This is a genomic window from Arthrobacter sp. YAF16 (genome assembly GCF_052113385.1).
Taxonomy (GTDB): domain Bacteria; phylum Actinomycetota; class Actinomycetes; order Actinomycetales; family Micrococcaceae; genus Arthrobacter.
Genome location: NZ_JBFRDC010000013.1, coordinates 1 through 41,939, shown reverse-complemented (window position 1 = coordinate 41,939; position 41,939 = coordinate 1). Strand labels below are relative to the sequence as shown.

Sequence of the window (41,939 nt, the reverse complement as noted above, 5' to 3'; positions counted from 1 at the left end):
CGGCGGCCCGCCGGCCGCGGCGGCCCGCCGGCGCCGGTTCCGAGCCCCCGTCGTCGGGCGATCCCCCGTCGGACGAGTCCCCATCAGCAGAGCCCCCATCAGCAGAGCCCCCACCGGACGGGCCGGCCTCGACCGGGCCCCCGGCGGGAGCGGTGGCGGGCCGGCCGCCGTCGTCCGCCGCGCTCCCGCCCTTCAGCCCGGTGGCCTTCACGACGAGCACCGCGATCAGCGTGGTCACGGGGATGGCCAGGACCAGGCCGATGGAGCCGACGAGCGTGCGGATCACTTCCTCGGAGAGTTCGGCGCTGGTGAGGGCGTCGCCCAGCGGGCGCTCGTAGAGCATCACGATGATCAGGATCGGCAGGGCCGCCCCGGCGTAGGCGAAGGCGATGGTGTAGACGGTGGAGGCGATGTGGTCCCGGCCGATCCGCATGGCCGCGGCGAACAGCTTCCGCGCGGACGTCCCGGGAGCGAGTTCCCAGAGCTCCCAGACCGCCGAGGACTGGGTGATCGTCACGTCGTTGAGCACACCGAGTCCGGAAATGATGAGCCCGCACAGGATGATCCCCGAGATCGAGATGTGGTCCGAAACGTTGGCGAGTGTGGCGGCGTCATGGTTGCCCACCCCTGCAAGGTTCGCCGCGTCGGTGGCCCAGGCCGCGAGCGCGGCGGTGATGCCCAGGCCGAACATCGTCCCCAGCAGCGCCGTCGAGGTCCGGGCGGTAAAGCCGTGCGCGAAGTACAGCACGCCGATCATGATCACCGTGGATCCGACCAGGGCCAGCAGCAGCGGCGGTTTGCCCTCCACCAGGCCGGGAAGCATAAACGAGACCAGCACGGCGTAGGCGCCAACCAGGCCGATGAGGGCGCGCAGCCCGCGCCAGCGCGCCACTGCGATCACGACCACGGCGTAAAGCACGGCGAGCAGGATGATGGGCAGCGTCCGGACAAAGTCGACGAACACGTAGGCGGGCGCGCCTCCCGCGGCGGCGCCCTGGGCCTTGGAGAGGTTGAGGTAGCGGATGTTGTCGCCGACCTTGACGCCGTGGGACTTGGCGACGTCGGGGTTGATCACCACCTTGACCGGGTTGCCGCCCTTGTCCGGGTCCGTATAGGCGAAGGTGCACTGCGAGCCCTGTCCGGGCCCGGCAGCGGCCGGGGCGCCCGGCTGGGCGGTGCCGTCCATGCAGCCTGCGACGACGACGCGCTGGATTTTTCCGGTGTCGAAGCTGACGCCTGGCGCGGCCGCATATGGACTTGAAAGCTTAAGGCCTTCCTTGCTGCCCGAGGGCCACAGCAACACCATGGCCACGATGGTCAGCAGGGTCAGCGGAACCAGGACGGCGGCCAGGATCCAGTTGGCCTTCTTCCGCGCGGCGAGCGCCCGGGGAGTCGGGTCGAGGTGCCCCGGGGTCGTGTGTGAATGTCCGGCGCCCATCAGCAGTTCAACCTCATGCCGAAAACTTTACGGGGTCGGAACCGCCAGCCGGTGCCAGTGCCCTGCCGCCGGGCAGGATCCAAAGTGCCCTGCCCCCGCGCAACGCCCATCCCCCGGCAACCCGGCCGCGAATGACCTATGGGAATGAGCGTGCAAACCGGCGCGGAAACGCTCACGGGAACGCCGGCGCGCAACTTATTGTTGGTAATTGCAGGGACCAAACGAGGTGGAGGACACTAGCGTGGCCAGACGCATGACAGACGACCGGGAGCACCAGGCAGCCGGGGCAGGCCCGGCGGCCCGCGCCGAGCTCAGCATCGCGGACGCCGCCGGGCAGACGCGCGGCGTCGCCCTGGTGCTGCACGGCGGCCGCGCGGACAGCTTCGAGGCGGTCCGCGCCCGGCACCTCAGCCCGGCCAGGATGCTGCCCTTCGCCCAGGCGCTCCGGAACGAGGGCGCCCCGCACGGCCTGGCCGTCTGGACGCTCCGGAACCGGTACCGGGGCTGGAACGGGCCGGACATGTCCCCGGTCCAGGATGCCCGCTGGGCCCTCGCCCAGATCAGCCGCGAACATCCCGGCGTGCCCGTATACCTGCTGGGCCACTCGATGGGCGGCCTCACCGCGCTCTGCGTCGCGGACCACCCGCAGGTGGAAGCCGTCGTCGCGCTGGCCCCGTGGCTGGACCGGTCCACGCCGGTGGAACCCGTCGCCGGGCGCCGTGTCCTGATCGTGCACGGCAGCGAGGACCGCTGGACGAGTCCCAAGAACTCGCTGGCCTATGCCCGGCGCGCCGAGGGTGTGGCGGCGTCGATCGACTACGTCTCGCTCAAGGGCGCCGGCCACTTCATGTTCCGCCGGGTCCGGCTCTGGAACTCACTCGCCAACGGCTTCATCCTTGATGCCTTCGGCAACAGCGCCGGCACTGAACTCCCTGGCACGGACGCACTCCGCCAGGTCCTCCCCACCGCGGCCAGCCTCCCGGTGGTGCTGTGATGCCGGCCTTCCCGCTGGAAGCGTTCCTGGCCAGTCTGCCCTGGGTGGCGCTGGGACTGTTGGCGCTGCTGGCCGTGACATTTGCCGTCGCCGTGCGCCAGAGCCGCCACTCGGTCATCGACACTGTCTGGGGCCTCGGCTTTGTGGTGGCAGCCGCGGTCTCCTGGGCGCTGTCCGCAGGCCACGGCGACGACGGCCGCCGCCTCTTGCTGCTGGCCCTCGTTGCGGTCTGGGGCATCCGGCTGGCCGTCCACATCGGCATCCGGGCCCGCGGCGGCCATGAGGATCCGCGCTACGTGGACATGCTCTCCTCCGCCCCCGGCTCCCGCAACACGTACGCCCTGCGCCGCGTGTACCTGCCGCAGGGCATCGTGATGTTCTTCGTCTCGCTCACCATCCAGGTGGGCATGTTCAGCACCGGCACCCTGGGTTGGCTGGCGCTGCTGGGCGTCCTTTTGTGGATTGTCGGTTTCGACTTCGAGACTGTCGGGGACTGGCAGCTGGCTCAGTTCAAGGCGGATCCGGCCAAGCGCGGCACCGTCCTGGACACCGGTCTCTGGCGCTATACCCGGCACCCGAACTACTTCGGCGACGCCGCCGTCTGGGCCGGCCTATTCCTCGTCGCCGCGGACTCCTGGCCCGGCGTGCTGACCATCCTCTCCCCCGCGCTGATGATCTGGACGCTGGCCGGCAAGACCGGGAAGCCCCTGACCGAGAAGGCCATGTCCGCCCGGCCCGGCTACAAGGAATACGTCGAATCGACCTCCGGCTTCCTGCCCTGGCCGCCGCGCCGGCCGGCGGAGCGCTGAGATGCGCGGTTCGACGTGAGCTGGCGGCCGGCGACCAGCGACCGCTTCTACCGCGTCATCGTCCGGACCGGCCAGGCGCTGCGCTGGCTGTTCCGGATCCGGGTCCTCGTCACCGGACGGGAAAACCTGCTTCCGGTGCTCCCGGGCAACGCACGCGACAGCGCCCCGCAAGGCGGCTCGCGGCACCCCACCCCGGGGACGGGCGCGGTCGTCGCGATCACCCATTTCGGCTACCTCGATTTTGCCTTCGCCGAGCTGCTGGTGTGGGGGCACAACAGGGCCCAGATGCGCTTCCTGATCACCCAGGGCGCGGCCGACCACTGGTTCGCCGGGCCGGCCGTCAGCGCCGCCGGGCACGTCGTCGTCGGCTATGACACCGGAGCGCACGCCTACGACGCCGCCGTGCAGAAGCTCCGCGAGGGCGAATACATCGCGATCCTGCCCGAGGCCGGGGTGAGCCGCAGCTTCCAGGTCCGCGAGTGCAAGACCGGCGCGGTGCGGATGGCCGCCGAGGCCGGGGTGCCCATCATCCCGGTCTCAGTCTGGGGCGCGCACCGGATCATGACCCGGCACCACGGCTTCTCCCCTCTCCGCGCCTGGCGGGCACCCGTGCGTGTGCACGTGGGCGAACCCCTCACCCCGGCCCCGGGGCTGGACGTCCCGGCGGCCACCGAGGCGCTGCGCGAAGTCCTCCAGCGCGGGATCGACGCCGGCATCGCGGACTTCCCCCTGAAGCCGGCACCCGGCGCCTGGTGGATGCCGGCCGCGCTCGGCGGCGGGGCCCCCACCGAGGAGGAGCGCCAGCGGCTGGACGAGGCTGAGGGGCCGCGGCGCGCGCGCAGCCGGCGCCGATAAGCCCGGTTCACCCCAGCGACTTGACTAAACTCCATCGGGTACAAAAACGCACTCAATGGAGAGGTACCCCTCTGTGGCAAACACAGTCCTGACGAAAAGCCGAATCGGCGAAGAACGCGGTCTCGCCCGAATAGCCCAACGGATGGCCGCGTGGACCGAGAAGTGGTTCCCGGACGCCTACATCTTCGCCCTGGCCGGCGTGATCATCATTGCCCTGGCCGCACTGGCCATTGGCGCCTCACCCCAGTCCATCGCGGATTCCTTCGGCAACGGTTTCTGGGACCTGACCGCCTTCACCCTGCAGATGGCCATGGTGGTCCTCACCGGCTACGTCGTGGCGACCTCCCCGCCGGTGGCGAAGCTGATCAACCGACTGGCCCTCGTCCCGGCCACTGCCCGCACCGCCGTGAGCTTCGTTGCCCTGATGTCGATGTCCGTCTCCTTCCTCAACTGGGGCCTGAGCCTGATATTCGGCGGTCTGCTGGCCCGGGCCATTGCCCGCCGCAAGGACCTCACCGTGGATTACCGGGCCCTGGGCGCGGCCGCTTTCATGGGCCTCGGCGCCGTCTGGGCGCTCGGCCTGTCTTCTTCCGCCGCGCAGCTGCAGGCCACGGCGGCCTCCTTGCCGCCGGCCCTGCTGAAGATCACCGGCATCCTGGACTTCGGCACCACGATCTTCACCTGGCAGTCGCTGCTGACCCTGGCCATCCTGATGGCGCTCACCACGGTGATCGCGCACTTCTCGGCTCCGCAGGGCGGCGCGATCCGCACCGCCGAAGACCTCGGCGTCGACCTCGACGACGAACCGAGCGAGCCGGCGCCGCGGTCCCGTCCGGGCGAGTGGCTCGAATACAGCAAGACCCTGCCCGTCCTGGCCGGCATCCTGACCCTCGGCTGGCTGGTCTCGCAGTTCCTGACCAAGCCGTTCCTGAGCGTGGTCAGCAGCCTCAACGGCTACCTGCTGGTCTTCCTGATCCTGGGCCTGGTGTTGCACGGCACGCCGCGCAACTTCCTGCAGGCCGTCACCAAGGCCGTCCCGGCGACCGCCGGCATCCTCGTGCAATTCCCGCTCTACGCGGCGATGGCGGCGATCCTGACCAAGGCCACCGGCCACGGCGGGATGTCCATCTCGGCGCACCTCGCCGGGTTCTTCTCGGAGATCGGCAGCGGCGGCGGGTTCGCCGTCGTCATTGCGCTGTACACGGCCGTGCTGGGCCTGCTGGTCCCCTCCGGCGGCGGCAAGTGGCTGGTCGAGGCGCCCTACGTGATGCAGTCCGCCACCGATGTGCAGATGAACCTCGGCTGGACCGTGCAGATCTACAACATCGCCGAGGCGCTGCCAAACCTGGTCAACCCGTTCTTCATGCTGCCTTTGCTCGCGGTGCTGAGGCTGCGCGCCCGGGACCTGGTCGGCTTCACCTTCCTGCAGTTCGTCTTCCACCTGCCGGTGGTGTTGCTGCTGGTCTGGCTGCTCGGGATGACCTTCCAGTTTGTTCCCCCGGTCCTCCCCTAGCCGCCCCCTAAACCGAACTGACCCGCAGTTGTTGTCGCATCAAAACGACAACAACTGCGGGTCAGTTGCGTGTTGAAGGCCTAGGCGGGGTCGGAGACGATCAGGGTGTCCGCGCCGGCCTGCCGGGCCTTGCCGCTGTCCAGCAGCGGCTCGACGACGGCGCGCAGGGCCGTCATCGAATCGTCCAGTTCCAGCAGCACCGGGTACTGGTACGCGATCAGCGCCAGCAGGTCCCGCACCGCGGCGCGGGCATCGTCGTCGGACAGCTCCGGATCATGGCCCAGGAACACGTCGGAGGGTTCGCCGGCCTTCGCCGCGTGACCCTCTTCGGAACCGCCCATTTCCGGGCCGCCCTGTGCGTAGCTGACCGCGAATGCCTGCAGCCGGCCCTTCTTGCTGGCCGGCACGCCCGCGCCGAAGGCACTTGCTTTGGGCGCGCGCAGCACAATCGCGCCGTGCGCCCCGCTGAGGTCGTCCAGGAAGAGCCGCTGCACGGTGGCGATGCTGAGCTCGCCGGGGCTGTCCCAGTGGTGCACGGCGGTGTAGTACCGGCCCACGACGTCGCTCAGCTCCACCGAGCCGGTGGCCAGGTCCTCCACCTGCTCGGAGGCCGCGGCCTCCGAGCCGTCGCCGAAGACCGGGAGCTTCAGGGAGCCGGGCTCCACGACCACCAGGCGCGAACGCTGGATCGGGGCGAGACCGGCTGCCTCGGCGAAGGCGGCGCCGGGCGTGCCCGGCTCCACCTTGGTCCGCAGCCGGGAGATGCCCGACGGCGACCGTTCGGCCTCGTGCCGGAGCATGCCCAGCAGCGTGGACCCGATACCGCTCCGGCGGTGGTCCCGGGCTACCTCGACGTACACCCAGAGGCGTTCCGGGTGCAGCGAGGCCTCGTGCACCACGCCGGCCGCGACGGGGATGGCGACGCCGTCGACGACGTCCTCGGCCACAATGCAGCGGCGCCACGGCGCGTTGCCCGAGGGCGCCAGGGTGCCGCGGAACTGCCGGGCCTGGTCCGTCTCGGGCCCGCCCCACACTTCCAGCAGCGCGAGGTCGTCGCCCTCACGCCATTCACGGTATTGGATCGCCATGCTCAGGCGCCGATCAGCCGTGCGGCCAGGTAGCCCTCCACCTTGTCCAGGGAGACTCGTTCCTGGCTCATGGTGTCGCGTTCACGGATGGTGACGGCCTGGTCCTCGAGCGTGTCGAAGTCCACCGTGATGCAGAACGGCGTGCCGATCTCATCCTGCCGGCGGTAGCGGCGGCCGATCGCGCCGGCGTCGTCGAACTCGATGTTCCAGTTCTTGCGCAGCTGCGCGGCGAGGTCCTTGGCCTTCGGGGACAGGTCCTCGTTGCGGCTCAGCGGGAGCACCGCCGCCTTCACCGGGGCCAGTCGCGGATCGAGCTTGAGCACGGTCCGGACGTCGACGCCGCCCTTGGCGTTGGGTGCCTCGTCCTCGGTGTACGCGTCGATCATGAACGCCATGAAGGAGCGCGTGAGGCCCGCGGCGGGTTCGATCACGTACGGGGTGTAGCGCTCGTTCGTGGCCTGGTTGAAGTAGCTCAGGTCCTGGCCGGAGGCCTTCGAGTGCGTGGAGAGATCGAAGTCGGTGCGGTTGGCGATGCCCTCGAGCTCGCCCCATTCGGAGCCGTGGAAGCCGAAGCGGTATTCGATGTCCGTGGTGCCCTTGGAGTAGTGGCTGAGCTTCTCCAGCGGGTGCTCGAAGAAGCGCAGGTTCTCCTCGCGGATGCCCAGGCCGGTGTACCAGTCCATGCGCTCCTTCATCCAGTACTGGTGCCACTGCTCGTCGGTGCCGGGCTCGACGAAGAATTCCATCTCCATCTGCTCGAACTCGCGGGTGCGGAAGATGAAGTTGCCCGGCGTGATCTCGTTACGGAAGGACTTGCCGATCTGGCCGATGCCGAACGGCGGCTTCTTGCGCGAGGTGGTGAGCACGTTGTTGAAGTTCACGAAGATGCCCTGCGCGGTCTCGGGGCGCAGGTAGTGCAGGCCCTCTTCGCTGGCCACCGGGCCGAGGTAGGTCTTGAGCAGGCCGGAGAATTCCTGGGGCTCGGTCCATTCGCCGCGGGTGCCGCAGTTGGCGCAGGCGATGTCCTTGAGGCCGTTCTCGGCGGGGCGGCCCTTCTTTTCCTCGTACTCTTCCTCGAGGTGGTCCGCGCGGTAGCGCTTGTGGCAGGAGAGGCACTCCACCAGCGGGTCGGAAAAGACCTCGACGTGGCCGGAGGCTTCCCAGACCTGACGGGGCAGGATCACCGAGGAGTCCAGGCCGACGACGTCCTCGCGGCCGCGGACCACGGACTGCCACCACTGGCGCTTGATGTTTTCCTTCAGCTCGGCACCGAGGGGACCGTAATCCCAGGCAGAACGGGAGCCACCGTAGATTTCACCGGCCTGGAAGACGAAACCCCGTCGCTTGGCGAGGGAAATGATCTGGTCGAGTACGGATTTTGCTGCCATGGGAACTCCAATTTCTACAGGGCCGCTGGGTGCGGTCCGTGCTGTCAGCCCCGGGTCACCGGCTGGTTGCCGGGCGGGGTGTTGCGAACGGTGTGATGCAAACTCCTAGCCTACCCGCGCTGCTACCTCTTGAGGGCTCCGCGGGACCAGGGCAGGCTGGCCAGGATAATGGCGGCCAGCGTCAGCAGCGTGCCGAGCACGGTGGGCAGCGCGATGACGGTGCCGGGCGCGGGCAGGACCAGGTCGAGGCCGAGCGAGCCCAGCAGCTGCCCCGCGATCATGCCCAGCCCGGTGACCAGGACGCCCAGGCCGCGGACCAGGAAGGCGGCGACGCCAATGAAAATGCAGCCCATCGGCCCGCCGAGGTAGTACCACCATTCGCCGGGGAGGGCGTTGCCGGGCCCGGCGACCGCCAGTTTGATCAGCCAGGCAAGCCACAGCACGATGCTGCCGGCGATGAAGTTCACCAGGGTGGCGGTGATGGGCGTGCGGTAGTGCACGGTGGCCGTGCCGTTCATGGCCTGCTGGAAACTCATCAGGAACCCGGCCAGCACCGGCAGCAGCACCGGAACCAGCAGCTGCAGCGGGCCGGCCTCCGTCCCCGAGGGAGCGCCTGCGCCGCCCGCCGCGCTGCCGTCGAAGCGCGGCGAGACGGCCCAGGCGACGGCGGCGACGGTCAGTATGCTGCCGAGCACGCGGATGCCGGTGACGGGTTTCTTGCCCGCCGGGCCGATCCCTATCCGGTCCACCAGCAGGCCGCTCAGGGTCTGCCCGGTGACGGCGGCGACCGTAAACAGGGCGACGCCGAGCAGCCCGACCGTGAAGGACTGGGCGAAGACGAAAAACGCGCCGATGCCGCCGGCGAGCGCGTAGTAGCGCGGGAAACGGCGTTCCCGCAGCGCCGGCAGGACGTTGGCCAATCCGGCGCGTCCCTTCGGCAGGGCCAGGGAGACGACGATCATCAGCGCCAGGCCGACACTGAAACTGACCACCGCGGCGGCGAGTCCGTCGGCCAGGACGGTGCCCAGGGCGCCGTTGATCCGGCCCTGGACGGGGACGAAGAGGCCGGCCGAAACGGCGAGGAGCAGTCCGACGGGCAGTGGAAGCCGCGGTGCGTGGGTCATTGGTGCCACCTTTGGTCAGGCATTATTGCTTGTATGAGCAACCCGGAAATTGAAGACATTCCCATCCGCGACGACATGATCCGGCTGGGCCAGCTGCTGAAGCTGGCCAACCTGGTCGAGGACGGGGTGGAGGCTGCCGAGCTGATCAAGAACGGCCTGGTCAAGGTCAACGGCGAGATCGACGACCGCCGCGGACGCCAGCTCCACCACGGCGACACCGTCACCGTGAACGGGCAGACCGTCCGGATCGTCACACCTAACGGAGTTTAACCCGCTGTCGGGGACTACTTGTTGAGGACCTCGTGGGTGAGGAACTCGCCGACGTGGCCGATCTCCTGCTGGTTGATGCCGTGCCACATGCCGGTGTAGAGCACCTTGGTGAGCTTCACGTGCTTGCGCACCCAGCCCATGGTGAACTCAATCTTGTCCGGGGTGATCACGGGGTCCTGCTGGTCGCGGCCCCAGAACATCGGCACAGTTCCGTCCAGTTCCGCGTCGCGGAAGCTGGGGTCCCCGGCGGCGTCGACGGCAAAGCCGGAGAGCCCGACGACGGCGGCATAGCCGTCCGGGCGCTGCCGCAGCAGGGTCGTGGCCATGGCCATGCCCATCGAGAACCCGAGCAGGGTCACCGAAGGGTGGCTGTCCCTCACCGAGTCGATCCAGTCCTGCGCGTAGGCGGCGGCGTGCTTGACGGCGTCGAGCGAATAGTCGATGGACGCCGTGAGCGGGAACCAGGTGAAGCCGGGACCGGAGACCAGCGGGGCGCGGAGCGAGGCCACCACGAATTCCTCCGGCAGCAGGTCCGCCAGGCTGAGCAGGTCCTGCTCGTTGGCGCCGTAGCCGTGCAACAGCACCAGCAGGGGCCTGCCGGCGCGGTCCTCCTCGGGCCGGGACCACAGAACAACGGGGGCAGGAAACGCAGCGGGATAGGCAGCGGCTTCAGTCATGGCTCCATTCTTACAGTTACCTATGAGTAACAAGCTACGCTGGCGCCGCTTTGTGGGAAGGGGGCAGGATATGAAGGTGAGTGAAACAGAAGCAACGGAGAACTTCCCGGACCGGACCGTCAACCACCCTTGGACCCGCTACGTGGCGATGGGCGACTCCTTCACCGAAGGGATCGGAGATCCCGAACCGGCGAGCCCGGGCGGGCACCGCGGCTGGGCGGACCGGGTGGCCGAGGAATTGAGCCGCGGCCACGAGGATTTTGCCTATGCCAACCTCGCCGTGCGGGGCCGGCTCCTGCAGCAGATCGTGGACCAGCAACTGGCCCATTGCCTGTCGCTGAAGCCGGACCTGGTGACCCTGTCCGCGGGCGGAAACGACCTGATCCGGCCCGGCGGGGACCCGGATGTCCTCGCCGAACGGCTTGACTCCGTGGTGCAGATCCTGAGCCTGGGCGGTGCCACCGTGGTCCTGTTCAACGGCCCGGACACGGGCTCGTCGGTGCTGGGCCGGATCCGCAGCAAGGTGGCGATCTACAACGAGAACCTGCGCACCGTGGCGGCCCGGCACGACGCCGTCATTGCCGACATGTGGTCGCTGCGTCAGCTCAACGACCCGCAGATGTGGGACGCGGACCGGCTGCACTTCTCGCCGCTGGGCCACCACACGATCGCGGCCATGGTGCTGGATTCGCTGAACGTCCAGCACACGCTGGAGCCGCTTTCCCCGAAGCCGCTGCCGCAACGCAGCTGGCGAGAGGCCCGCACCGGGGACCTGATCTGGGCCCGCGAGCACTTCGTCCCGTGGGTGGTCCGCCGGCTCCGGCACCGCTCCTCCGGCGACGGCATCACGGCCAAGCGCCCGCTGGCCGGACCGGTGTTCGGCCCCGGGGTCCCGCTCGGCTCGGGCGAGGGGCCGCCCGGCGCCGAGGATGCCCTGCGGTCCTGAACTCCGGGTGCCCGGGGTGCCGGGCGGCCCGGCACCCCGGGCACGGGGTGCGCGTTAAGCTGGAAAGACACCTTTTGAGAGGCGCGGTACCGTGAGTATTTTCTTTTGGATCATCATCTTGACCTTCGTGGTCCCGGCGGCCATTCGTATGTACCGCAAATCGGTCCGCGGACGCGGCCAGGACCAGGGCGTGCCCGGCGGCTTCCCGGGCCAGTTCCCTGGCCAATATCCGGGGCAGCAGAGCAACCAGCCGCGGGACGGCTTCACCCAGCGCGACTACTACGGCGGATTCGGCCAGCTGGGTGCGCCGCAGCCCCCGGCCAACCAGCCGCCGGCGAACCAGCAGTACCCGGTCCCCTACGAGGACAGCCCGGAGTACCTGAACAACCCGCCGCAGCCCGCGTCGCCGCAGCAGTGGCAGCCCCAGGCGCCGGCGCCTGGCGCCCCGGAGGTGCCGCCGGTGCCGTCGGGGCCGCAGGGCTACCGCGCGCGCAAGCTCGCCGAGCTGGACCAGAAGTACAGCAACGGCGAGCTCGCCATGGAGGACTACATGGCCCAGCGCGCGGAGATCATGAAAGGCTGACCGCCGGAACCTACAAGCAACGCGGGGTCACTTACGGCCCATAATCCACTCGTGGATAGGCCGTAAGTGACCCCGCGTTGCTGTTGTCCGGGAGGGCTGCGCCTAGTCGACCTGCGGGAAACCGAGGTCGATCACCGAGGTGGACGGATCCGGCCAGCGCGTCGTGACGACCTTGCCGCGGGTGTAGAAGCGGATGCTCTCCGGGCCGTACATGTGGGTGTCGCCGAAGAGCGAGTTCTTCCAGCCGCCGAAGGAGAAGGTCCCTACCGGCACCGGGATCGGCACGTTGACGCCCACCATGCCGGCCTCGACGTCGAACTCAAACTGCCGGGCGGCGCCGCCGTCGCGGGTGAAGATCGCCACGCCGTTGCCGAATTCATTGTCATTGACGAGTTTGACGGCGTCGGCGTAGCTCTCGACGCGCACCACCGAGAGGACGGGGCCGAAGATCTCGTCGTCGTAGACCTTCATGCCGGGCTTGACGTGGTCGATCAGGCTCACGCCGATGAAGAAGCCGTTCGAGTCGAATTCCTGCTCCCGGCCGTCGACCACCACGGCGGCGCCCTCGTCTGCGGCGCCGGCCACGTAGGAGGCCACCTTGTCGCGGTGCTCGGCGGTGATCAGCGGACCCATCTGGGAGGCCGGATCCGTGCCGGGGCCAATCTTGAGCGTTGCCATCCGGGTCTTGATCGCGTCCACGAGTTCGTCCGCGATGTTCCCGACGGCGACCAGGACGCTGACGGCCATGCAGCGCTCCCCCGCGGAGCCATAGGCTGCGGAGACGGCGGCGTCGGCGGCCATGTCCAGGTCCGCATCCGGAAGCACCACCATGTGGTTCTTGGCCCCGCCGAGGGCCTGGACGCGCTTGCCGTGGTCCGCGGCGCGCTTGTAGATGGACTGGGCGATCGGCGTCGAACCCACAAAACTGACAGCCTTGACGTCCGGGTGCTCGAGCAGCACGTCGACGGCTTCCTTGTCACCGTGCACGACGTTCAGGACGCCCGCGGGCAGGCCGGCCTCGGCGAAGACCTGGGCGATGAAGAGGGCGGAGGACGGGTCCTTTTCGCTCGGCTTGAGCAGCACGGTGTTGCCGCAGGCCAGGGCGCTGCCGATCATCCAGAGCGGCACCATGGCCGGGAAGTTGAACGGCGTAATGCAGGCGACGACGCCGACCGGCTGCCGGACGGAGTGGACGTCGACGCCGCCGGACACCTGCTCGGAGCGTTCGCCCTTGAGCGCGTGGGACAGGCCGGTGGCGAACTCGATGTTCTCCAGGCCGCGGGTGATCTCGCCCTCCGCGTCGGAGAGGACCTTGCCGTGTTCGCTGGTCAGCAGGGCGGCCAGTTCGGGGCGGCGCTGCATAAGCAGCTCGCGGACCTTGAAGAAGATGGTGGTGCGCTTGGCCAGGCTCGTGGTCCGCCAGCCGGGCAGGGCGGCACGGGCGGCGGCGATGGCTTCCTCGACCCGCGCGGCGGAGGCGAGCGCCACTTCCTTTTCCTGTTCGCCGGTGGCGGGGTTGAAGACGGGGCCGTAGCGCTCGGCGTCGGACACCAGGGCGCCGTTGATGAAGTGCGGAATGCGTTCCATGGGGAGGATCTCTTTCTAAAAGGTTTGGGGGGCTACTTGGCGGACTCGAACGAGCCGTCGACCAGTTTGACGATGGCGGAGCAGTCCGTGCCGGACTGGCCGCCGTCGATGAGCCGCTGGAAGAGCTGCTGGACGTGCTCGCCGATCTCCAGCGGCGTGCCGGTGTCGCGGGCGGCGCTGATGGCCAGGCCGATGTCCTTGTTGGCGAGCTCGGCAGTGAACGTCGGCGCGAAGTCGTTGTTCGAGGCGGCGGTGGGCACGACGCCGGCCACCGGGTACCAGGTGCGCAGCGCCCAGCTGTCGCCGGAGGAAACGGAGGCGATGTCCCAGAAGACCTGCTTGTCCAGGCCCAGGCGGTCCGCAAGCACCGCACCTTCTGCCGTGGAGGCGAGGTTGATGAAGAGCATCAGGTTGTTGCAGATTTTGGCGGCCTGGCCGGTGGTGGCGCCGCCGGTGGGGATGATGTTGGCGGCCATCGGGCGGATGTATTCGGTGGCGTCGGCGACGGCGCCGGCTTCGCCGCCGATCATGAAGGTCAGCGTGGCGGCCTTGGCGCCGCTCATCCCGCCGGAAACGGGCGCGTCGACGAAGCGGAAGCCTGCCTCCGCGGCGGCGTCGTGCAGGGCCTGGGCCGAGGCGATGTCAATCGTGGAGGAGTCCACCAGCAGGGTCCTGGTGTCGGCGTGGGCCAGGACGCCGTCCTCGCCCAGGTAGACGGCCCGGGCGTGCTCGCCCTTGGGGAGCATCGTGAAGACGACGTCGGCGCCTTCCACGGCCTCGGCGATGCTGCCGGCAGGCTTGACTCCCCCGGCCTCGGCAGCCGCGAGGGCCTCCGGGTTGAGGTCGAATCCGCGGACCTCGTTTCCGGCCTTGGCCAGGTTCACCGACATGAACCCGCCCATGTTTCCCAGTCCGATCCAGGCGACAACTGCCATGGCATAAGCTCCTTTGCTTTGCATTGTGTCCGGCGCATTTGCCGGTTGTTCCGTGTCCACCATCACACCCTGCTACAGTGCAATCAAGGGGAAAAAGTGAAGATGCCATGTGCATCAATGCACATCGACGAAAGGCCAATGGTGGACTTGAAGCGGCTCCCCAGCCCGGACGACCTGCTGATCCTGCTGACCGTGGCCCGGCTGGGCCGGTTCAACGCCGTCGCGGAGACCCTGGGCACCACGCACACCACCATCTCGCGCCGGATCCTCGCCCTGGACAAACAGCTCGGCGGCCGGACACTCGAGCGCAGCCCGCACGGCTGGGAACTCACCGAACTTGGATCACTGGCCGTGGCAGCGGCGGAAGCCATTGAGGGAACACTCGGAGCACTGTCCGGCCGGATCGCCCGGACAGAGGACGTGCTCTCCGGCCTGGTCCGGATCAGCACCCCGGACGGATTCGGCGCGGAATTCGTCGCCCCGGCCCTGGTCCGTTTGCAGCAGGAACATCCGTTGCTGAACGTGGAGATGCTCAGCGCCACCCGCAAGGTCAGCCAGAACCGCTCCGGGGTGGACCTGGAAGTGGTGGTCGGCAACCTGGAGGTCAGCAACGCGCAGACCATCTTCCTGTCCAACTACTTCCTGCGGCTGTACGCCAGCCCGGAGTACGCCCGCGAGCACGGGCTCCCGGTGACGCTCGACGACGTCCGGCAGCACGGATTCGTCTCCTACGTCGAGTCGGCCCTGCAGGTCGCCGAGCTCGGCCACCGCTCCACCCAGCTGCCGATGCCGCGCTCCAGCTTCCAGGCCACCAGCATCTTCGCCCAGCTGGAGGCCGTCCGCCGCGCCGCCGGGATCGGGCTGCTGCCGAATTTCCTCGTCGTCGGCAAACCGGGGCTCGTACCGGTCCTGCCGGACGACTTCCAGCGGCAGCTGCCGATCTGGGCAGTTGCGAGATCGGAATCGCTGCGTTCGGCGCCGGTGCAGGCCGTCGTGGCGGCCGTCCGGGCCGAGATCGCCGAACGCCAGGATGTGCTTGCCGGCTGAGCCCGGCGCGCTGCGGAGGCCGCCACAAGATCCCCGGATGACAGCAGCCCCCGTCCCCGCAGCGCGGGAACGGGGGCTGCCTGTTCGTTGGGTTGTGCAGCTGCGTGCTGGTTACCGCTTACCGGCGGCCAGCAGATCGGCGGTGCCCTGGGCGTCGGCGGCGTCGACGTCGTGCAGGGAGATGCCGCGGGTTTCCTTGAGGAAGAACACCGCGACGGCCGTGACGGCGCAGGCGATGAGCAGGTAGATGGCCACCGGGACGGAGGACTTGTACTGGCTCAGCAGCGCGACGGCGATGATCGGGGCGAGCGAACCGGCCACGATCGAGGTCACCTGGTAGCCGAGCGAGACGCCGGAGTAGCGCATCCGGGTCGGGAACATCTCGGCCATGATGGCCGGCTGGCCGGCGTACATCAGGGCGTGGAACAGCAGTCCGATGATGACAGCGGCAAGGATCATGAAATCGTTGCCAGTGTCCATCATCGGGAAGGCGAAGAAGCCCCAGGTGGCGCCCAGGACGGCACCGGCCATGTAGACGGGCTTGCGGCCGAAGCGGTCCGAGAGACGGCCGACCACCGGCACCGCGGAGAAGTGGATGAAGTGCGCCACGAGCAGGAGCAGCAGGATCCGGGCAGTGTCGGCGTGGACAACGGTCTTGAGGTAGGTGATCGAGAAGGTGACCACCAGGTAGTAGAGGATGTTCTCCGCGAAGCGCAGGCCCATGGCGGTGAAGACGCCGCGGGGGTAGCGGCGGAAGACCTCGGCGACGCCGTAGCCCTTGTTCTCCGTGACAACTTCCTTTTGCGCCTCGAGGAAGATCGGGGCGTCGCTGACCTTGGTGCGGATGTAGTAGCCGACGACGACGATCACGGCGGAGAGCCAGAACGCGACGCGCCAGCCCCAGCCAAGGAAGTCCGCGGAAGACAGCACGGAGGACAGGATGAACAGCACGGCAGTGGCGAGCAGGTTGCCCAGCGGGACGGCGGACTGCGGCCAGCTGGCCCAGAAGCCGCGGGACTTGCTGGGGCTGTGCTCGGCGACGAGGAGGACGGCGCCGCCCCATTCACCGCCGACGGCGAAGCCCTGGGCGAAGCGCAGGAAGACCAGCAGGGCCGGGGCCCAGTAGCCGATCTGCGCGAAGCCCGGGAGGCAGCCCATCAGGAAGGTCGATACGCCGACCAGGATGATGCTCAGCTGCAGCAGCTTCTTGCGGCCGAACTTGTCGCCGAAGTGGCCAAAGACGATGCCGCCGATCGGGCGGGCCACGAAGCCAACCGCATAGGTCAGGAACGCGGCGAGGATGCCGTCCAGTTCCGTTCCGGAATTGGGGAAAAACATCTTGCCAAAAACCAGGGTGGCGGCGGAGGCGTAGAGGAAGAACTCGTACCACTCCACTACCGTGCCGGCCATGGAGGCCGTTACTACCTTCTTCAGGCCGGACGTCTTGACGTCGGGCTCCTCTGCGCGCCTTGCGGCGGCGTTTTCCGTGCTCATGCGAACTCCTTCGGTGTCGTCGTCGACACCCTGTGGACCATTAGGTTGACTACGTGTGTGTGAGTTGGAACACACGGCGTCATTCTCCACGAGTATGGACTTCGATCGAGGCAAGCTCAACGACTAATCGCGCAGAGTGCGTCTGCAAAAATGCACACACGGCGGTGCCGGCTAGGCGAAGAAGTTGCCCCGGAGCTGCTCGCTGAGCTGGCCGATTTCGGTCAGGAAGCCGTCGTGGCCGATCGGGGCCTCGATGACGTGCACGGGGACCTCCCCCGGCAGGGCGTCGGCGAGCTCTCGGGATTGGGCGGGAAAGTACAGCCGGTCCGAGTCCACGGCCGCCACGAAGAACTCCGCGGTGGCCAGGGAGACGGCCTGCTCCAGGCTTCCCCGGCCGCGGCTCACGTCGTGGCTCATGAGCGCCTCGGTGATGGCGATGTAGCTGTTGGCGTCGAAGCGTCGCACCAGCTTGTTGCCCTGGTGGTCCAGGTAGCTCTCCACCTGGTAGCGCCCACGGCCGGCCAGCGACCCGGCCTCCAGCGGGGCCTCGGCCGCCTGGGCGTTGCGTCCGAAGCGCCCGTCCAGCTCGGCTGCGGAACGGTAGGTGATGTGCGCGATCCGGCGCGCGAGGGCCAGTCCGGCGTGCGGTTCCGGGCCGCCGTAGTAGTCGCCGCCGTTGAAGTTGGGGTCCTGGCGGATTGCCAGGGTCTGGGCCTGGGCGAAGGCGATCTGTTCGGCGGTGCTGCTGGCGCCGACCGAAATCACGGCGCAGCGCTGCACCCGCGCCGGGTAGGTCACCGCCCACTCCAGCGCGCGCGCTCCCCCGAGCGAGCCGCCGAGCACGGCATACCAGCTGCTGATCCCCAGCGCGTCGGCGAGCCGGGCTTCCGCCGCGGTGCTGTCCCGGAGGGTGACCAGCGGGAAGCGCGAGCCCCAGGGCCGGCCGTCCGGGGCCGGCGTGGAGGGCCCGGTGGAGCCGTAGCAGCCGCCGAGGATGTTGATGGAGACCACGAAGTACTTGTCCGTGTCCACCGGGGCGCCGGGGCCTGCCAGTTCCTCCCACCAGCCCGGTTCCTCGCCGGCGCCGCGGGTCACGTGGGTGTCGCCGGTCAGGGCGTGCTCGATCAGCACCGCATTGGAGGCATCGGCGTTCAGCGTCCCCCAGGTCTCGTAGGCGAGGGTGACCTCGGGCAGGGTGGCACCGGATTCAAGGGCCAGGGAACCGATCGGGAGGTACTGCACCGTCCCGTCGGGAACAGCACCGTCGGGAACAGCGCCGTCGGGAACAGTGGAGGGTTTGCTTTCGGGTACACCCGTGCGGGTGACGGCAATCGTCATGTGAGGACCTAACTTCGCGCTTGCCCGCCGTCAGCTGACCGGCAGGCCAGGTCTTCACCCGGGGCACCCCGCCGCAAATGGAGGGTTGCCGGCCAGCAAGCCGGGGCTGTCACTGGCACTCATGACCTGCGTCGATTCTACGAAACACGGCCGCGCAAGCGCGAAGATTGTGACGGCTGTGTGACAGCCGGACCCGTCAACACCGCAGTTTCCCCACCTTTGACAGACGCGCCCGGCGGGTCGCCCCGAAGTGTCGGCGATTCCCGGGGCCATCCCCGCAAAGGTGGGGAAATTCGGCGTGCTGCGTGACCTCAGGCGTTCTTGGCCGCCCGGAAGCCGGCATCGAGGTCCGCGATGATGTCGTCGATGTGCTCGAGGCCCACCGAGAGCCGGACCAGGCCGGGATTGACGCCGGCGACCGCCTGCTGCTCCGGCGAGAGCTGGCTGTGCGTGGTCGACGCCGGGTGGATGACCAGCGAGCGCACGTCACCGATGTTCGCCACATGGGAGTGCAGCTCGAGGGCGTCGACGAAGCGTTTGCCGGCCTCCGCTCCCCCTGCGAGGTTGAACGCGACGACGGCGCCGGTCCCCTTCGGGCCGTACTTCCGGCCGCGCTCGTACCAGGGGCTGGACGGCAGCCCGGCGTAGGCGACGGATTCGACGTCGTCCCTGGCTTCCAGCCATTCGGCCACCCGCAGGGCGTTGGCGACGTGCCGTTCCACCCGCAGGCTCAGCGTCTCGATCCCCTGGGCGATGAGGAAGGCGTTGAACGGCGAGACGGCCGAACCGAGGTCGCGCAGCAGCTGGACCCGGGCCTTGAGGATGAAGGACAGGTTCGCTCCCAGCGCCCCGTCCGCCCCGAGGTCGCGGGCATAGACCAGGCCGTTGTACGTGGGATCCGGGGTGTTGAAGCCGGGGAAGCGCTCCGGGTCCTTGCCGAAGTCAAAGTTGCCGGAGTCGACGATCACGCCGGCAATCGCGGCACCGTGTCCGCCGAGATACTTGGTGGCCGAATGCACCACGATGTCGGCGCCCCACTCGATCGGGCGGATCAGGTAGGGGGTGGAGAGGGTGTTGTCCACGATCAGCGGCACCCCGGCCCGGTGGGCGACGTCCGCGACGCCTTCGATGTCCAGCACGTCCTGGCGGGGGTTGGAGACCACCTCGCCGAAGAACAGCTTGGTGTTCGGCTGCACGGCATCGCGCCACTGCTCAAGGTTGTCCGGGTCCTCCACGAACGTCACGGAGATACCGAACTTCTTCAGCGTGTGGGCCAGCAGGTTGTAGGTCCCGCCATAGAGGCTGGGGCTGGCGACGACGTGGTCTCCTGCCTCGGCGATGTTGAGGATCGCGAAGGTTTCGGCGGCCTGGCCGGAACTGAGCAGGAGCGCCCCAAGGCCGCCCTCCAGGCTCGCGACCCGCTGTTCCACCGCGTCCTGGGTGGGGTTGCCGATCCGGGTGTAGATGGGGGCGAGCTCGGCGAGCGCGAACCGGTTGGCGGCGCTCTCTGCACTGGGGAAGACGAACGACGTCGTCTGGTAGATCGGCAGCGACCGCGCGCCGGTGGCGGAGTCCGGCTCCTGGCCGGCGTGGATCTGGCGGGTTTCAAAGGACCAGGCGTTGGACATCGGAGAGCTCCCTAATGACTGGGCACAGGCCGCCCCTGGCCTCTGGGGCCGGAACGGCTCTGGCGCCGCGCTTGCCTGCCGGCGGACGCCGGCGGGCCAGGTCTTCACCCGGGGCACCCCACCGCGCAAGGAGGGTTGCCGGCCAGCAAGCCGGGGCTCGATGCTGGCGCTCATGACCTGGCTTCAGTCTACGAACGCGCCATTACGCCTGGATAGCTTTGTGACGAAAATGAAGAACGGCCCCACCACCGCCCGGCGCACGCCCGGGAGCCGGAAAGTGCCGTGGTTCTGGCCGGGCAAATCCGCGCGGTGAGCTCCGGAAAATGACATCCCATCACGGTAAGGGCAGCCTAAGCTGAGAGCTCCATCACAAAGTGCCAAGATGAGGGCATGCGCATGGATCACGTCTCTTACGCCTGTGAACAAGATGGCCTGGCTGCCACCACCGAACGTATTGCGACCGCCCTCGGGGTCGAAGCCGTCAAGGGCGGAATACACCCCCGGTTCGGGACCCGCAACATGATTATCCCGCTTGCCGGGCACAAGTACCTCGAGGTCGTGGAGGTCCTGGACCACCCGGCCTCCGACAAGGCGCCGTTCGGGCAGGCAGTCCGCGCCCGCTCGGCCGCCGGCGGTGGCTGGATGGGCTGGTGCGTCGAGGTTGACGACCTGGCACCGTTTGAGGAGCGGCTGGGCCGCTCCGCCGTCAACGGCAACCGCAAGTTCCCCGACGGCCGCGAACTGGTCTGGAAGCAGATCGGCATCCTGGGCCTGATCGCGGATCCGCAGGTCCCCTACATGTTGAAGTGGGAAGGCGACCCCGCCCTGCACCCGTCCAACGCCTATGAGAGCAATGTGAAGATGTCTGCCCTCACGATCGCGGGCTCGGCCGAGCGGGTCACCGAGTGGCTGGGTGAACCGGTCGAGAAGCCGCTGGAGGACGTGGACGTGAACTGGCTGGCCCCGCACGGGACGCCGGGAATCCTGTCCGTCACCTTCGAAACCGATTCCGGAGCCGTCACGATCTGACGCTTCCTGCCCGAAAAACTTCGGCCGCCAGCAGCGGGTGCCAATGATGCCACCCACCGCTGGCGGCCGAAACACTTTAACCCGTCGCCGGCGGCGGGCCACTGGGGGCAACGCGGGTTATGCCTGCTCAGCCCAGGCCGATCGCCTTGCCGAAGAGGCTGAATCCGACGAAGGCCACGATGTCCAGCAGCGCATGCGCAATCACCAGCGGCATCACCCGGCGCGTCTTCGTGTAGATCAGCGCGAAGATGACGCCCATGACGGCGTTTCCGATGAACGGCCCGAAGCCCTGGTAGAGGTGGTAGCTGCCGCGCAGCATCGAACTGGCGAAGATCGCCAGCGGCATGCCCCAGCCGAACTTGCCGAGCCGGTCCAGCAGGTAGCCCACCACGATCACCTCCTCCACGATCCCGTGCCGGATCGCGGAGAGGATGAGGACCGGCACCGTCCACCAGTAGGAGTCCAGTGCGCTGGGGATGATCGCCGTCGTGATCCCCAGCGCCCGCCCGGCCGCGTAGAGCCCGAGCGACGGTATGCCGATCAGGGCAGCGAGGCCGAGGCCCTGGAGCAGGTCCTTGCCGGGCCGGGCGAAGTTGAAGCCCAGCTTCCGGAACGCCGAGCTGCCCGTGCCGGCGGCCATGCCGGCGGGCCGGAGTTCGGTCAGGAAATAGATCACCAGCACCACCGGGACCAGGGCGAAGATGATGTCCAGCAACTGGTACGTGAGGTCGAAATACTCCCGGCTGCTTTGCGAGCGGTTCAGCGTCGAGGTGCCCTGCGCCAGCGGCGCCCTGGTCATCTTGTCCAGCAGCTGCACTACCGAGTACACCGCCGACTGTCCGAGGGACAGGCCCAGGACAATCCAGACTTCTAGCCGCAGCCGACGGCGGGAGGGAACCAACATGGTTCTATCTTGCCTGCCGTTGCCGGGAGTTGACTGCAAGTGCCTATGCTTGGGCTGTGAGTGCGCCCGGGAAAATCATCATGATCCGGCATGGCCAGTCCGCCGCCAACGCCGACACCTCGATCTACAACCGGGTGCCCGATTACCGGATCCCGCTGACCCCGCTCGGCGTCGAGCAGGCCACGGCCGCGGGCGAGCAGCTGCGGCGGGAGCTGGACGGGCAAAGGGTGTGCGTCTACGTCTCCCCCTACCTGCGGGCCTACCAGACCCTCGAGGCGCTCCAGCTGGGCTCCCTGATCGAACGCGTGATCGAAGAGCCGCGGCTGCGCGAACAGGACTGGGCGAATTTCCAGATCGCCGGGGACATCGAGGACCAGAAGGAGCTCCGCAACGCCTACGGCCACTTCTTCTACCGGTTCCGGGAAGGCGAATCGGGCTCCGACGTCTACGACCGGATCTCCTCGTTCATGGAGACCCTCTACCGGCACTGGTCCAAGCCGAACTATGCGCCGAACGCCTTGTTCGTGACGCACGGGCTGACCATGCGGCTGTTCTGCATGCGCTGGTTCCACTGGTCGGTGGAGTACTTCGAGTCGCTGAACAACCCGGACAATGCCGAAATCCGGACCCTGCTGCGCACCCGGCAGGGCAAGTACGAGCTGGACAAGCCGTTCAGCCAGTGGGAGGACCGCCGGGTGGACGAGACCGTGCTGGACGCCCCGCCTATGTTCTTCTAAGGGATGTTCTTCCAGACGCTGTCCGGGGCGGGCCTCAGGGCGATGACCTGGTGGAACTTCCCGCTCGCGCCGGTCTGATCCGGTGCTTCCTCCGCCCGGACCAGTTCCACGTTCGCCAGGCCCTGGGCGGCCAGGAACCCGGACAGCTTCGCCGCCACGTCCTGCCACACCGCGTCCGCCGCGGCGCCCGGCTCCAGCTGGAGCCGCACCCGCAGCGCCGCCGGACCGGACTGGACCAGCTGGCAGCGGTGGACGCCCGGCGCGTCGTCGATGGGGGCTGTGATGGCGAGGGGCAGGACACTCACCGTGCCGCCGCGGCCGTTGTCCAGGTGCAGGACGTCATCGTGCCGGCCGGCCACCCGGATGGCGGGCAGCGGGTTGCCGCACTCACAAGGGCCGGGCTTGGCGACGACGGAGTCACCGAGGTCGTAGCGGATCAGCGGCTGGACCCGGTTGGCGAGATTGGTCAGCAGCACCGTGTGGGACGGCTCCCCCGCGGGCGTGGGACCGTAGTCCTCCTCGACCGGTTCCAGGATCACCCAGTCACTGTTGACGTGCAGCCAGCCGCGGGGGCAGTCCAGGGCAATCGGGGTGAACTCGGAGGCAGCGTAGACATTGTGCACCGCGCCGCCCAGCGCCGCGGCCAGGCGCTCCCGGTCCCCGACGGATTCGCCGCTGGACTCCACAATCACGGGCCGGATGTGCAGCCGGCCCGCGTCCTGTTCCTCGGCCAGCAGTTCGAGGGCGCTGGGGTAGGCCACCAGCAGGGCCGGGTCGAAAGCGTTAAGCGCCTGCACCAGCGTCTCCAGCGGTTGCTGCACGGAGAACATGCGGTAGGCCCGTCGGCGGCCCCGGCTGCGGCGCCGTTCGGACTCGAGCCAGACGGCCCCGGCGAAGTGGCCGCCGGTGCCCAGCACCGCGGCGGCACGGATTCCCCGCCGCAGCATCGCGAGCAGCCGGCGGGCGTCGAGGGCGGTCCCGACGATCCGAACGCCCTGGGCCCGGTAGCAGGCGACGGCGGCCTGGTCGTGCACGAATAATCCGGGGTGGCCCGTGGTTCCGGAGCTGGTGCAGGCGAAATAGCGGCCGCGGTAGCGAGTGCCGACCAGGGACGGGTCGGCGACGAAGCCCTCGAGGTCCGCCCGGGTGATGGCCGGATCGGTCACCCAGTCGTCGAAGCGTGCCATCAGCTGCGACTTCGTGACCGGCGGCAGGTCCCGGAGCGGGATGTCCTCGGCCGGGAGGCCGCGGTAGAGTTCCCGGTAGAACGGGGAGCTCGTGCGGGCATGGGCCACGAGGGCGGCCAGCCGGGCGTCCCGGCGCCGGGCCAGGGCCGGCACTCCGCCGCGCTTGGCCCGCACCAGGTCGATCATGGTGGCGAGTTCCCTGGCGAAGCCGGTCATGGCGTTCCTCCTTGGCCTCCGGTGCGCGCCGGTCAGCGGGCGCGGACCCCGGCGCGCCAGACGGCGTGGGTGAGCGGCATGCCTGGCCGGTATGCCAGATGGGTGGCGGACGGGGCGTTGAGCAGGTGCAGATCCGCCCGGTTGCCCACGGCGATGGAGCCGACCGCCCGCTCGCCGTCGACGTCGTTCCCGGACTCCCGGCCCAGCGCCAGCGCACCGCCGTACGTCGCCGCCCGGACGGCTTCGTGCACGCTGAGCCGCATCTGCAGCACGGCGGTGGTGACGCAGAACGCCATCGAGCTCGTATAGGAGGTGCCGGGGTTGCAGTTGGAGGCGAGCGCTAGCTGGACGCCGGCGTCAAGCAGTTCCCGGGCCGGAGCCAGCGGCTGCCGGGTGGACAGGTCGCAGGCCGGCAGGCAGGTCGCGACGGTGCCGCGCTCGCCCGCGCCGGCCGCTGCCTCCCAGCCGGACCAGCTGTCGGCGAGGGCGTGGACGTCCTCGCGGGAGAGGTAGTTGACGTGGTCCACGCTCGCGGCGCCGAACTCCACTGCCAGCCGCACCCCGGGACCCTCGCCCAGCTGGTTGCCGTGCACGCGCAGGCCCAGTCCGGCGTCCCGGCAGGCCTGGAGCACCCGGCGGGACTGGTCCTCGTTAAACGCGCCGCGTTCGCAAAACACGTCGGCCCAGCGGACGTAGGGCCGGACCGCGGCGAGCATTGGTCCGCAGACCAGCTCCGTGTACTCCTCCGCGTCGAGGCCTTCGGGTACCAGGTGCGCGCCGAGGTAGGTGACCTCGTCCGCGACGGTGGAGGCGATCCTCGCGCTGCGGGCCTCGTTCTCCACGTCCAGGCCGTAGCCGGTCTTGGTCTCCAGGTAGGTGGTCCCCTGGGCGACGGCTTCCGCCACCCGGCCCAGCGCGAGCCGGGTGAGGTCGAAGTCGCCCGTGGCCCGGGTGGCTCCGGTGGTGACGGCGATGCCTCCGGCGCTGTAGCTCTCCCCCGCCATCCGTGCCTCGAATTCCGCGGTCCGGTCGCCGGCGAAGATCAGGTGCGTGTGTGAATCCACCCAGCCCGGCAGGAGCGCGCGGCCGGCGGCGTCGACGGCGTCGTCCGCCGCCGGGGCGTCCGCGGCGGCACCCAGCCAGGCGATGCGTTCGCCCTCGATCACGATGGCCGCATCCTTCAGGACCCGGTGGTCCGCGTCCTGGGTCATCAGTTCGGCGATGTTGGTGATGAGGGTGCTCATGGGTCCATTCTTCAGCCCCGGATAGACATCCGGGTCGCTGCCAGTGCCGCGGCTGTCCGGGATGCCGGACTGTCGGCCGGGAGCGGCTGTGCCGAACCCTGGCCGGCGAGGATCAGCTCCGCGGCCAGCTCCGCGATGCCGGAGGAGGTCTGGAAGCCGTAGCCGCCCTGCCCGGCGAGCCAGAAGAAGCCGGTGGCCTCGGCGTCGAATCCCACCACGGGGATACCGTCGGAGGCCTCGGTCCGCAGCCCGGTCCACGCCCGGCTGACGCTACCGATCCCCATCGTGGTCACCGTGTTGAGCCGCTCGATCAGCGCCTCGATGTCGCCCGGATACGGCTGGGCGTCCTCGGGGCCGCTGGGCACAGTTTCCGACGGCGAGATCAGCACCTGCCGCCGTCCGTCCGGGCGGAAGTAGAAACTGCCGGCCGACGCCACCATCGGGCAGCCCTGCGGGAGGGGGTGCTCGACGTCGACAATCGCCGCGGTGCGGCGGTAGGGCTGGAGTCCGAGCTTCTCGACGCCGCTGAGCACCGCGAATTCGTCCGCCCAGGCGCCGGCGGCGTTGACCACGACCGCGGCTTCGAAACCTTCCTGCCCGGCGCCGAGCTCCCAGCCGGAACCGAGGCGCTGCGCCGAGTGGACCCGTGCGCCGGTGATGATGTCCACGCCGCCCTCGACGGCCCGCTCGCGGTGGTCCTCCAGCAGCAGGGACGCGTTGCAGGCAAACGAACCGGAGTCCAGGCCGGCGGCCGCGAAGGAGTCCGGTTTGAGCGCGGGGCAGATTTCCAGGGCCTCGGCGTGGCTGATCCGGTGCATAAAGCCGCTTGCCTGCTGCCGGACGGCGTCCTCGTCACCGATCAGCATGAAGCGGCGCGGTGAGAGCACGGGTTCGGGCCGGGTACCCTCCTTGGTGCCGATGAGCTCCAGCGTGCGCATGGTGAGCTCCTGGACCACGGGCGGCCCGTAGCTGGGGATCAGCTGCCGGGCCGAGCGCGCGGAGGTGTGGTAGCCCAGCGATTGCTCGGCTTCGACCAGGGCCACGCTGCATTTGCCGGCGAGGGCGGAGGCCAGGGACAGGCCGGCAATGCCGCCGCCCACGATCACGACATCGTATTTAGCTGACATGCCTCCATCCTTGCACCCGGCGGGAGGTCGCGTCAGTACTTTCAGGCCACCGTCTCGCGGCTGCGGACGAACGCCTGGACGCAGCTCTCGACGTCGTCCGCGCTGTGCGCGGCGGAGAGCTGGACCCTGATGCGGGCGGCGCCCTTCGGCACGACCGGGTAGCTGAAGGCGGTGACGAAGACGCCGTTGGCGAGCATTGCGTCCGCGACCTTCGCCGCCATCACTGCGTCGCCGAACATGACCGGGACGATCGCGTGTTCGCCGTCGAGCAGCTCGAAGCCTTCCTCGCCCATCCGGCGGCGGAAGAGTTCCGCGTTGGCGAAGAGCTTGCTGCGCAGTTCGCCGGAGTTCTCCACCAGGTCCAAGGCCTTCAGCGTGGCGGCGACGATGGCCGGTGCCAGCGAGTTGGAGAACAGGTAGGGGCGTGCCTTCTGGCGGAGCATGGCGATGACTTCGCGCCGGCCCGAGACGTAGCCGCCGGAGGCTCCGCCAAGGGCCTTGCCGAAGGTGCCGGTGTAGATGTCCACCCGGTCCGAGACCCCGGCGTGCTCCGGGGTGCCGGCGCCGGTGGCGCCCATGAAGCCGACGGCGTGCGAGTCGTCCACCATGACCATGGCGTCATACTTTTCGGCGAGGTCGCAGATCGCCTCGAGCGGGGCGAGGAAGCCGTCCATCGAGAAGACGCCGTCGGTGACGATGATCTTGCGGCGGGCCGGGTTCTCCTGAGTGGTGGCCTCGATCAGCCGGGACTCGAGGTCCGCCATGTCCTGGTTGGCGTAGCGGAAGCGCTGGGCCTTGCACAGCCGGATCCCGTCGATGATCGAGGCGTGGTTCAGCGCGTCGGAGATGACGGCGTCTTCCGGGCCGAAGAGCGACTCGAAGACGCCGCCGTTGGCGTCGAAGCAGCTCGAGAACAGGATGGTGTCCTCGGTGCCGAGGAACTTCGACACCCGCTCCTCGAGGGCCAGGTGCAGGTCCTGGGTGCCGCAGATGAAGCGCACGCTGGCCATGCCGAAGCCGCGTTCGTCCATGGCCTCCTTGGCGGCTGCGATGATCTCGGGGTGGTCCGCGAGGCCGAGGTAGTTGTTGGCGCAGAAGTTCAGCACCTCCGAGCTGCCCTGGCCGAGCTGGCCCGCCTTGATGTGGCTGGCCTGCGGCGAATCGATGTGCCGTTCGGTCTTGAACAGGCCGGCACCGCGGATCTCGTCGAGTTCGTGCTGCAGCTGGTCCTTGATGGCTGAATACATGGGGTGCGCTCCTGTGCAGGGGTGAATTTTTGTACGGTACCGGAAACGGGCGGGGGCTAGAAGCCGGTCCAGTCGAGGACGACTTTGCCGCCGACGCCGGCGCGGGCGATCTCGAAGCCCTTCTCCCAGTCCGATGCGGGCAGCGTATCGGTGACCACGGCGGAAATGTTCGCGTGCAGCACCGGGTTGGAGGACAGCATGGCGCTCATGGCATACCAGGTCTCGAACATCTCGCGGCCGTAGATGCCTTTCATGGTCAGCATGTGCGTGACCACTTTGCCCCAATCGATGTCGATGGACTGGCTGGGCAGCCCCAGCATCGCGATCCGGCCGCCGTGGTTCATGTTGTCGATCATCTCAGGCAGCGCCGTGGGGTGCCCGGACATTTCCATGCCGATGTCGAAGCCTTCCCGCATGCCCAGTTCGCGCTGGCCGTCCTTGACCCGCATCCGGGAGACGTCGATCGCGAGGTCGACGCCGAGCCGGCGGGCCAGTTCCAGGCGCGGGGCGGAGACGTCGGTGATGGCGATCTTGCGTGCCCCGGCGTGGCGGGCGACGGCGATCGCCATCAGGCCGATGGGTCCGGCGCCGGTGATGAGCACGTCCTCGCCCACCAGCGGGAAGCTGAGCGCGGTGTGCACGGCGTTGCCGAACGGGTCGAAGATGGCGCCGAGCTCCGGGGTCACGGACGGATCGTGGTGGACCCAGACGTTGGTTTCCGGGATGACGACGTACTCTGCGAACGCTCCGTCGCGCTGGACGCCGACGCTGACGGTGTTGATGCACATCTGCTTGCGGCCGGCGCGGCAGTTGCGGCAGATGCCGCAGACGATGTGGCCCTCGCCGGAAACCCGGTCGCCGACCTTGACGTCCATGACGTCCTCGCCGATCTCCACGACTTCACCGTAGAACTCGTGGCCGGCGATCAGCGGCGCGTTGATGATGCCCTGCGCCCAGGCGTCCCACGACTGGATGTGCAGGTCGGTGCCGCAGATTCCGGTGGTCATGACGCGGATCTTGACGTCCCCGGCCCCGGTCTCCGGCTCCGGGCGGTCGACCAGTTCGAATCCCGCGTGGGCGCCGGACTTGTAGAGAGCCTTCATGGGCCTGCCTAACTGTGCTGGCCGCTCCGGGACGGGAGCGGTGGTGTGGGACAACTCACCTCATTAGACCCGGCGGAAAGCATTAGCACAACCGGATTTTTCTCAATCGACGATTTAGCACTGGCTTAGCTCTAGGATGGTGGCCATGGAAATCCACCAGCTCGAAATGCTCCGCGAACTCGGCGCCCTGGGCAGCGTCAAGGCCGTCGCGGAAACGCTTCTGGTCACGCCCTCGGCGGTGTCCCAGCAGTTGGCCGCCCTGCAGAAGTCCGTGGACGTGCCGCTGACCCGGAAGGAGGGCCGGAACCTGGTCCTCACCGAGGCCGGCCAGGTGCTCGCAGACGCCGGGGCCGCCGTCGTGAGCGCGATGGCGGACGCCAGGACGGCGATCGGCGCGTACCACGGCTCGCCGGTGGCGCCGGTGTCCCTGAGCGGGTTCCACAGCGCCGGCCAGGCCTTGTTCGCGCCGCTGGCCCGGCTGCTGGCCGGACCCGGGCAGCCGAGGATCCAGCTCTCCGACGAGGACGTGGCCCAGCAGGACTTCCCGGCGCTGACCGCCCGGTATGACCTGGTCCTCGCGCACCGGATGGACCACAGCCCTCGATGGCCCCAGGAGCGGGTGGCGGTGATCCCGCTCGCGCACGAGCCGCTGGACGTGGCGCTGCCGGCCGGGCACCGGCTCGCCGGGCAGCGGGCGGTGACGGCCGACGACGTCGTTGGCGAACCCTGGGTGACGAGCCACACCGGCTACTCCCCCGCCGACGTGCTCTCCGCCGTCGCGGCCGTATCCAGCCGCGAGCTGAACATCGTGCACCGGATCAATGACTACTCCACGGTGGCGGCGCTGGTGGCGACCGGGAGCGTGATCGGGCTGCTGCCCCGGCACACCGCGCGCCCTGTGCTCAACCCGGAGATCGTGCTCAGGCCGCTGGAGGGGATCAGCACCCGGCGCCGGATCGACATCCTGGCCCGGCCGGAGAACCTTAAACGCAAATCGGTCATGATGGTCTGCGAAGCGCTGCAGACCATCATGACCGATCTAGTGGGCGGTTAGGGCCTAGCCTTCGACGCCGAGGCGCTGCAGGATCAGCTCCTTGACGCGGCCGGCGTCGGCCTGCCCGCGGGTGGCTTTCATGACGCCGCCGACGATCGCGCCGATCGCCTGGAGCTTGCCGGCGCGGATTTTGTCCGCGACTCCGGGCTGCGCGGCGAGGACCGCGTCGATGGCTTCGAGCAGCGGGCCGTCGTCGGAGACCACGGCGAGGCCGCGCTTCTCGACGATTTCCGCCGGGGTGCCCTCGCCGGCGAGGACGCCGTCCAGGACCTCGGAGGCCATCTTGTTGTTGATCTTGCCGTCCTCGACCATCTGGTTCAGTTCCACGATGGTGGCCGGGGCGACGCCGAGCTGGCCGGGGTCGACGTCGGCGTTCTTGGCGCGTCCGACGATCTCGCCCATCCACCACTTGCGGGCCACGGTGGCGGTGGCGCCGGCGGCGATGGTTTCCTCGATCTCGTCCATCACGCCGGCGTTGACGACGTCGCGGAACTCCAGGTCGGAGTAGCCCCAGTCGGCCTGCAGGCGCTTGCGGCGGGCGGCCGGCGGCTCCGGCAGCGTGGCCCGGAGCTCCTCGACCCACTCGCGCGACGCGACGATCGGCACCAGGTCCGGTTCCGGGAAGTAGCGGTAGTCGTCGGCGTCGGACTTGGGCCGGCCCGAGGTGGTGGAGCGGGTGTCCTCGTGCCAGTGCCGGGTCTCCTGGATGACCGGCTGGCCGGACTCCAGCACGGCGGCGTGCCGCTGGATCTCGTACCGGACGGCGTGTTCGACGGCGCGCAGGGAGTTGACGTTCTTGGTCTCGGAACGGATGCCGAAGCGTTCGCGGCCGTGCGGGCGGAGTGAGACGTTCGCGTCGCAGCGGACGTTGCCGCGTTCCATCTTGGCGTCCGAGACGCCGAGGTTCTTGACGATTTCCCGGACCGCGGCGACGTAGGCCTTGGCCAGCTCGGGCGCGCGGCTGCCGGCGCCCTCGATCGGCTTGGTGACGATCTCGACCAGCGGCACGCCGGAGCGGTTGTAGTCCACGAGCGAGTAGTCCGCGCCCTGGATGCGGCCGGCGGCGCCGCCCATGTGGGTGAGCTTGCCGGCGTCCTCCTCCATGTGGGCGCGTTCGATCTCGACCCGGAACACGGTGCCGTCGGAGAGTTCGATGTCCAGGTAGCCGTCGTACGCGATCGGCTCGTCGTACTGGGAGGTCTGGAAGTTCTTCGGGGTGTCCGGGTAGAAGTAGTTTTTCCGGGCGAAGCGGCAGGTCTCGGCGATCTTGCAGTTCAGCGCCAGGCCGATCTTGATCGAGGATTCGATCGCGGTCTTGTTCACCACGGGCAGCACGCCGGGCATGCCAAGGTCCACCTCGTTGACGTTGGTGTTCGGTTCGTCGCCGAAGACGTTCGGGGCGGAGGAGAACATCTTGGTCTTGGTGTTGAGCTCGACGTGGACCTCGAAGCCCAGGACGGGGTCGTACTTCTCCATCGCCTCTTCGAAGCTGAGGGTTGCGTCAGTCATTAGTGTGAACCTCCGTGGCTCGAAGCGGCAGCGTCAGAAAGGGCGGAGCCCGTCAGGGAAGGGGCCTTGTCCAGCAGCGGTCCGCCCCACTGCGCCTCAAGCAGCGACTCGAGCACGGCGCCGACACGGTAGAGCCGGGCATCCTGGCGCGCCGGGGCGAGCAGCTGGACGCCCACCGGCAGTCCGTCCTCGTCGGCGAGGCCGCCGGGCAGGGAAAGCCCTGGGACGCCGGCCATGTTGGCCGGGATCGTGGCGACGTCGTTGAGGTACATCGCGAGCGGGTCGTTGAGCTTCTCGCCGAGCTTGAAGGCCGTGGTCGGCGCCGTCGGGGAGATCAGCACGTCGGCCTGGGCAAACGCGGCGTCGAAGTCGCGCTGGATCAGGGTGCGCACCTTCTGGGCCGAGCCGTAGTAGGCGTCGTAGTAGCCGGCGCTGAGGGCGTAGGTGCCCAGGATGATGCGGCGCTTGACCTCGTCGCCGAAGCCGGCAGCGCGGGTGGCTCCCATGACGCGTTCGATCGTCAGCGGGCCCTCTGCGGGCAGCGCCCGCAGGCCGAACCGGACGCCGTCGAACTTGGCCAGGTTGGAGGAGGCCTCGGAGGGCATGATCAGGTAGTAGGCGCCGAGCGCGTACTTGAAGTTGGGGCAGGAGACCTCGACGATCTCGGCGCCGGCGCCCTTGAGCAGCTCCAGCGCCTCGTTGAAGCGGTTTTCGACACCGGCCTGGTAACCCTCGCCGTGGAGTTCCTTGATGATGCCGATCTTCATGCCCTCGACGTTGCCGGTCCGGGCCGCGGCCACGAGGTCCTCGAGCGGGTCCGGCAGTGAGGTGGAGTCGCGCGGGTCGTGGCCGCCGATCACCTGGTGCAGCAGGGCCGAGTCCAGCACGGTGCGGGAGACCGGGCCGATCTGGTCCAGCGAGGAGGCCATCGCGATGGCGCCGTAGCGGGAGACGCCGCCGTAGGTGGGCTTCACGCCGACGGTGCCGGTGACGGCGCCGGGCTGGCGGATGGACCCGCCGGTGTCCGTGCCGAGCGCGAGCGGGGCTTCGAAGGCCGCGACGGCGGCAGCGGAACCGCCGCCGGAGCCGCCCGGGATGCGCTCCAGGTCCCAGGGGTTGTGGGTGGGGCCGAACGCGGAGTGCTCGGTGGAGGAGCCCATGGCGAACTCGTCCAGGTTGGTCTTGCCCAGGATCGGCATCCTGGCGGCGCGAAGGCGCTCCACCACGGTGGCGTCGTAGGGACTGTGCCAGCCTTCGAGGATCCTGGAGCCGGCGGTGGTGGGCTGGCCGATGGTGACGATCAGGTCCTTGACCGCGATCGGGACGCCGGCGAGCACGTGCAGCTCTTCGGCAGCGGCGCCGCCGGCGGCGCGGATCGCGTCCACCTCGGCGGCGACGGCGAGGGCTTCCTCGGCGTTGACGTGCAGGAAGGCGTGGACCTGGCCGTCGACGGCGGCGATCCGGTCCAGGTGCGCCTGGGTGACCTCGACGGCGGTGACCTCGCGCGCAGCGAGCTTCTCGGCGAGCGCGGCCGCGGAGAGGCGGAACAGCTCGGGGGTGGTTTCAGTCATGGTCTTAGTCCTCATCCAGGATTGCCGGGACCTTGAAGCGGCCCTCATACGCGTCGGGGGCTCCGGAAAGTGCCTGCTCGGCCGTGAAGGTGTGGCCCACAACGTCCTCGCGGAACACGTTGGTCAGCGGGATCGGGTGGGATGTGGCCGGGACGTCATCACCGGCGGCTTCACTGACGGACTTAACCGAATCGACGATGACGGCGAGTTCGCCGGCCATCCTGTCCAGCTCTTCAGCACTCATCTCGATGTGCGCGAGACGCGCGAGATGCGCGACGTCGTCGCGGTTGATCGCAGCCATGGATCTCCCCTGCAAGTTCGGATTATTTTCCGTCCCAGTCTACGTGGGTTGAACTGCTGTTACCGTCGGACGCGGAGATGACAGTTCACGGCAATGTTTTGTGCAAACACTGCCGCGAACTGTCATCTCGTGCGGTTTGTCAGCCGATGCCGATGGCTCCGGTGAGTACCCCTACTCCCAGCATGACCAGGGAGATCACGGCGGTGCGCCAGAGGACCTTCTTGTGGTGGTCGCCCAGGTCCACCTTGGCCAGGGAGACCAGGAGCAGGATGGCCGGCACCAGCGGGCTCTGCAGGTGGAAGGGCTGGCCGGTAATCGAGGCGCGGGCCATGTCCGCGGCGCCGACGCCGTAGTGGGCGGCCGTTTCGCTCAGGACCGGCAGGACGCCGAAGTAGAAGGCGTCGTTGCTCATGAAGAACGTCATCGGGATGCTCAGGACGCCGGTGATGACGGCCATGAACGGGCCCATGTCGGCCGGGATGATCGCGACGAGCCATTCGGACATGGCTTTGACCATGCCGGTGCCGTTGAGCACACCGGTGAGGACCGCGGCGGCCATGACCATGCTGACGACGGCGACGATCGAGGGTGCGTGCGCGATCAGCTGGGCGCTCTGGTCCTTGACCTTGGGGAAGTTGACCAGCAGGGCGACGGCGGCGCCCACCATGAAGACGAACGGCAGCGGAATGATGTTGGCGACGAGTGTCACCATCACGGCGACCGTCAGACCCAGGTTGAACCAGAAGAGCTGGGGACGCAGGGTCTTGCGGTTGGGATCCAGCGCGGTGTCCGCCATGGCGGAGTCGCGCTCGTCGACGAGGTCTTCGGTGCGCTCCAGCACGGCGACGGCGGACCCGCCGCCGGCGGCGGGGGCTCCCCCGGCGGGGCCGGTGACCTTGCGTCCGGAGCCGAAGCGGCCAAGGCGGCCGGTGCCGCCGGCTGCACCGGCGCCGGCTCCGCCGTCGAACTGACCGTCCTCGGCCCAGATCTCCGGGGCCACGGTACGCAGCCGGTTGCGTTCCTGCAGGCCCAGCAGCCAGGCGAAGACAAACACGATGACGAGGCCGGCGACCAGCGAGGGGATCATCGGGACGAAGACGTCGGAGACGCTGATCTTCAGCGCGGAGGCGGCGCGGGCGGTCGGTCCGCCCCAGGGCAGGATGTTCATGGTGCCGTTGGCCAGGCCGGCCACGCAGGTGAGGACCACGGGGCTCATCTTCAGCCGCAGGTAGACCGGGAGCATGGCGGCGGTGGTGAGGATGAAGGTGGTGGAGCCGTCGCCGTCGAGCGAGACCGCCGCGGCGAGGATCGCGGTGCCCAGGACCACCTTGGCCGGGTCGTTGCCGAGCTTGCGCAGGATGAACCGGACCAGCGGGTCAAAGAGCCCGACGTCGATCATCAGGCCGAAGTAGATGATGGCGAACATCAGCAGCGCGGCCGTGGACGTCATCGACTTCATCGAGTCGAGCACCATGGGGCCGATGCCCAGGCCGGCGCCGGCGAACAGTCCAAAAACGGTGGGGACGATGATGAGCGCCAGTACTGGCGTCAGCTTCTTCGTCATGATCAGCACCATGAAGACCGCAATCATGGCGAATCCAAGTAATACCAGCACGGCCGGCTCCTTCTTCTGTGTTCCGCACCACTCCGCTGTGATGCGCACTACAGACGTTAGGGTGGCGTGCGTCACGGGAGTGCCTTTGCCTCAATTGATTGGCATACTCCTTGTTGGACGCATTTTGCGCATTTTGCTCACAGCTGTTGAAGTCACCGGATCATCGAAGGAGGGCCGCCGTGGGAGCCCTCAAAGGCCGCACTCCCTTGCGGTTCACGACCCAGACCCTGCTGCTCCAGCTCGGGGTTGTGGCCCTCGTGGTGCTGCTCAGCAGCGCCGTGCACGCCTGGCTGACGTACGAGCGGCTGGGCCGCGAGGCGGAGAACCAGGCACTGACCCTGGCCCGCACGGTGGCGTCGGACCCGGCGGTCCGGGCCGAGGTGCAGCAGATCAGCGCACGGCCCGGCACTCCCCCGCCCGCGGAGCTGCTTGCCGGCCCGCTGATGGCCGCCGCGGAGGGCGCCCGGGCGCGCACCGGCGCACTGTTCGTCGTCGTCACCGACGAGACCGGACTGCGGCTGGCGCATCCCGACGCCGACCGGCTGGGCCAACGGGTCAGTACCGATCCCTCCGAGGCGCTCTCCGGCAAGGAGGTCACCACCCGGAACACCGGCACCCTGGGCCCCTCGGCCGGCGCCAAGGTCCCGGTCTTCGCGCCGGGCTCGTCCGCCGTGGTGGGCGAGGTCAGCGTGGGCTACTCCACCGAGACCATCGGCCAGAGCCTCGCCCGCGACATCGTCCCGATCGCACTGACGGCGGCCGGCGCGCTGCTGGCCGGCGTCCTCGTCTCGTTCCTGCTGCGGCACCGGCTCCGCCGGCTGACCCTGGGGCTGGAACCGGAGGAAATCAGCACCCTGGTCCACGACCAGGTGGCGGTCCTGCAGGGCGTGGACGACGGCGTGATCGGCGTGTCCGCCGACGGCCGGATCAGCGTCTTCAACGCCGCGGCCCGGCGGATGCTGGCCCAGCCGGACCTGGCCGGAACCAGCTGGGCGGCGGCGCCGGTGCCCGTACCGCTCAAGGCCCTGACCAGGCCGGACGCCGCCGAGGGCGACGCCGTGGAGTTCCTGGCCGGCGGCCGCGTGCTGGTGGCGAGCGCCCGCAAGGCCCTGCACGGCCGGGAGGACCTGGGCTGGGTGGTCATGCTCCGGGACCGGACCGAGCTCCAGCAGCTCACCCGCCAGCTCGATGCCGTTGGGACCATGTCCACCGCCCTGCGCGCCCAACGCCACGAGTTCGCCAACCAGCTGCACACGATCGCCGGCTTCATGAGCATCGGGCAGCACCAGCAAGCGCGCGACTACCTGGCCCGGCTGGCGGCCACCGGGCCGTTGAAGTTCCCGGTGGAACAGGCCGAGCTGCTGCAGGACCCCTACCTGCAGGCGTTCCTGGGCGCCAAGGGTGTGGAAGCCGACGAGCGCGGCGTCAGCCTGCGGCTCGGCCCCGAAACCCTGGTCCGCGGCCACGTCATCGAGCCGCAGGAGGTCACCACCGTGCTGGGCAACCTGATCGACAACGCCGTGAACGCCGCGGTCGCCGGCGCCGCGGCCGACCGCTGGGTGGAAGTCGAGGTGCTGGACGCACCCGGCGACGGCGGGGCCGCCGGCACCCTGCACATCATCGTGGGCGACTCCGGCGACGGCCTGCCCGGCGGCGGCGACGGTTTCACGGCTGCCGGCGGCGGCGGTGCCGACGGCGGTGCGGAAGACGTTTTTGCCGAGGGTTTCACCACCTCGGGGCAACCCGCCCGGGCCGGTGCCGGGCAGGGCCTGGGGCTGGCCCTGGCCCGGCAGCTGGCCCGGCGCCGCGGCGGTGACGTGACGGTGCTGGAGCGGGGTGCGCCCGGCGGGCCGGGAGCCGTGTTCATGGCGACCCTCCCCGGGACCATCGCCGACTCGACCGAAGGAGACAACGATGTCTGAAGATTTCCGGGTGCTGATTGTGGACGACGACTTCCACGTCGCCAAGCTCCACGCGGCCTATGTGGATTCCGTGGCGGGCTTCCTGGCGCTGGCGCCCGCCGGGTCGGCGTCGCAGGCCCTGCAGTCCATCCACAGCCTCCGCCCGGACCTGGTGCTGCTGGACGTGTACCTGCCGGACGCCTCCGGGCTGGATCTGCTGCACCAGCTGGATGTGGACACCATGATCCTCAGCGCCGCCTCGGATGCGGCGTCAATCCGGGTCGCCTTCCGGCGCGGTGCCCTGGGCTACCTGCTCAAGCCGTTCACGGCCGAGTCGCTCTCCCAGCAATTGCGCTCCTACGCGCGCTACCGCCGCATCCTGGCCCAGCCGGGGAACCTCACGCAGGAGACGGTGGAACGGGCCAAGCGCGCCCTCATCCCGGGCGACGTCACGGCCTCCGCGCGGCCGCGGTCCGCCACGGAGGCGGCGGTGCTGGAATCGCTGGAACCCGGGGAACAGTATTCGGCGGCGGAAGTGGCCGCCCGCGTGGGCGTCTCCCGGGCCACCGCGCAGCGTTACCTCTCCTCGCTGGCGGACGACGGAGCCGTCGACATCCAGCTGCGCTACGGCACGACGGGCCGCCCGGAGCACCGCTACGGGGTGCCCGCGCTCCCCGGCCGCTAGGAACTCCCTCGACCGGCCGCTCAGCCGGTGATGCTGCGTCCCCTGCGGAAGGCGTTGCGGCGGGCGTGTTCGTGCACGCGGCCCAGGGCTTCGATCTGCGCCTGCCCCTCGGCGGTGAGATCGGCAAATCTGGACGGATCGAGACCCAGTTCCGGCGCCAGTTCCTCCAGCGTCTGCCAGCCGCCGATCTTGGCCAGGACGGCGGCGCGCATCAGTTCGGATTCCAGCACCAGGGTCATGGGCGAACGGCTCAGCAGCCGGCCGTTGAGCTTGAGCCGGCCCGCATGTTCCGCGAGCCATGCCGCAGCCTGGCGGTGCGGGCGGGTGCGGACGCTCAGCTCGCGGAGCAGGCTGCGGAGCAGCTCGCGCTCGCGGCGGATCTCCGCGGCCACGGTGGCGAGCTCGGTGTGGACCGGGGTATCCGTGAAGTCCTTGACCATCCGTTCGATCCGGCCCAGTCCGGCGGTGGCGCCGGTCAGGTGGTCGGACAGATAGAGGCCGAGCAACTTCTCGTCGATGGTGTCGGGGATGTGCGGTGCCATGGATCCTCCAGCCGTACTCGTGCTGTTTTTCCAGCGTGGGTTTGGGGTGGTGTGCTGGCTGCAACCCTACCCTGAGCGGTCCGAAGCTAGGGGCTGGTTCTAGAGGTCGAGGCGGTAGACGAGCAGTTTGATGTCCGTGCCCGGGACGAACCAGTCGCGCTCGGGGACACGCTGGAAGCCGGTCTTCCGGTACAGGCCGTGGGCGCTTTCCCAGGTCAGGCCGGTGGTGAGGGCGACGCCGGTGATGCCCGGCAGGGACCTGGCGTGCTCGATGATGGCCTGCACCATGGCTTTGCCGGCGCCGCTGCGCTGCACCGCGGGGTCCACCACGAGCATCCGGAACTCCAGCTCGTCCGTCCGGGCGATGTCTGCGTAGGGCTCCCCCGCGACGGCGAGGGTCACCGAACCGACAATCCGGCCGGCGCGCTCCGCCACCCAGATGGTCGCGTTCCCGTGCCGCTGGGCAACCCGCTGGATTTCCTGCATGTACGGGTGGTCCGCGTCCTCAAAGTGGCCCGCGGCCAGGTAGGCGTCCCGGGTGATGCGGGCGACGGCGTCGTAATCGGCCGGGACGGCGGGGCGAATGAGGATCTGCGAATGCACCTGTCTATGGTACGGGCGCCCGCGCCGGGCCAGGGACCAACGGGCGGTTTCCGTGACTGAACTATCAGGCGCCGGGCCGGCTGCGCCAGCCCGGACGTGCCGTCAGAGCGGGAACTTGCCGGAGAGCTCGAGGGGCCCCGCGCAGGTCCATGCCGCGAGCCGCTCGTCGTCGGAGGGCCCGCCGTCGAGCACGCTGGTCAGCCGGGGACGGCGCACCCAGCAGCCGGCCTCCTCGGCGATCAGGGCGCCGGCGGCGAAGTCGTGTTCGTTGAGTCCGCGTTCGCCGTAGGCATCGTGCGTGCCGTCCGCCACCAGGCAGAGATCCAGCGCCGCGGATCCCAGCCGGCGGACGTCCGCGAAGCCGTCCATAAGGCCGCCCAGCGCGGAAGCCTGTTCGGCCCGGACGCCCCTGTCGTAGCTGAAGCCCGTCGCCAGGATCTGGCCGGTCCGGCCCGGCACCGGTCCGTAGAGCTGCGAGCGCTGCCCGCTCTCCTCGAGCCAGGCGCCGTGGCCGCGGGAGGCATAGTAGACGCGCCCCAGCGCGGGCGCGTGGACGACGCCGGCCAGCCAGGCGCCGTCCGGGCCGGCCACTGCCACCGAGGTTCCGTAGTAGACGATGTTGCGGATGAAGTTGGTGGTGCCGTCGAGCGGGTCGATCGACCAGCGGAAACCGCTGGAGTTCGCGGGCAGCACGGTGCCGCCCTCCTCGCCGGTGATCGCGTCCTCCGGCCGGGCCCGGGTGATGACCTCGCGGACGGCGGCCTCGGACGCGAGGTCGAAGGAGGTCACCCAGTCCCCCGAATCACCCTTGTTGCTCACGCCCAGCGCGGCGGCACTCCGGCCGGCCAGCACCGCGGCGCCCGCGGCAGCCGCCTCCAGCGCCAGTTCCAGGAACGCGGCCGGCGCGGGAAATTCTTCCGGGCCGGAGCTCACTCGCCCGCCTCCTGGTGGTCTTCGCCGTCACTCCCGGCGCCGCCGTCGCCGTCGTCGCCCGAGCCGGCGTCGCCGTCGTCGCCCGAGCCGGCGTCGCCGCCCGAGCCGGCGTCGTCGCCGAGCCCGGCCGGGCCGTTAGCGAGCAGCGCGCGGAAGCCGTCCTCATCCAGGACCGGCAGGCCCAGCTGTTCCGCCTTGTCCAGCTTGGTGCCCGCGTTCTCACCGGCCACCACGTAGCTGGTGTTCTTGGAGACCGATCCGGCAGCCTTGCCGCCGCGGACCAAAATCGCTTCCTTGGCCTCGTCCCGGCTGAAGCCCTCCAGGCTGCCGGTGACCACAACGGTCAGGCCCTCCAGGGTGCGCGGGGTCGACTCGTCGCGCTCGTCCTCCATCCGGACTCCGTCGGCGGCCCAGGTGTCCACGATTTCACGGTGCCAGTCTTCGGCGAACCATTCCTTGAGCGCGACGGCGATCACCGGCCCCACGCCGTCGACGTTGGCCAGTTCCTCCTCGGAGGCCTGGCGGATGGCATCCATGGTTCCGAAGGCGGTGGCCAGTGCACGCGACGCCCGCGGTCCCACGTGGCGGATGGACAGCGCCACCAGGACGCGCCAGAGCGGCTGGGTCTTGGCCTTTTCGAGTTCGTTGAAGAGCTTCTCGGTGGTGGCGATCGGCTTGGACGGTACCTTGGCCGTGCCCTTGGTGTAGAAGTACGGCACCAGCTCGAACTCGCCGGTCGCCACGCCCTTGGAGCGCTTTTCGCGGCGGATCCGGACCCCGGCAAGGTCCTCGGGCGTGAGCCGGAACAGGTTCGCCTCCGTGGTGAGCGGTGCGACGTCGGGCTCGGCCGGCTGGGTCAGGGCGATCGCCGCTTCCCAACCGAGGGCCTCGATGTCGAAGGCGCCGCGGCCGGCCAGGTGGAAGACGCGTTCGCGCAGCTGCGCCGGGCAGGACCGGGCATTGGGGCAGCGGATGTCGACGTCGCCTTCCTTGGCCGGTGCGAGCGGTGTGCCGCAGGCGGGGCATTCGGTGGGCATGACGAAGTCGCGCACCGGCGGGTCCTGGGCGTCGCGGAGGGCCAGCACGGGCCCGACGATTTCCGGGATGACGTCCCCGGCCTTGCGCAGCACCACGATGTCGCCGATCTTGACGCCCTTGGCCTTGACGACCTCTTGGTTGTGCAGGGTGGCCATTTCCACCGTGGAGCCGGCCACCTTGACCGGCACCATCACGCCGTAGGGGGTGACGCGGCCGGTGCGGCCCACGTTGACGGCGATATCGAGCAGCTTGGTGTTGACCTCTTCCGGCGGGTACTTGTAGGCCACGGCCCAGCGCGGGACCCGGGAGGTGTAGCCGAGGGCGCGCTGGGTGGCGAAGTCGTCCACCTTGACCACGATGCCGTCGATCTCATGGCTGAGGCTGTGCCGTTTGTCTCCGTAGCGCCGGATGAAGTCCAGCACTTCCGTCAGGCCGGGCAGCACCTCGAAGTACGGGCTGGTGGGCAGCCCCCAGTCGGCGAGTTGGCGGTAGGTGTCCGACTGGCTGACGGTTTCCAGGCCCTCGCGGGCGCCGATGCCGTGCACGTACATCTTGAGCGGCCGCTTGGCGGTCTCCGCCGGGTCCTTCTGCCGCAGCGAGCCGGCGGCGGCGTTGCGCGGGTTGGCCAGCGGCGCCTTGCCGGCCTCGATCAGCGCCTCGTTGAATTCCGCGAACGCCTTGGACGGGATGAAGACCTCGCCGCGGATCTCCATCTCGACCGGGAAGTTCCCGCCCTTGAGCTGCTGCGGGATTTCCTTGATGGTCAGGACGTTGTGGGTGATGTCTTCCCCGGTGAAGCCGTCGCCGCGGGTGGCCGCGCGGACGAGCACGCCGTCGCGGTAGAGCAGGTTCACGGCCAGGCCGTCGATCTTGAGTTCGGTGAGCCACGACGGCGGGTTGCCGCCGTTACCGAGCTTGGCGACGCTGGCCTCGGCCTTGGCGATCCAGGCCTCCAGCTCGTCGAGCGAGAACACGTCCTCGAGGCTGTACATCCGGGTCAGGTGTTCGACGGCGGCGAAGGCGGCGGAGACTTCGCCGCCCACCTCCTGGGTGGGCGAATCGTTGGCGACCAGTTCGGGGTGCATGGCCTCGATGGTCTCCAGCCGCCGGAAGAGCTCGTCGAACTCGGCGTCGGAGATGATCGGGGCGTCCTCCTGGTAGTACGCAAAGCGGTGCTTGCGGACCTCCTCGACCAGTTCTTCATACTCGGCGCGGATGGCCTCCGAGGGGACCAGTTCCCCGGCCGGGCTGAGGGTTTCGGTATCTGCTGCTGTCTTCCCTGTGCTCACAGACCTATCCTGCCCTAGATCCCGGACATTGTCCGGTCAGGAGCGGGTCCGGGCGGCGCAGCCTGCCGGTGCCCGGCCGCTTTGGGCGGGCCGCTTTAAACGATCAGCCCGGACGCGGTTGCGTCCGGGCTGATCTGGAGAGGGTTCCGGCTAGCGCGAGGAGGCGCTTTCCTGCTCGGTGGCGTTGCGGTTGGCCTGCTGGCTGGCCTGCTGCAGCGCCTGGGACACCCGGGTGAGGGCCGCAACGTGCTCGCCGTTCCACTCGTTGCGGAACTTCTCCGCGTCCGGTCCCAGCCACTGGGTACCGGCCAGGACCTTGGTCAGCATCGACCTCTGGTTGTCGATCTCCTGAGAACCGGCCTGCAGCTTCGTCCCAAGAGTCTTGAGCTG

The 41,939-nt window shown here is 69.1% G+C and carries 38 protein-coding genes and 2 riboswitches; of the genes, 13 read left to right on the top strand and 25 right to left on the bottom strand.

What is annotated here, in order from left to right; genetic code table 11:
* A partial coding sequence (locus AB4Y91_RS16665; RefSeq protein WP_441419529.1) for a YibE/F family protein occupies positions 1–1,438 on the bottom strand: 1,438 nt, incomplete at its 3' end.
* A 253-nt stretch (positions 1,439–1,691) separates the two neighbouring features.
* Here AB4Y91_RS16665 and AB4Y91_RS16660 point away from each other — a divergent pair.
* From AB4Y91_RS16660 to AB4Y91_RS16645, 4 genes are all read left to right on the top strand, one after another.
* Complete coding sequence (locus AB4Y91_RS16660) at positions 1,692–2,432, top strand: alpha/beta hydrolase (RefSeq protein WP_441419528.1); 741 nt, start codon at positions 1,692–1,694, stop codon at positions 2,430–2,432.
* The gene (locus tag AB4Y91_RS16655) at positions 2,432–3,241 is read left to right on the top strand and encodes a DUF1295 domain-containing protein (RefSeq protein ID WP_441419527.1); all 810 of its coding nucleotides are present in this window, start codon (positions 2,432–2,434) and stop codon (positions 3,239–3,241) included. The genes AB4Y91_RS16660 and AB4Y91_RS16655 overlap by 1 nt, the downstream gene beginning before the upstream one ends.
* Before the next feature lie 15 nt (positions 3,242–3,256).
* Positions 3,257–4,096 carry a lysophospholipid acyltransferase family protein gene (locus AB4Y91_RS16650; RefSeq protein ID WP_441419526.1) on the top strand — a complete coding sequence of 280 codons (840 nt, stop codon included), beginning with the start codon at positions 3,257–3,259 and terminating at the stop codon, positions 4,094–4,096.
* 73 nt (positions 4,097–4,169) lie between these two features.
* Positions 4,170–5,609 carry a short-chain fatty acid transporter gene (locus AB4Y91_RS16645; protein WP_441419525.1) on the top strand — a complete coding sequence of 480 codons (1,440 nt, stop codon included), beginning with the start codon at positions 4,170–4,172 and terminating at the stop codon, positions 5,607–5,609.
* Between the two features lie 80 nt (positions 5,610–5,689).
* On the opposite strand, the gene AB4Y91_RS16640 is transcribed toward AB4Y91_RS16645, so the two are convergent.
* The 3 genes from AB4Y91_RS16640 to AB4Y91_RS16630 form a co-directional block, all read right to left on the bottom strand.
* Positions 5,690–6,697: a GNAT family N-acetyltransferase gene (locus tag AB4Y91_RS16640; RefSeq protein ID WP_441419524.1), complete on the bottom strand. Its 1,008-nt coding sequence runs from the start codon at positions 6,695–6,697 to the stop codon at positions 5,690–5,692.
* 2 nt (positions 6,698–6,699) lie between these two features.
* The gene (locus tag AB4Y91_RS16635; protein ID WP_441419523.1) at positions 6,700–8,085 is read right to left on the bottom strand and encodes a glycine--tRNA ligase; all 1,386 of its coding nucleotides are present in this window, start codon (positions 8,083–8,085) and stop codon (positions 6,700–6,702) included.
* A 122-nt stretch (positions 8,086–8,207) separates the two neighbouring features.
* A complete protein-coding gene (locus AB4Y91_RS16630; protein ID WP_441419522.1) occupies positions 8,208–9,209 on the bottom strand; it encodes a DMT family transporter in 1,002 nt (333 codons plus the stop codon).
* 33 nt (positions 9,210–9,242) lie between these two features.
* Here AB4Y91_RS16630 and AB4Y91_RS16625 point away from each other — a divergent pair, with 33 nt between their 5' ends.
* Positions 9,243–9,479, top strand: coding sequence for an RNA-binding S4 domain-containing protein (locus tag AB4Y91_RS16625; protein WP_441419521.1), 237 nt, complete (start codon positions 9,243–9,245; stop codon positions 9,477–9,479).
* 14 nt (positions 9,480–9,493) lie between these two features.
* On the opposite strand, the gene AB4Y91_RS16620 is transcribed toward AB4Y91_RS16625, so the two are convergent.
* On the bottom strand, positions 9,494–10,156 hold the full coding sequence (locus tag AB4Y91_RS16620; RefSeq protein ID WP_441419520.1) for an alpha/beta hydrolase: 663 nt from the start codon (positions 10,154–10,156) through the stop codon (positions 9,494–9,496).
* A 70-nt stretch (positions 10,157–10,226) separates the two neighbouring features.
* On the opposite strand from AB4Y91_RS16620, the gene AB4Y91_RS16615 reads away from it, so the two are divergent.
* Together AB4Y91_RS16615 and AB4Y91_RS16610 are read left to right on the top strand one after the other, a co-directional pair.
* On the top strand, positions 10,227–11,102 hold the full coding sequence (locus tag AB4Y91_RS16615) for an SGNH/GDSL hydrolase family protein (protein WP_441419519.1): 876 nt from the start codon (positions 10,227–10,229) through the stop codon (positions 11,100–11,102).
* 91 nt (positions 11,103–11,193) lie between these two features.
* Positions 11,194–11,685 (top strand): hypothetical protein, encoded by a 492-nt coding sequence (locus tag AB4Y91_RS16610; RefSeq protein ID WP_441419518.1) that lies wholly within the window; start codon positions 11,194–11,196, stop codon positions 11,683–11,685.
* A gap of 102 nt (positions 11,686–11,787) precedes the next feature.
* Here AB4Y91_RS16610 and AB4Y91_RS16605 read toward each other — a convergent pair whose 3' ends face one another.
* Both AB4Y91_RS16605 and mmsB read right to left on the bottom strand, forming a co-directional pair.
* Positions 11,788–13,272, bottom strand: a complete 1,485-nt coding sequence (locus tag AB4Y91_RS16605; protein ID WP_441419517.1) for a CoA-acylating methylmalonate-semialdehyde dehydrogenase — start codon at positions 13,270–13,272, stop codon at positions 11,788–11,790.
* A 32-nt stretch (positions 13,273–13,304) separates the two neighbouring features.
* The gene (mmsB, locus tag AB4Y91_RS16600) at positions 13,305–14,207 is read right to left on the bottom strand and encodes a 3-hydroxyisobutyrate dehydrogenase (protein ID WP_175323116.1); all 903 of its coding nucleotides are present in this window, start codon (positions 14,205–14,207) and stop codon (positions 13,305–13,307) included.
* Positions 14,208–14,354: 147 nt separating this feature from the next.
* Here mmsB and AB4Y91_RS16595 point away from each other — a divergent pair, with 147 nt between their 5' ends.
* Positions 14,355–15,254: a LysR family transcriptional regulator gene (locus AB4Y91_RS16595; protein ID WP_441419531.1), complete on the top strand. Its 900-nt coding sequence runs from the start codon at positions 14,355–14,357 to the stop codon at positions 15,252–15,254.
* Between the two features lie 111 nt (positions 15,255–15,365).
* Here the strand turns inward: AB4Y91_RS16595 and AB4Y91_RS16590 are convergent, their stop codons facing one another.
* From AB4Y91_RS16590 to AB4Y91_RS16580, 3 genes are all read right to left on the bottom strand, one after another.
* Complete coding sequence (locus tag AB4Y91_RS16590) at positions 15,366–16,748, bottom strand: MFS transporter (protein ID WP_441419516.1); 1,383 nt, start codon at positions 16,746–16,748, stop codon at positions 15,366–15,368.
* 171 nt (positions 16,749–16,919) lie between these two features.
* The gene (gene metX, locus AB4Y91_RS16585; protein ID WP_441419515.1) at positions 16,920–18,086 is read right to left on the bottom strand and encodes a homoserine O-acetyltransferase MetX; all 1,167 of its coding nucleotides are present in this window, start codon (positions 18,084–18,086) and stop codon (positions 16,920–16,922) included.
* A gap of 11 nt (positions 18,087–18,097) precedes the next feature.
* Positions 18,098–18,213: riboswitch (SAM riboswitch) on the bottom strand.
* Between the two features lie 184 nt (positions 18,214–18,397).
* Entirely contained in the window at positions 18,398–19,714 is a 1,317-nt protein-coding gene (locus AB4Y91_RS16580; RefSeq protein WP_175323105.1) for a bifunctional o-acetylhomoserine/o-acetylserine sulfhydrylase, read from the bottom strand.
* Positions 19,715–19,776: 62 nt separating this feature from the next.
* Positions 19,777–19,892: riboswitch (SAM riboswitch) on the bottom strand.
* A 212-nt stretch (positions 19,893–20,104) separates the two neighbouring features.
* On the opposite strand from AB4Y91_RS16580, the gene AB4Y91_RS16575 reads away from it, so the two are divergent.
* Positions 20,105–20,743 (top strand): VOC family protein, encoded by a 639-nt coding sequence (locus AB4Y91_RS16575; RefSeq protein WP_441419514.1) that lies wholly within the window; start codon positions 20,105–20,107, stop codon positions 20,741–20,743.
* Positions 20,744–20,870: 127 nt separating this feature from the next.
* Here the strand turns inward: AB4Y91_RS16575 and AB4Y91_RS16570 are convergent, their stop codons facing one another.
* On the bottom strand, positions 20,871–21,647 hold the full coding sequence (locus AB4Y91_RS16570; protein ID WP_441419513.1) for a CPBP family intramembrane glutamic endopeptidase: 777 nt from the start codon (positions 21,645–21,647) through the stop codon (positions 20,871–20,873).
* A gap of 80 nt (positions 21,648–21,727) precedes the next feature.
* Between AB4Y91_RS16570 and AB4Y91_RS16565 the strand changes: the two genes are divergently transcribed.
* Positions 21,728–22,384 carry a histidine phosphatase family protein gene (locus AB4Y91_RS16565; RefSeq protein WP_441419530.1) on the top strand — a complete coding sequence of 219 codons (657 nt, stop codon included), beginning with the start codon at positions 21,728–21,730 and terminating at the stop codon, positions 22,382–22,384.
* Here AB4Y91_RS16565 and AB4Y91_RS16560 read toward each other — a convergent pair.
* From AB4Y91_RS16560 to tdh, 5 genes are read right to left on the bottom strand one after another with little or no spacing between them, the layout of a single operon-like run.
* On the bottom strand, positions 22,381–23,787 hold the full coding sequence (locus AB4Y91_RS16560) for a phenylacetate--CoA ligase family protein (protein ID WP_441419512.1): 1,407 nt from the start codon (positions 23,785–23,787) through the stop codon (positions 22,381–22,383). The two genes, AB4Y91_RS16565 and AB4Y91_RS16560, sit on opposite strands and share 4 nt — an antisense overlap.
* A gap of 32 nt (positions 23,788–23,819) precedes the next feature.
* Entirely contained in the window at positions 23,820–25,031 is a 1,212-nt protein-coding gene (gene hutI, locus AB4Y91_RS16555; protein ID WP_441419511.1) for an imidazolonepropionase, read from the bottom strand.
* Between the two features lie 11 nt (positions 25,032–25,042).
* The gene (locus AB4Y91_RS16550; protein ID WP_441419510.1) at positions 25,043–26,158 is read right to left on the bottom strand and encodes an NAD(P)/FAD-dependent oxidoreductase; all 1,116 of its coding nucleotides are present in this window, start codon (positions 26,156–26,158) and stop codon (positions 25,043–25,045) included.
* Positions 26,159–26,199: 41 nt separating this feature from the next.
* Positions 26,200–27,405 (bottom strand): glycine C-acetyltransferase, encoded by a 1,206-nt coding sequence (locus tag AB4Y91_RS16545; RefSeq protein WP_441419509.1) that lies wholly within the window; start codon positions 27,403–27,405, stop codon positions 26,200–26,202.
* 56 nt (positions 27,406–27,461) lie between these two features.
* The gene (gene tdh / locus AB4Y91_RS16540; protein WP_441419508.1) at positions 27,462–28,508 is read right to left on the bottom strand and encodes an L-threonine 3-dehydrogenase; all 1,047 of its coding nucleotides are present in this window, start codon (positions 28,506–28,508) and stop codon (positions 27,462–27,464) included.
* Between the two features lie 145 nt (positions 28,509–28,653).
* On the opposite strand from tdh, the gene AB4Y91_RS16535 reads away from it, so the two are divergent.
* Complete coding sequence (locus AB4Y91_RS16535) at positions 28,654–29,562, top strand: LysR family transcriptional regulator (RefSeq protein ID WP_441419507.1); 909 nt, start codon at positions 28,654–28,656, stop codon at positions 29,560–29,562.
* 3 nt (positions 29,563–29,565) lie between these two features.
* Here AB4Y91_RS16535 and gatB read toward each other — a convergent pair whose 3' ends face one another.
* From gatB to AB4Y91_RS16515, 4 genes are all read right to left on the bottom strand, one after another.
* Positions 29,566–31,071: an Asp-tRNA(Asn)/Glu-tRNA(Gln) amidotransferase subunit GatB gene (gene gatB / locus AB4Y91_RS16530; RefSeq protein WP_441419506.1), complete on the bottom strand. Its 1,506-nt coding sequence runs from the start codon at positions 31,069–31,071 to the stop codon at positions 29,566–29,568.
* Positions 31,071–32,642: an Asp-tRNA(Asn)/Glu-tRNA(Gln) amidotransferase subunit GatA gene (gene gatA / locus AB4Y91_RS16525; protein ID WP_441419505.1), complete on the bottom strand. Its 1,572-nt coding sequence runs from the start codon at positions 32,640–32,642 to the stop codon at positions 31,071–31,073. The genes gatB and gatA overlap by 1 nt, the downstream gene beginning before the upstream one ends.
* A gap of 4 nt (positions 32,643–32,646) precedes the next feature.
* Entirely contained in the window at positions 32,647–32,943 is a 297-nt protein-coding gene (gatC, locus tag AB4Y91_RS16520; protein WP_175323093.1) for an Asp-tRNA(Asn)/Glu-tRNA(Gln) amidotransferase subunit GatC, read from the bottom strand.
* Positions 32,944–33,082: 139 nt separating this feature from the next.
* On the bottom strand, positions 33,083–34,558 hold the full coding sequence (locus AB4Y91_RS16515; RefSeq protein WP_441419504.1) for a CitMHS family transporter: 1,476 nt from the start codon (positions 34,556–34,558) through the stop codon (positions 33,083–33,085).
* 179 nt (positions 34,559–34,737) lie between these two features.
* Between AB4Y91_RS16515 and AB4Y91_RS16510 the strand changes: the two genes are divergently transcribed.
* Both AB4Y91_RS16510 and AB4Y91_RS16505 read left to right on the top strand, forming a co-directional pair.
* Complete coding sequence (locus AB4Y91_RS16510; protein ID WP_441419503.1) at positions 34,738–36,480, top strand: ATP-binding protein; 1,743 nt, start codon at positions 34,738–34,740, stop codon at positions 36,478–36,480.
* The gene (locus tag AB4Y91_RS16505) at positions 36,473–37,144 is read left to right on the top strand and encodes a response regulator (protein WP_441419502.1); all 672 of its coding nucleotides are present in this window, start codon (positions 36,473–36,475) and stop codon (positions 37,142–37,144) included. The genes AB4Y91_RS16510 and AB4Y91_RS16505 overlap by 8 nt, the downstream gene beginning before the upstream one ends.
* 20 nt (positions 37,145–37,164) lie before the next feature.
* On the opposite strand, the gene AB4Y91_RS16500 is transcribed toward AB4Y91_RS16505, so the two are convergent.
* From AB4Y91_RS16500 to AB4Y91_RS16480, 5 genes are all read right to left on the bottom strand, one after another.
* On the bottom strand, positions 37,165–37,686 hold the full coding sequence (locus AB4Y91_RS16500; RefSeq protein WP_441419501.1) for a hypothetical protein: 522 nt from the start codon (positions 37,684–37,686) through the stop codon (positions 37,165–37,167).
* 99 nt (positions 37,687–37,785) lie between these two features.
* On the bottom strand, positions 37,786–38,289 hold the full coding sequence (locus tag AB4Y91_RS16495; RefSeq protein ID WP_441419500.1) for a GNAT family N-acetyltransferase: 504 nt from the start codon (positions 38,287–38,289) through the stop codon (positions 37,786–37,788).
* 102 nt (positions 38,290–38,391) lie between these two features.
* Positions 38,392–39,222, bottom strand: coding sequence for an inositol monophosphatase family protein (locus AB4Y91_RS16490; protein WP_441419499.1), 831 nt, complete (start codon positions 39,220–39,222; stop codon positions 38,392–38,394).
* The gene (gene ligA / locus AB4Y91_RS16485; protein ID WP_441419498.1) at positions 39,219–41,549 is read right to left on the bottom strand and encodes an NAD-dependent DNA ligase LigA; all 2,331 of its coding nucleotides are present in this window, start codon (positions 41,547–41,549) and stop codon (positions 39,219–39,221) included. Before ligA ends, AB4Y91_RS16490 begins: the two co-directional genes overlap by 4 nt.
* Before the next feature lie 150 nt (positions 41,550–41,699).
* On the bottom strand, positions 41,700–41,939 hold a 240-nt coding region (locus tag AB4Y91_RS16480), incomplete at its 5' end, for a hypothetical protein (protein ID WP_441419175.1).

Bases quoted from the DNA above. Each gene is read 5' to 3' on its own strand.
- AB4Y91_RS16660 (WP_441419528.1), top strand. From the start codon at position 1,692: ATGACAGACGACCGGGAGCACCAGGCAGCCGGGGCAGGCCCGGCGGCC.
- AB4Y91_RS16655 (WP_441419527.1), top strand. From the start codon at position 2,432: ATGCCGGCCTTCCCGCTGGAAGCGTTCCTGGCCAGTCTGCCCTGGGTG.
- AB4Y91_RS16640 (WP_441419524.1), bottom strand. From the start codon at position 6,697: ATGGCGATCCAATACCGTGAATGGCGTGAGGGCGACGACCTCGCGCTG.
- AB4Y91_RS16635 (WP_441419523.1), bottom strand. From the start codon at position 8,085: ATGGCAGCAAAATCCGTACTCGACCAGATCATTTCCCTCGCCAAGCGA.
- AB4Y91_RS16630 (WP_441419522.1), bottom strand. From the start codon at position 9,209: ATGACCCACGCACCGCGGCTTCCACTGCCCGTCGGACTGCTCCTCGCC.
- AB4Y91_RS16625 (WP_441419521.1), top strand. From the start codon at position 9,243: ATGAGCAACCCGGAAATTGAAGACATTCCCATCCGCGACGACATGATC.
- AB4Y91_RS16620 (WP_441419520.1), bottom strand. From the start codon at position 10,156: ATGACTGAAGCCGCTGCCTATCCCGCTGCGTTTCCTGCCCCCGTTGTT.
- AB4Y91_RS16615 (WP_441419519.1), top strand. From the start codon at position 10,227: ATGAAGGTGAGTGAAACAGAAGCAACGGAGAACTTCCCGGACCGGACC.
- AB4Y91_RS16605 (WP_441419517.1), bottom strand. From the start codon at position 13,272: ATGGAACGCATTCCGCACTTCATCAACGGCGCCCTGGTGTCCGACGCC.
- mmsB (WP_175323116.1), bottom strand. From the start codon at position 14,207: ATGGCAGTTGTCGCCTGGATCGGACTGGGAAACATGGGCGGGTTCATG.
- AB4Y91_RS16590 (WP_441419516.1), bottom strand. From the start codon at position 16,748: ATGAGCACGGAAAACGCCGCCGCAAGGCGCGCAGAGGAGCCCGACGTC.
- metX (WP_441419515.1), bottom strand. From the start codon at position 18,086: ATGACGATTGCCGTCACCCGCACGGGTGTACCCGAAAGCAAACCCTCC.
- AB4Y91_RS16580 (WP_175323105.1), bottom strand. From the start codon at position 19,714: ATGTCCAACGCCTGGTCCTTTGAAACCCGCCAGATCCACGCCGGCCAG.
- AB4Y91_RS16575 (WP_441419514.1), top strand. From the start codon at position 20,105: ATGCGCATGGATCACGTCTCTTACGCCTGTGAACAAGATGGCCTGGCT.
- AB4Y91_RS16570 (WP_441419513.1), bottom strand. From the start codon at position 21,647: ATGTTGGTTCCCTCCCGCCGTCGGCTGCGGCTAGAAGTCTGGATTGTC.
- AB4Y91_RS16565 (WP_441419530.1), top strand. From the start codon at position 21,728: ATGATCCGGCATGGCCAGTCCGCCGCCAACGCCGACACCTCGATCTAC.
- AB4Y91_RS16560 (WP_441419512.1), bottom strand. From the start codon at position 23,787: ATGACCGGCTTCGCCAGGGAACTCGCCACCATGATCGACCTGGTGCGG.
- hutI (WP_441419511.1), bottom strand. From the start codon at position 25,031: ATGAGCACCCTCATCACCAACATCGCCGAACTGATGACCCAGGACGCG.
- AB4Y91_RS16550 (WP_441419510.1), bottom strand. From the start codon at position 26,158: ATGTCAGCTAAATACGATGTCGTGATCGTGGGCGGCGGCATTGCCGGC.
- AB4Y91_RS16545 (WP_441419509.1), bottom strand. From the start codon at position 27,405: ATGTATTCAGCCATCAAGGACCAGCTGCAGCACGAACTCGACGAGATC.
- tdh (WP_441419508.1), bottom strand. From the start codon at position 28,508: ATGAAGGCTCTCTACAAGTCCGGCGCCCACGCGGGATTCGAACTGGTC.
- AB4Y91_RS16535 (WP_441419507.1), top strand. From the start codon at position 28,654: ATGGAAATCCACCAGCTCGAAATGCTCCGCGAACTCGGCGCCCTGGGC.
- gatB (WP_441419506.1), bottom strand. From the start codon at position 31,071: ATGACTGACGCAACCCTCAGCTTCGAAGAGGCGATGGAGAAGTACGAC.
- gatA (WP_441419505.1), bottom strand. From the start codon at position 32,642: ATGACTGAAACCACCCCCGAGCTGTTCCGCCTCTCCGCGGCCGCGCTC.
- gatC (WP_175323093.1), bottom strand. From the start codon at position 32,943: ATGGCTGCGATCAACCGCGACGACGTCGCGCATCTCGCGCGTCTCGCG.
- AB4Y91_RS16505 (WP_441419502.1), top strand. From the start codon at position 36,473: ATGTCTGAAGATTTCCGGGTGCTGATTGTGGACGACGACTTCCACGTC.
- AB4Y91_RS16500 (WP_441419501.1), bottom strand. From the start codon at position 37,686: ATGGCACCGCACATCCCCGACACCATCGACGAGAAGTTGCTCGGCCTC.